Raw genomic sequence first — 53,757 nt, forward strand, 5'->3', positions numbered from 1 at the left:
TCATATTTCCTATTTTATCTCTTTGAATCCAATTTTGCAAAATTGATTTCCGTGGGCTCCAGGGCCCGGCTCTTGACGACGGGCGGCTCCGGGTATAAAATAAATGCGGAAAAATGCAGTAAAATTTCCGGCGGGCCTCCGCCGGACCGGAAGAAAGGAGATTTTTCATGAAACGCTTTCTGACCATCCTGCTGGCAACCCTGGCCCTGACGGCGGCGCTGTGCGTCTCCGCCTCCGCCTCCAGCTTCGACGGCGCGGCGGCGGAGCTGGCCGCCATCGGCATGCTCCGGGGCGACGGTAACGGCGGCTACGCCCTGGACAGCGCCCCCACCCGGACCCAGGCCGCCATCATGCTGGTGCGGCTCTACGGCGCGGAGGAGGAGGCCAAGGCCGCCTATGCCTCCGGGGAGTTGAAATGCCCCTTCACCGACATGAACGAGACCGGGGCCCCCTACGCCGCGTGGCTGGCGGACAAGGGCCTTGCCAGCGGCACCAGCGCCGGCGCCTTCGGCGGCTCCAATCCCTGCACCGCCAAGGCCTATACCATCTTCCTGCTCCGGGCCCTGGGCTATAAGGACGGCGAGGACTTCACCGCCGCCAGCGCCCAGGAATTTGCCATGGGCCTGGGCCTGCTGGATACCTCCCTGTTCACCGGAAAATTCCTCCGGGACGACCTGGCGGCCATGACCTATCAGGCCCTGGGCATGGACATGAAGGGCGGCGGGACCTACCTGCTGGCCAGCTTGATTGAGAGCGGAGCCGTGGACGCGGAGGCCGCCAGGCCCACCACTGAGAAGATCGAGGCCTACCGGGCTCTCCAGGCCTCCGGCGCGGCGGCGGCCCAGGGGCTGGACGCCGACATCGACGCCAATATGAGCATTGGCCTTGTCCTCAAAGCCTCCGATGCCTCTGTGAACATGGACGAGCAGGCGGCGGTCTCCGTCAAGGGCAGCATCCAGGCGATTCTGGACCAGGATTTCCAGATGGCTATGGATATGACGGTCTCCATGAAGGCCGACGGCGTGACCGAGGAGGAAAAAGGGCAGTACTGGCTGAAGGACGGCGTGATGTATGTCCGTTCCGGCGAGGAGGCCTATCAGATGCCCATGAATATGGGTATGGACTGGGAGGACTTCAAGACTCTGCTGGAGCAGTCCGCCGGGAAGGTCAGCCCCGCCATGCTTCCCTTCGTGGATTCCATCGCCGTCCAGACCTCCGGTGAGAACACCGTCTGCACGCTGAAGCTGAACGACGCTTTCACGTCGATTGTGGACGGCCTGACGGCCTCGGTTCTGGATGTGTTGTCTGTGGAATCGGATATTCAGGCGGACCTGGATATCTCCATGGAGGGCAGTACCGTCACCTATACCATGGACAAGGACGGGGCGCTGAAGAGCGCCAGGGCTGACCTGACGCTGAAGGTGGAGATGACGGCCTCCGACAGTGAGGAGAGCCTGACGGCGGTCTTTACTGCGGATATGGATATGGACATGACCATCAAGGCAACGGGCAAGGACGTGAAAATCACCTTCCCGGATTTCTCCGGCTTTGAATCCCTGTACGGCGGGGCCGGCGGCGTGGAAGCCGCCTGACCCACGCCCGTTGGAACAAACACAGACCTGAAAAAAACCAGGACCTCCCCCGGGAGGTCCTGGTTTTTCATTCCTGATTCCTGAGTTCCTCCGCCAGCTCGTCCCTGGCCTCCTGGAGGACCTTTTTCTCCGCTTTGGTGGTCAGCTGGCTTTCGTCGAATTTCTCGAAGAGGTCCGGGCGGCGGAGCATGGTCCGCTTGTAGCTCTCCTTCTTCCGCCAGGCGGCCACCTTCCCGTGGTCCCCGGAGAGGAGAATGTCCGGCACCGCCCTGTCATGCCAGACGGCGGGGCGGGAGTACTGGGGGTACTCCAGCAGGCCGTTCCAGTGGGATTCCTCCTGAAAGCACTCTTCGTCTGGCAGCACCCCGGGCACCATGCGGCACACCGCGTCCGCCACCGCCATGGCGGGAATTTCCCCGCCGGTGAGGACGAAGTCCCCCATGGAGATCTCCTCGTCCACGCACTCGTCCAGAAAGCGCTGGTCCACCCCCTCATAGTGGCCGCAGACCAGAATCAGGTGGTCGTACGTCTCTTTCAGCTCCCGGGCCACGGCCTGGGTGAAGGTCCGGCCGCAGGGGGAGAGGAAGATGGTCCGGCCCGGGCCGTGGGTCTCCGTCACATGGGCCCAGCAGCGGTAGAGGGGGTCCGCCTGCATCACCGCCCCCCGGCCCCCGCCGTAGGGGTAGTCGTCCACCTGCATCTGCTTGTTGGTGGTGTAGTCCCGAATCTGGTGGGTGCGGATGGCGATGTGGCCCCGCTCCTGGGCCCGGCCCAGGATGCTGACGTTCAGCATGGCGTCCACGGAGCCGGGAAAGAGGGTCAGAATGTCGATGTTCATGCGTCCAGGCCCTCCCAGACCCGTATGTCCATGCGGTTGTTTTCCATGTCGATGCTCAGGATAAAGGCGTCCTTCACCGCCGGGACCATAAACTCCTTCACGCCCCGGACGGTGTAGACCTTGCTGGCGGGGTAGGTCTCCACCGCCGTCAGCTCGCCCACGCATTCCCCCGTCTCGCCGTTGTAGACCTCCAGACCCAGCAGCTCGTCGTCGAACCACTCTCCGTCGGGCAGGTCCGCGTCCTCCCGGCGGATATACAGGTCTTTCCCCCGGAGGGCCTCGGCGGCGGTGCGGTCCTCCACGCCGGGGAGCTTCATCAGCACCGTCCCCTTGTGGACCCGGCAGGCCCCGGGCGTGACAGGCTGGCCGTCCATGTAAAAGGTGCGGAAGCGGGTCAGAAAATCCGGGTCCCCGTCCCGGGGCAGAACCCGCAGCTCCCCCCGGATGCCGTGGACGCCGACAATCCGGCCCGCCTGAATGGTTTCCAGCTTCATGGAATGGTCTCCTTTTTCTCATTCGTATTTTCCCTGAAAGTATATCCCATTTTTCCCCTCCGGGCAACCCCGTTTTTCAGAATGTGAAAAAAGCAAAAAAAGCAAAAAAGGCAAAAAGGCAAAAAGGACGCGGGCCTGCCGGAGGAAGCCCCCGGCAGGTCCGCGTTTCCCCGGCTTACGTCCGGTCGATGTGGTTCTGGATGCGCTGAATCATCATGTCCAGGGCCACCAGGTTGTGGCCCCCCTCCAGCACCACGATGTCCGCGTACTTCCGGGAGGGCTCTACATACTGCTCGTGCATGGGCTTCACCGTGGTCAGGTACTGGGTCACCACGGAGCGGAGGGTCCGGCCCCGCTCCTCCACATCCCGGAGGCAGCGGCGCAGGATGCGCTCGTCGGCGTCGGTCTCCACGAAGATTTTGATGTCGAACATCTCCCGCAGGTCCGGGTCCTGGAAAATCAGAATGCCCTCCACAATCAGCACCTTGGTGGGGAAGATTTCCACTGTCTCATCGGTGCGGTTGTGGTCCACGTAGGAGTACACCGGGCAGCGGATGGACCGTCCCGCCTTCAGCTCCCTCAGATGCTCCACCAGCAGGTCCGTGTCGAAGGCGTCCGGGTGGTCGTAGTTCTGGCGGGCCCGCTCCTCGTAGGTTTTGCCCTCCTGACGCTTGTAATAGCTGTCGTGTCCGATGACGGTGACCTCGGCCCCGAAGTGGTCCTTCAGGTGCCGGGTCAGCGTGGTCTTTCCGGAGCCTGTGCCTCCGGCGATGCCGATTAAAATTGCGCTCATAGCTTCCAGCCCTCCCGCCGTTTTCTGATATCCTCTATCTTAAATGTCCGGCGGCGAAAAAGCAAGGAGCAGAGGGGATTTTTAAAAATTTTGCCGGCTCCCGGGGATTTTTGCCGGAAACGCCCTTGACTGCGGCGGTGAAACTGGGTATGATATAAGAACCCGTATTCGCAACCGCTGCACGCCGTCTGGCCGGTCTTTTTCCCATCATACTGCGTCGATTTCCCTTGCCATACGTCAGTATGGCTGCGGAAAATCTTCTTGTCTGACGGGAAAAGTCCTCGCCCGTCCGGCATCCCCCGGCTGTGAATACAGGTTCTAAGAACCCGTATTCACGTCCGCTGAACGCTGCCTGGGCGTTTTTTCCGCCATACCGCGCCAATCACAGGACTGCCGCGGAAACGCCCTCTGTCCGGCGGCCTCCGGCTGTGCATACAGATTCTGACATACCGACGAAATACGCTCCGCCGGACCCCCGGCGGCAGGCCGATCCATCATCAATGATTCGGGAGGACAAGCCATGGCTATGAAGCGCTGCCCCGTCTGCGGGGAGAGATATTCCGATACTTATAAGGACTGCCCCTTCTGCGAGGAAGAGGAGCTTTGGGAAGAGGAGGAGCCCCGCCGCCCCAGCCGGGGCAGCCGCCGTTCCTCTCAGTTCAGCCTGGTCACACCCATACTGATCGTGCTGATTGTGCTGATGTCCGCCCTGCTGGTCTACCTGCTCTACGGCGACCAGATTGCCGGAAAGCTGGGCGGGGACAAGGACCCCGGCGATTCAAAGCCCGGCGTCTCCCAGCCTGTGGAGCCCAAGCCCGGCGGCAATGAGCCCGCCGGAAGCACGGAGCCCTCCGGCGACGGCAGCGAGCCCGCCGGCAGCAACGAGCCCGCCGGGAACACGGAGCCCTCCGGCGGCGGCAATGAGCCTGCCGGAAGCACAGACGGCGATTCAGGCCAGACCGGCGTCATGCCCGAGGGACCGGATTCGGGCGCTTCCGGCAACGCCGGAGACGCGGGCGGGAGCACCGGGACCTCGGGAAGCGGCGGGTCCAGCTACGCGTCCCTCTCCCAGCTCCCCGGAGGACTGACCCTCAGCAACCCGGATTTCACCCGCTCCGTCAGCGAGGGCGTCTACAGGCTCCGGGTCTCCGGCGGCTCCGGGTCCTATACCTGGGTCAGCGAGAACCCGGCCATCGCCACGGTGGACAAGGACGGAAATGTGACCCCCGTGTCCGCGGGCATGGTCCACATCCTGGCCACCGACGGCAGCAAGAAAGTCATCGGCATCGTCCGGGTTACCGGCGGCAGCGCCCCGGCCTCCACAGGCAGTTCCGGCGGCTCCAGCGGCTCTGGCGGGGCCAACAAGCTGAACCGGGAGGACATGACCCTCGCGGTGGGCGAGAGCTGGAAACTGACCCTCAGCGGCGTCACCTCCACGCTGACCTGGCATGTGAGCGACAGCGGCATCGCCACCGTCGGCGGAGACGGCACCGTCACCGGCGTCAGCAAGGGCATGACCACCGTCACGGTGTCCTGGGATGGGCAGTCCCGGTCCTGTATCGTGCGGGTCAAATAAATAAACAGACCCCGGACGCGTCTCAAACGTCCGGGGTCTTCTTGCGGAATGCGGTCACTTCTTTTTCTTCTCTGACTTCACCTGCTCCGCCAGGGCCAGGGCGTCCTGGACCTCCTGGCAGCAGTCCTCGTAAAACTTCGCCTGCCGAAGATTCTCAAAAGACGCCTCCACTTGGCTTTGAGAGGTCACAAAATTCTTGTTCATACTGCACAGCTCCTTGCAGCAGCGGTCGATCTCCTGCCACAGCGCCAGAACGGCACGGGTCCGCTCCTCGCCGCCGCTGGGGTCGGTGCGGCTCAGGAACCAGAATTCACCGCTCAGAAGGGACTCGTCGCCTTTGCGCCAGCGTTCCGGATTTGCGATGGACTGCTTTTGCCGGGCCAAAAAAGAGTTCCGCTTTTTCCCCCATCCCTCAGGAGGCACAAAGAGGAGCCAGGCGGCGTCGATACAGTCCATGATATGCGCTCCCGACGGAATGGAGGCAAAGACCTCCACCTTTTTCTGCGCCGCCTGCTGCTGGCTTCTCGTGCCGGCTGCGCCGCTCAGATCCTTGGCAAGCTCCAGCATCTGCGTCACGAAACAGACCGCCACCAGGCCCACTGCCGCCACCACGGCCAGCGGCCCAAGGAAGGGGAGCAGCACCAACGCCAGCAGAACGCCTCCCGCGATTGTCAGGACTGTTTTCATACAGGTTCCTCCCTTGAAGCTGTCCGGAATTGGATCACTTCGCCAAATTTTCTTCCAAACTATTATATATATATGTATATATTGTCAAGTCCTTGGCGCCGGGCTTTCCCGGTCTCTCAAAATGACCGCCTCTCTCCGCCGGAAAGGAAATTTTACGATTCCTTCATTGTCTCCCGGCGGAAATCGTGATATGATACACTGGATATGATTGAATATGGAAAAGGAGCCGTTTTATGACCACTCAGGATTTTCAGAGAAGCTCTCCCCTGCGGATCTTCCTCTCATACTTCAGGCCTCACAGGCGTCTGTTCCTCATGGACCTGGGCTGCGCCCTGCTGATTTCTCTCATCGACCTGACCTTTCCTGCGGTGTCCCGCTGGTGCATGTACGAGCTGCTGCCCCAGAGCGCCTACAGCGCCTTTTTCGCCGTCATGGCGGTGGTGTTTCTGGCCTTTGCCCTCCGGGCGCTGCTGACCTATGTGATCTGCTATTGGGGCCACACCTTCGGCATCCTGGTGGAGGCGGACATCCGACACGACCTCTTCCGCCACATGCAGGAGCTCAGCTTTGACTACTATGACCGCAACCGCACCGGCCAGCTTATGAGCCGCCTGACGGCGGACCTCTTCGACATCACGGAGCTGGCCCACCACGGCCCGGAGGACATTTTTATTTCCGGCGTCACCATTCTGGGTTCTTTAATCATCATGTTCACCATTCAGTGGCGGCTGGCCCTGGTGGTGGCCGTCATCCTGCCCATCTTTTTCCTTGTGGTCTGGAGCTGCCGGAAGTCCATGAGCGCCGCTTCCGCCGCCGTGAAGCAGCGGACCGCCGTCATCAACTCCGATATCGAGTCCGGCCTCTCCGGCATCCGCACCGCCAAGGCCTTCGCCAACGAGGAAGCGGAGCTTCGGAAATTCGACAGCTCCAACGACAGCTTCAAGACCTCCAAACGGGCCTTCCACAAGGCCATGGGCCGGTTCAACGCCACCATGGAGTTCTTCCTCTGCATCCTCTCCGCGGCGGTGATTGCCGCCGGCGGCTTCCTCATCATGGAAGGGCAGCTGGACACCGTGGACCTCATCACCTTCAGCCTGTATATCACCACCTTCGTGAATCCGGTGCGCAAGCTCTCCAATTTTGCCGAGCTCTTCGCCAACGGCACGGCGGGCCTGGGCCGCTTCATCGAGCTCATGCGGGAGGAGCCCGCCCTGAAGGACGCACCCGGCGCCCGGCATCTGCCCCGGGTGGAGGGCCGCATCGATGTGGACCACGTCAGCTTTGCCTACAAGGATGATCTGGCGGTGCTCCGGGACGTGGACCTCCACATCCGGCCCGGCGAGACCGTGGCGGTGGTGGGCCCCTCCGGCGGCGGCAAGTCCACCCTCTGCCAGCTGATTCCCCGGTTCTACGACGTGACGGAGGGAGCCGTCCGCCTGGACGGCAGCGACGTCCGCTCCGTCACCCAGGAGTCCCTGCGGCAGAACGTGGGCGTGGTGCAGCAGGACGTGTTCCTCTTCGCCGCCAGCATTCTGGAGAACATCCGCTACGGCCGCCCCGGCGCTTCCGAGGAGGAGGTGGCCCGGGCCGCCCGGATGGCGGAGATTTACGACGATATCGTGGCCATGCCCGAGGGCTTCAACACCTACGTGGGCGAACGGGGGGCCCTCCTCTCCGGCGGGCAGAAGCAGCGCATCTCCATCGCCCGCATCTTCCTGAAGGACCCGCCGGTTCTGATTCTGGACGAGGCCACCTCCGCCCTGGACAGCGTGACGGAGGCCAAACTCCAGGAGGCCTTTGAAAAGCTCTCCCAGGGCCGCACCACCATCATCATTGCCCACCGGCTGTCCACCGTCCGCAATGCCGACCGCATCGCCGTGGTGGAGGAGGGCAGAATCGTGGAGCTGGGGTCTCACGATGAGCTGATGGCGAAGGACGGGGCCTATGCCGCCCTGGTCCGGACCCAGGAGCTGCGCCATGGATAAGGGGGCGATGCTGGACCGTCTGGGTCTCACCGGCGAGGACCGTCTGACCCTGGCCAAGGTGCTGGACAGGGCGGAGCAGGCGTCAGGGCGGAACATCCCCGCCGCCACGGATTTTCTGAGCCCCCAGCAGCGGGCCCAGGCCCTGGACCTGCTGCGGCTGGCGGGAATCTCCGAGACGGCCTATGTCTGTCAGGGGGGCTATGAGGGGGCGGAGCGGCAGATTTTCCAGTTCCTTCCCGACTGGCTGGAGCCGGAAAACGCCGAATCCCCCATCCGCTGCCTCCGGGCCGCGTACCGGGAGGAGGACAAACTGACCCACCGGGATCTTCTGGGCAGTCTCATGGGAATGGGCATCGTCCGGGAAAAGGTGGGGGATCTTCTGGTAGGGCCCGGCAGCGCCGATCTGCTGGTATTGGAGGGCGTCGGGGATTACCTGCTGCAAAACTGGTCCTCCGCAGGGCGGGCGAAGCTCCATGTGTCGGCCATCCAGCCGGAAAACCTCCACATTCCCGCGGTCCGGCGGAAGGAGGTCCGGGACACGGTGTCCTCACTCCGGCTGGACACGGTGGCGGCCTCCGGCTTCCGCATGGCCCGGGGAAAGGCCGCCGGCCTCATTGAGAGCGGAAGGGTGCAGCTGAACTGGCGGGAGTGCGTGAAGCCGGACAAGCTCCTCAGTCCGGGGGATGTGGTGTCTGCCCGGGGCTTCGGGAAGTTCCAGCTCAGCGAGGTGGGAGGCCTGACCCGGAAGGGGAGAGTTTCCATTGTGCTCCAGGTCTACGTCTGAGAGTGGAGAGTGGAGAGTTGAGAGTTGAGAGTGAAGATGATGAGGGGTTTTCCGTTCCTGATAAAATTTCTGCCCCTCATTTCTGATTGAATGAAGAATGCCAAGCTTTTGCATCGTATTGAGATAAGGAGAGAGTGGGAATGCTGGAATATGAGTTTGAGAGAATCGTGGTGGACAAGGGCGTTTTTGTTGGCAAGTCTCTGGACCACCAGGAGACCATTCTCCGCCGGGCGGCAGAGGGGTGGCGTTATGCCGGATGGATTCCGGCTTCACAGGTGAACGGCATGTTGAAGGCCATTGACTTGATTTTCGAGCGGGAACAGGGGGGACAGGCATGACACAGGAACAGATCGGCCGCATCAATGAGCTGGCCCGGAAGGCGAAGAGCCCAGGGGGTCTCACGGAGGCGGAAAAAGCGGAGCAGGCGGTCCTCCGCCGGGCCTATATCGACTCCGTGCTGGGGAATCTCAAGGGCCAGCTGGACCACACCTACATCGTGGACGAGCAGGGGAACAAGCGGAAGCTGAAACCCCGGGACGAGGAGGCATAAACCATGGCGAACCAACAGAAACAGCCCAACAGGTCCGGCGACTGGAGCTGGCCCCTGATTATCCTCTGCCTCTGCTCCATCTTTCCCCTGGGACTGCTGCTGCTGTTTTTCAAGCTCTTCGGCAGCGACGTTCAGAAGAGCGCGCAGCAGGCTCCGCCCCTCCGGTCTTCCCTGGGACAGGCGGCGGACCGGCAGTCCGCCAAGGCCCGGCGGCCCTCCAGGGCCGCCAAAACGGCCAAGAAGGTCACCAGGACCCCGGCGCTTAAAAAATCCAACGCATGGCTGCTGAAAATTGCCGGCGCTGCGCTGGCGGTCTTCGGCTGTATGATTGTGGATGCCTCCGGCGGATACTGGTGGGAGCTGTCCCAGGGATTGGCCATGCTGATGGGGGGCTGCGCCATGCTGTACAGCGGCTTTTCCATGAACCGGGCGCTGAAGCGCTACACCCGGTATCTGCTGGTGATGGGGGACCGGGAGGCCGTCCCTGTGGAGGAGATTGCCCGGACCCTGGGCTACAGCGAACGGCGGGTGGCCAGGGACCTGGAGAAGATGATTGACAAGGGCTATTTCGGGGGAAAGGCCTATGTCAACATGGAACTGGGCTATCTCTTCCGGGGCAGCGGAGTCGAGGCCGGCTGGCAGCGGCGGCAGGCGGAGGTCCGCCAGGCTGAGGAGGAGACGGCCCGGCCGCCCAGAGAGACAGAGGAGGGCTATTCCGGCATTCTCCGAAGCATCCGCCGGGCCAACGACCAGATTGCGGACCCTGTTCTCTCCGCCAAGGTGAACCGGCTGGAGGAGATTACGGCAAAAATCTTCCGGGCGGTGGAGGAGGACCCCAGAAAGGCGGACCGCATCGGCACCTTCCTGAACTACTACCTGCCCACCACCCAGAAGCTGCTGAATTCCTATGCTTCTTTCGAGTCCGCCGGCATCGAGGGAGAGAACCTCCGCCAGGCCAAACAGCGGATTGAGACCGCCATGGACACCATTGTTCAGGGCTTTGAACACCAGCTGGACCAGCTCTATCAAGCCGACGTCATGGACATCGACTCGGATATCCGGGTGATGGAACACATGCTGCGCCGGGATACCGGCAGCGCCGCTCAGGACTTCGGCCTGGACGGGAGCGCCGTTCAGACGGCCCCGGAGGACGAGTGAGGGGGCAGAGGGGAGGCAGTTCTCGACCAGAGGGGCGGACCCGTGTGTCCGCCCCTCTGTGTTTCTTCCCGGAGAAGCACTTTTTGAGGCGGAAAAAGCGGATGTAAACTGCCGGTTAGCAGAAAGAAAGCCGGAAGTTGGTGGAAAATTCTCCGCCAGTCCTGCTACACTGGACCCACAAAGGAGGGATGACCCATGACAACCGGCCGGCGTGTGGCCCAGAAGCGTAAGGAGCTCGGCCTTTCCCAGGAGGCCCTGGGGGAGAAGCTGAGCGTGTCCCGGCAGTCCATTTATAAGTGGGAGTCCGACAGCGCCCTGCCGGAGGTGGAAAAGCTGGTGGCCCTCAGCCGCCTCTTCGGCGTGTCCGTGGGCTGGCTGCTGGGCGTGGAGGAGTCCGCCCCCGCCGGCGGGGAGCTGAGCGAAGCGCAGCTGAGGCTGGTGGAGGAGATTGCCGCCCGGTATGTCCCCCGGCTGTCTCCCGGGCGGCCGGCGGCGGTGAAGATAGCCATAGCCGCGGCGGCGTTGTGTCTCTGCGGGGTGCTGGCCGGATTTTACATGCGGCTGAAGGACCTGACCCAAAGCTATGCCCATCTGCAAGGCTCCATTGTCCAGGTTCAGACCGACGTCAACGTGCAGATCGACGGCATTTCCCAGCGGGTGGAGGAGCTTCTGCGGTCCCAGAACGCCGTCACCGCCGACTATGCCGCGGAGCTGGTGAACGCGGACCCCTCTGCCAGCCAGGCCTTTTTCCAGCTTTACGCCGTGCCCAAGCACTATGTGGAAGGCATGACGGCGGAGTTTTACGCCGGAAACGGCGGCGGTTATCAGGCCCCCGCCGTCCCGGCGGAGCAGAGAGAGGGCCAGCGGTTTACGGCGTACCTGACCTGCGGCCTGGCGGAGGACATCACCCTCAGCGTGGCCTTTCTTTACCCCGACGGCACCCGGCAGACCCAGGTGCTGGAGCGCTATACGGGGCTCTACGGCCAGACCTTCCCGAAGATCCGGGCGGACTATGCCCTGGGCATGAAGCCGGTGGAAAACGGGACCTTCGCCCTGACGGAGCAGGTCCGGGGCCAGCTGGACTGGGACCCGTCGGGAACTCTGCCGGAGCTTTCCGGGGACGCTCTGCCTGCGGCGGAGCTGGAGAGTGTCCGGGTGGGCCTGTTCCGGAACAAAAAGCTGGTGGACTGGGCGGTTTTCTCCGTGACGCCGGGAGTGGTGGAGGAGGAGACCGAGGCCCTTACCGGGGAACAGTGGAAGGCCCTGGACAGTCTCCGGCAGAACGACGGAGGCGGCGTCAGGGGCTACCAGCTCCTCACCTTTCAATTCGCGCCTCAGGACGTCCCGGCGGAGGCCGGAGACGTGTTCCAGATCGCGGCGGTGCTGCGGGACGTCTATGGCCGCACGGCGGTGCGGTCCGGCGGGGCCTTCGGTCTGGATGAGGGCTGGGGGGAGCTGGCTGGTCTGGAGCTGGACACTTTGGACACCTATCCCGGCGGCTGGATGCTGGAGGACGATTCATCCATGTACGGGTGAAGGGGGATTGAGAAAGACCCTGCCTCGAAGGAGGCAGGGCCTTTTTTGTGAATTCCGGTTTCCGGCTGTGCTCTCCGGGTCTCTGTATCCGCCGGCGCCTTATCTCGTTCGGGAGAACACCCGCCGCCCCTCGCTCCAGACGGCCTGAACGGCGTCCCTCTGCCGGTGATACAGGCAGCGCTCCAGCCGCTCCGCCGGCGTCATCGGCGTGGCCGGTCGGGGCAGGCCGCTGTCCGACAGCACCAGAGCGTGAAGGGGCTCCCCCGGGGCGAAGCCCGGCCTGGCCCCGAAGAAGGAGGCCCCGGCGGAGACGGCCAGATACCAGGCTTCGGCCACGGTGAGGAATTCCGTCTCCCAGTTGTCCAGAATGCGGCGGGCCTTGGAGGCCCGGATGGCGGAGGCGGCCACATCCAGCATGTTCAGCCGGTCCCCGCCGGCGATGTCGCTGCCCAGGGCCACCCGGACCCCCTCCCGGAGCATGGTCTTCACCGGGGCCGTTCCGGAGCAGAGATTTTGGTTGGAGTCGGGGCAGTGAACCGCCAGGACCCCGGCCTCCGCCATGGCCCGCCGCTCTCTCTCATCGGACCAGACGCAGTGAGCCATGGCGGTGCGCCGGTTCCAAAGGCCGTATTTGGCGTAGCATTCCCAATACTGGCTGCAATCGGGATGCAGCTCCTTTACCCACTGTATTTCCCCGGTGTTCTCCGACAGGTGGGACTGGACCGGCAGGTTCCGCTCCGCCGCCAGCTTCCCCAGAAAATCCATCAGCCCGTCGGTGCAGGAGGGGATGAACCGGGGGGTCAGGATGGGCCGGATGTGCCGGAAATCCTGACAGGCCTCCAGCCAGAGCAGCGTTTCCCGCCGGGATTCCTCCGTGGTCTCCTGGAGGTTCTTCCCGCCGTTGCGGTCCATGTTCACCTTGCCCACATAGCCCGTCACCCCGGCCCTCTCCAGCTCCTCCATCAGAATCAGGGTGGCCTCCCGGTGGAGGGAGGAGAACATGCACACCCGTGTGGTGCCGCTCTCAATGAGCTCCCGGGCCAGGGCCCTGTAGAGCTCCCGGGCATAGTCCGGGTCGGAAAACCGGGCTTCGGTGGGGAAGGCATAGGCATTCAGCCAGTCCAGCAGAGGCAGGTCCATGCCGCAGCCCCGCATAGGGTACTGGGGGGCGTGAAGGTGCAGGTCCATGGGGGCCTGGAGAATCAGGGCGTCCCCCCAGTCCTCCACCGCCGCCCCGGCGTACCGCTCCGGCAGGACGGGGAAGACGCCGCTGACCCGGCCCTCCTCCGCCGCCAGAAAACCGCCCTCCGTGACCTCCAGCCGCCCCGGGGCCGGGGCGGAGACGATGGTTCCCTTTAAAATAGTAAGCGCCATACAAAACACCTCTCTCCGGGACAGGGGTCCCGTTTTTTCCCCAATGACATAAAAAAGGAGCGCCTGCGCGGGCATACCCGCACAGACACCCATAGCAGAGCCTTTTCAAACGGCGGCTCGTAGAGACGTTCGCGCCTGTCAGCGAACTTATATGAGGTCCTTTTTCCGTATTTGGTTGCGTCCAGTATACCATGTCCGCCGGGAAAAAGCAAGGCGGCCCTCCGGCCTGGACCTGTAAAAAATATTCCTTGGACCTTTGGTGAAAATGTGGTATGATGAGCTTGCCAAAATCCATCAACAGCCGCCGGAGGGCGGGGGAAAGGACGGTTCCGCAATGACAAACGAGACATTGAAGGTCCTGAAGGGAAGACGGAGTATCCGCAGATACAAGCCGGAGCAGATTTCCGAAGAGGAGCTGAGCGCCATTCTGGAGGCCGGCGCCTGGGCCCCCTCCGGCCGGAATCTGCAATCCGCCGTGATGGTGGTGGTTCAGGACCGGGAGACCCTGGACTACATGACCCGGCTCAACGCCGAGATTCGGGGCTGTCCCGGCACGGACACCTTCTTCGCCGCGCCCACCGCCGTGGTGGTGCTGGCCGACGGGGAAAACTACAACTGGATGCGGGACGGCTCCCTGGTCATGGGGAACCTGATGAACGCCGCCGCCTCCCTGGGCATCGGCTCCTGCTGGGTGAACCGGGCGATGGAGCTCTTCGACATGCCCGAGGGCAAGGCGCTGCTGCGGAAATGGGGCCTGCCGGAGACCCTCCGGGGGGTGGGGAACTGCGTCCTGGGCTATATCGACGGCCCCGTCCCCGCGCCCAAGCCCCGCAAAGAGGGGTACATCGTCCGGGTATAAGAAGCTAGCTGTATTCACAACCGCTGAACGCTGTCTGAACGGCCTTTTTTCCGCCATACCGCGTGGGTTTCCCCCGCCATCCGTCAGAATTGCATGGGCTGCGAACGGTCTCCCTGGCTGACAGGAAAAAATCCCCGCCCATCCGGCATCCCCCGGCTATGAATACAGGTTCTGAGAAGGAGGAATTCTGATGAACGAAGCCGTCAAAGCTGTGACCCATGTTCAGAACATCCGCTATGACAAAGCCGCCGAAGCCCTGTACATCATCGACCAGAGCCTCCTGCCCAATGAGGAAAAGTAGATTCGCCTCCGGACCCTGGAGGAGATGGTGGAGGCCATTCAAAAGCTCCGGATCCGGGGAGCCCCGGCCATCGGCATCTGCGCGGCCTACTGCATGTATGTGCTGGCCCGGTCCGTTGAGGAAGCGGCCCCCGCCGCCTTTCAGACCCGGCTCCGGGCCCATGCCGCCCTGCTGAAAGACGCCCGTCCCACGGCGGTGAATCTGAGCTGGGCCGTGGGCGAGATGCTGAAAACGGCGGAGGCTCACGCCGCCGCGCCCCGCTCCGTCCTGCTGGACGCCCTCTATCAAAAGGCGGTGGACATCCATCAGGACGACATTTCCAAGTGCAGAGCCATTTCCGAATATGGACTGAGCCTGCTGAAGGACGGGGACGGGGTGCTGACCCACTGCAACGCCGGACCCCTGGCCACCTCCCGGTACGGCACCGCTCAGGGCCCCTTCCTGCTGGCGGCGGAACGGGGGATGCACATCCGTGTCTATGCCGACGAGACCCGGCCCCTGCTTCAGGGGGCCCGGCTCACCAGCTATGAGCTCCACCGGGCCGGGGTGGACGTGACGCTGATCTGCGACAATATGGCCTCCATGGTGATGAAAAACGGCTGGGTGCAGGCCTGCTTTGTGGGCTGCGACCGCATCGCCGCCAACGGAGACACCGCCAACAAAATCGGCACCAGCGGCGTGGCCATTCTGGCGAAGCACTACGGCATCCCCGTCTATACCCTGGGCCCCACCAGCACCGTCGACCTCAGCTGCCCCGACGGGGACCGCATCCCCATCGAGCTCCGGGACCCGGAGGAAATCCGCTCCCTCTGGTACGAGAAGCCCATGGCCCTCCCCGGCGTGAAGTGCTATAACCCGGCCTTCGACGTGACGGACCACAGTCTCCTGGCGGGCATTGTCACGGAGAAGGGCATCTGCCGGCCGCCCTTTACCGAGAGCCTGGCCGCACTGTTTAGATAAGAGAGTGGAGAGTTCAGATAAGAGAGTGGAGAGTGGAGAGTTCAGATAAGAGAGTGGAGAGTGGAGAGTGAAGAGTGGAGAGTGGAGATATACCATAGCCGGACATCTCAACTCTTAACTCTCAACTCTCAACTCTCAACTCTCTACTCTCAACTCTCCACTCTGATTTGAATGTCCTGGAGGTAATTCTATGCTTGATATCTACGGCACACTGGGTCCCGCCTGCTCCGACACCGATACGCTGGAGGCCATGTTCCGCGCCGGCATGACCGGCGTCCGGCTGAACCTGTCCCACGTCGGCCTGGAGGCCGCAGCGGAGCAGGTGGACCATCTCCACGCCGCCGCCCGGCGCTGCGGCGTGGCGCCCCGGCTGCTGATTGACATGCAGGGCCCGGAGCTGCGGGTGGGCGTTCTGCCCGGGCCCCTGACCCTGCCGGAGGGGACGGCGGTCCGCCTGGGCACGGACGTTCCCCTGCCCCGGGAGACCCTGCCCTATCTGCGCCCCGGACAGGAGCTGCTTCTGGACGACGGGAAAATCCTCCTCCGGGTTTTGGAGCAGCGGGAGGACGGGGCCCTGGCGGAGGTTCTCCGGGGCGGCGTCCTCCAGAGCCGGAAAAGCGCCGCCCTGACGGGGGTCCGGACGCCCATGCCTGCCATGACGGAGATGGACCGGGCCAACATCCGGGCGGCGAAGTCCTTTGGCGTCACCGGCGTCATGCAGCCCTTCGTCCGGGACCGGGGGGATCTGGAGGAGGTGCGGCAGGCTCTGGACCGCGCCGGCGGGCCGGATATCCGCCTCTTTGCCAAGATTGAAAATCTGGAGGGGGTGGAGCACCTGCCGTCCCTGCTGCCGGCGGCGGACGAGATTGTCATTGCCCGGGGGGACCTGGGGAACAGCGGGCCCCTGTGGACGCTGCCAGCCCTGCAAAAGCGCATCGCGGCGGCCTGCCGGAGCGCCCGGAAGCCCTTCATGGTGGTGACCCAGATGCTGGCCTCCATGGAGCGGAGCCCCGTGCCCACCCGGGCGGAGGTCAGCGACATCTTCAACGCCGTGCTGGACGGCGCATCCTCGGTGATGGTCACCGGGGAGACCGCCGTGGGGGCCTATCCCGTGGAGGCCATCCGGTATCTGGCCCGTACCGCCTGGGAGGCGGAGGCCTTCCGGAGGGAGGGGCGGGACCCCCAGGGGAACCCGGCGCGTTGAACAGGCGGCGCGTCATGGCGGCAGGGAAACCGAATACAGGAGGAAGCTATGGAACTGCGAACGGATCCCGCGGCTTTGCGGGAAAAATATCAGAAGGTCATGGACAAATTCGTCTATGAGGGCGGGGAGCCGGAGGAAAAGGCGCGGCTGCGGCATCTGCTCCGCAACCAGTGGACCTTCGTCACCTCCATGGCTCCGGAGCCGGAGGACTGGAACGCCTGGACGGAGGAGCGGGTCCGGGAAAAGGACTGGCCGGGGCTGTGCCGGGTCATGAACCAGCGGGGCAAAATCGACATGATGCCCAGCATCTACGGCAGCTACTGCTATGAGCGGAATTTTCACTGTATGCTGGAGTGCTTCGCCTGCGGAAACACCCAGGTCATGGACCGGCTGCTGCCCCGGGAGCTCACGAAGGTGCAGAACAGCAACGAGCCCTTTTTCCCTGCCGCCGCCCATGTGATGATCGGCCTGTGGTACAGGGACCCGGCGGTATTGGAGTGGGCCGTTCCCGCCGCAGAGAAATTTATGAGGCGGAAGAGCTCCACCCTGCTGGAAAAGGCCATGCTCTCCTTCCTGCTGGACCTGGCAGGGGGCGACATGGACAAAGCAGGCGAAGACCTGCTGGGGGTGTGCAGGGGTTATCCCAGGGACCAGAAATATATGATTGGCCGGCGGCCCTTCTGCACCCTGGCCCACGGGCTTTACTGCCTGGCGCAGGTCCTGCTGCCGGAAGAGGCGTTTCAGGCCCTTGAAATGCCGGTGTACAAGAATTTCCTGCCGGATTTCGCCCTGTGGCGGCGGGAGCACCCGGACCCGGACCGGTCCCTCTGGTTCCGGTATCCGGAGGACCTGGCGCTGCTGAACGGAATCTATGAAGCGCCCCCGGCCAGACTGGTTCTCTCCCAGCCTTTTCTGGACTCCCCCCGCGCCAAGCCCAGGGAACGGCAGTACTGGATGGCTGACGGCGTCAGGTGGGTAAACGAGTATGTGGACGAGCTCTGGGAGCTGGGCGTAGGCAGGAACTGACTCTTCCGGGCCGCGGGCGGCGGCTGTGAATAACAGGCCCTGAAAGGAGCGGGACGGACCGGTGCGGTCTGTCCCGCTTTTGCCTTCTTCACGGAGAGGGGCCGGTCCTTTTTGCGCCCGGCACGGACAGGGATGAAAAAGGGCGGAAAATTTTAACAATGCTATCAGATTTTCGTCAAATACGCCAGAGATTTTGCGTTTGCATTGTGCTAAACTACACGCAGTCTGCATGAACTCAAAAAATTTGAAAAAACTACTTGCAAGACGGAACGAAATCGTGTAATATAGTTTCATAAACCAGATTACATGATATGACGGCGCGAGCCGGGGAGGAACGCGATGGAGGCAGCTTTGACAGGAGAGCAGATTCGGCGGGTACAGAAAAACCGCCTGCGGGCGGTGCGCAGGGCCAGGGTGCAGGCCCGGAATGAGCCGCCCCATTTGACGGTGGGAGAGGAGTGCTTCAACGCGGTCAGCCACGGGGCCGGGGCGCTGCTGGCGGCGGCGGCTCTGGGGCTGCTGCTGGTCCGGTCCCGCACGCCTCTGGAGATGACGGCGTCCTGCTTCTACGGGATCAGCATGGTGGTGATGATGCTGATGAGCGGCACATATCACGCCCTGCCCACCGGCTCCAGGGCCAAACGGGTGTGCCGCCGCTTTGACTATACCTCGATTTACCTGCTGATTGGCGGCACCTTCGCCCCCATTCTGCTGGTGTATCTGGGGGGACGGCCGGGCGTCGTGCTGTTCTGCATTCAGTGGGCGGTGATTCTCACCGGCGTGACCCTGGTGATTGTGTTCGGGCCGGGGCGCTGGCCGGCGCTGCACTTCACCCTGTATTTCCTGATTGGCTGGAGCGGGCTGCTGTTTCTGCCCAGCCTGTACCGGGACGCCCGGACGCTGCTGTGGTATATCTTCGCCGGGGGCCTGCTGTACACGCTGGGGATGATCCCCTTCGCCCTGAAACGGAAATACAGCCACTGCGTGTGGCACGTGTTCGTGCTGGCGGCGGCGGCGCTGCACTGGGTGGGGATTTATACGCAGCTCTACTGAGAGAGTTAAGAGTTGAGAGTGGAGAGTTAAGATCAATTAGGAATGAGGAGTTAGGAGTTAGGAATTTTTTTGAAAACGAGGCAGTTCCTCATTCATGATTCCTTATAGATGGAGAGCATAAAAAGCCGGAGGCGTGGCCTCCGGCTTCTTTTGCGTCTGCGTGCTTATTTGGTGCCGAAGATGCGGTCTCCGGCGTCTCCCAGGCCCGGCACGATGTAGCCGTGCTCGTTCAGCCGCTGGTCCACCGCCCCGCAGTAGATATCCACGTCGGGGTGGCTCTTCTGGATGCGCGCGATGCCCTCCGGCGCGGCCAGCAGCACCATCAGCTTGATGCTGGTGCAGCCGTATTCCTTCATGAAGCCGATGGCCGCGTCGGCGCTGCCGCCGGTGGCAAGCATGGGGTCCACAATCAGAATCTCCCGCTCCGCCACATCCTTGGGCATTTTGCAGAAGTATTTGACGGGCTCCAGGGTTTCCTCGTCCCGGTACAGGCCGATGTGGCCCACCCGGGCGCTGGGGACCATCCGCAGCACGCCGTCCACCAGACCCAGGCCCGCCCGGAGAATGGGCACCACAGCGAACTTCTTGCCCTTCAGCGTGGGGGCGGTGGTTTTGGCAATGGGGGTTTCCACCTCCCGGGTGGTCAGGGGCAGGTCCCGGGTGGCCTCGTAGGTAATCAGCATGCCGATCTCGCTGACCAGCTCCCGGAAGTCCTTGACGCTGGTGTCCTTGTCCCGGAGGATGGTCAGCTTGTGCGCCACAAGGGGATGGTCCATTACATGTACTTTTCCGCTCATAAAAAACACTCCTTGCTTTTCAATTAGGAATCAGAAATCAGAAATGAGGAATTGAGGGCTGCGGCAGCTTCCGCGCCCGCTCCCCCAGGGTCAGGGCCTGGGGCGGCCGGAGGTACACCGGGGCCAGCTCCTGAGGGTTGACCAGGCCGCCGCTTCGGGCCAGCTCCTCCGCCTCCAGAGCCACGGACACGGCATTCTGCATCACCAAATGAGGCGGGGCCAGACGGCACCCGGCAATTCCCGCTGCCGTCAGGGCCTCCAGGCACAGCCGGGCGCCGTCTCCCAGAATGGTCTTGCTTCCGGGGACGTTCTCCAGCTCCTTCGCCAGGTCCTCCAGAGAAACGGCCCGGTCAGGCGTCCGGCGCTCCAGGGTCCCGCCGTCCAGGACGGAGAACAGGGCGTTGTAAATCTGCTTCTGCCGGGCGTCCATGGCGCAGATCAGCAGCTCTTCCGAGGGCAGGGCGGCGTTCCGGGCCATGGCCGCCAGGGTGGACACAGGGACGCAGGGCTTGTCCGCGGCCCAGGCCAGCCCCTTGGCGGCGGAGACGCCGATGCGGATGCCGGTGAAGGACCCCGGACCCACCGCCGCGGCCACGGCGTCCAGATCCTGCACGGTCATGCCCGTGTTTTTCAGAAGACCCTCTACAATGGGCATCAGGGTCCGGCTGTGGGTCAGGCCGGTGTCCTGATATCCGGAGGCCAGGACCCTCCCGTTCTCGGTGATGGCGGCGGACACCGCCCTGGCCGAGGTCTCCAGCGCTAAGATTCTCATGACGCCTCCTTATCTTCCTTCGAGGGTGACGCTCCGCCAGTCCTCCGACTCCGGGCGGCGGGCGATGGTGATGAAGACCGTCCCCTCCGGCAGGGCCTCCGTGACCCGCTCGCTCCACTCCACGGCGCAGAGGCCCCCCCGGTCCAGATAGTCCTCCCAGCCGATGTCAAAGAGGTCTTCGGGGCCGCTCAGGCGGTACATGTCGAAGTGGAAGAGGGGGAGACGCTGGCCGGGGCTGTCGTACTCGTTGACAATGGTAAAGGTGGGGCTGGTCACCCGGCCCGGGTAGCCCAGGCCCCGGGCCAGGCCCCGGGTGAAGGCGGTTTTGCCCATGCCCAGGCCGCCCTGAAAGGCCAGCACCGTGCCGGGGGCGAAGGTTCCGGCCAGGCGCTGGCCCAGGGCCTCGGTCTCCGCCTCGCCGCGGCAGATGTATTCCATGCGGGGTCCCCCCTTGTGCGTGTTTTCGTCAATCAATTCAGTATAGCACAATTTGAACGATCTGTAAAAACAAATTTCCGGCGTTTACAGATTTTTTCCGCTGTGGTAAAATAACACGGAAGGGCCCGGGACGGCGGGGGCGTTGGATTCCCCTCCGGAGAGAATGGGCCCTGATGGAGTGTGTTATGCTGAATCGACTGAAAGCCATTCTGGCGGACTTTATCCAGCAGGCGGACCTGATGCTGCTGGGGCTGTGCGTCGTCTCCACGCTGTACGGCATCGTGCTGATTTTCAGCGCCACCCGCTATCTGCCTTCGGAGACGGGGACCCGGCGCATCATCATCCAGACCGCCTCTCTGGCGCTGGGAATCTGCGTGTATATCTTTTTCTCCATGCTGGATTTGGAGCTGGTGATGAAAAAATGGAAGTGGGTCCTGGCCTTTAACATCGGCTTCATCTGCCTGCTGCTGACCCCCTTCGGCATCGGCGCGGAGGAGACCGGAAACAACGCCTGGCTGAAGTTTCCCGGCGTGCCGTTTCAGATTGGCCCCGCCGAGGTGGTGAAAATCAGCTTTGTGCTGCTGCTGGCCAAGCAGATGGAATGGCTGTGGGAGGAGAAACGGGATATGAAGTCCTTCCGCTCCGCCTTTTTCGTGGCGGGGCATACGCTGGGCCTCTGCGGGCTGTACTTCATCGTCTCCGGCGACATGGGCAACGCCCTGGTTTTCCTGTTTATTTTTATCTGCATGGCCTTTGTGGCGGGGTTCGCCCTGCGGTGGTTTGCACTTTTTTTCGCGGCCTTCGGCGGGGTGTTCGCCCTGGCCTGGGAGCTGGATTTCATTCCGAACTACATGCGGAACCGGTTTATCGTGCTCTTCGACCATGATTTTGACCCCCTCGGCGCGTCCTGGCAGCAGACCCGGAGCCTGCTGGCCATCGGCTCCGGCGGGGCCTTCGGCCAGGGCTATCTCAACGGCACCCAGACCCAGAGCACCGGGGCGGACCGGTCTCTGCCGGCGCGGCAGACGGACCTGATTTTTGCCGCCGCCGGCGAGGAGCTGGGCCTGATCGGCTGTGCCCTCATCATGCTGCTGCTGGCTCTGATTATCTTCCGCATTCTGCTGGTGGCCCGGAAATCCAAGACCCCCTTCTACCGCTACGTCTGTGTGGGCATGGCCTCCATCCTGATTTTCCAGACCGTCATCAACATCGGCATGTGCCTCTTCGTCATGCCCACCATCGGCATCACCCTGCCCTTTTTCAGCTATGGGGGCTCCTCCATCGTCACGCTGTACATGGCCATGGGGGTGGTGTCGGGCATCAAGAAGCGGTCCCCGGAGATGCGGCGGGTGGCCCGGTCGCCCCTGCGGTGAGAGCGGTTCACCGTCCGGTCCGAAGGAACCCTTCCGCCCGGAACCCGGACCGGCCCCCTCGTCGGCGCAAAGTCCGCTTTACTCGCTCCGCCCTTTGGGCAGAGCTCGCGCCGCTTCCTTGCGCCTCCTCTCCCCACCGCAGCCGCTTCGCTGGGCTGCGGCGGGGGGTTCCATAAAATGAAAGAAAGGAGGTAATGACCATGAAACGCACCCTTTCCTTCCTTCTGGCCCTCTGCCTGGGCCTCTCCATCCCCGCTCTGGCGGCGGAGCTCTCGGATGTCCCGGCGGACCACTGGGCGTATCAGCAAGTCAGCCGCTGTGTGCAGGACGGCATCGTCTCCGGCTACCCCGACGGCGCCTTCAAGCCCACCAATCCCGTTTCCTATGGGGCCTTCTCCATCATGCTGGCCCGGGCCTTCTATGCCAGCGAGCTGGCGGGTTACTCCGACCAGGGGACGGCTGCCGGAGAGGCCATCATGAACAAGCATGGCATCCTGAGTGGCACCAGCCGCTCGTCTGCCTCTATTGGGGCCTCCCTTCCCCGCGAGGATATGGCGCAGGTTATGTATAACATCCTGGTGGATAAGGGGGCGAAGATTCCCACCGACACCGAGTACCTCCAGTCTATGGGGTCCATCAGCGATTTTCAGAGCATCAACAACAACTGCCACCGGGCCGTCATGGTATGCTACACCACCGGTCTTCTGGGTGGACAGAGCGATGGTAGCTTTGGCCCCAAGAACCCCATGAACCGGGCGCAGGGATGTGTCGTCATCAATCGACTGCGGGATTACATGGGGAACACAACCGAGCCGCCTGTTGACCCGGTTGACCCCTCCGAGCCGCCAGAGGTAACGGATGGCCCCTTGTTTAAGATGCTGGACGGCGAGAATGCCCAGCAGATGATGGACCGCATCAATGCCTCTACGACTTATCGGGAGGGTTATCTGACCAATGGCAAGCCCATTACGGAGGAAAACATCAAGGAGCTTCTGGCAAAGTTTGAGGAGACGATGCCGCACGGAACCACATGGGATGAAAGTTCCACTTTTAACTATCAGTCTCAAGGTCTTGGCTGGAAGATTGCATGTGGGGCTTTTGCTGCGGGAATTAGCGATGCATTGTTTGATGAAAAGGCTCCTGTGGTAAGACACCAAAATTTTGACCAGCTCAAAGTAGGCGACGTGGTGGAGATGAGGAACAGCAAGACCGGATATAAGCATGGGTTTGTCATCACATCCCTTACCCCGCCTCCTGGTTATTATAGCGATGACTATTCATCTTGCAGCGGGAACGTCAATGGGAAAGTTTCTTGGACTGGGCATGGCGCATTTAGTACATTTGACAAGCCAGAGGTAGCCTCCGACACCTGGATTTATTCCAGATATTGACTCAAAAGAGCCCAGCCCTGGCCATCCGGTCAGGGCTGGGGTTCCTTTATTCACACGTCAACTGCCCGGTTTCCGGCAAAGCGGCCCGTGTGCCGGGGCCCCCAAGGGCCCAGGGACCGAAGCGCTCAGCGCCTGCCTCCCGCCCCGCATAATTTCACAAAATAGGAAAACACTACGCCTGTACCAATTCATACAGGAGGACTGCGTTTTGAAAACACATGCTTCAAGGTTCCTGAAAAGCGCCGCCGTGCTGGCTCTGGCGGCGGCGCTGCTGACGGGCAGCGCCTCGGCGCTGTTCTTCGGCAAAAAAACAGAGGACCCGGCCCCCGGCGCGCCCCAGGCGGAGGACCTGTCCCTCTCGACCTACAGGGACGTCCCCGGTCAGGGGCAGTTTCAGGCGGCGGACCCGGAGGGGGACGAGGTGACCTATGCCCTGGACCAGGAGCCCCGGAAGGGCGTGGTGGTCATTGAGGGCGGCGGCTTCACCTACACCCCGGACGAGGGCATCACCGGAAGCGACAGCTTCACGTATACCGCCACGGACAGCGAGGGCCATGTCTCCGCTCCCGCCAAGGTCACCGTGAAGATCGAAAAAACCCGTTCCGGCGTCTCCTATGCCGATACCAAGGACGACCCCGCTTCCGCCTGGGCCGCCCAGCGGCTGGCGGAAACCGGGGTGTTCACCGGCAGCCAGATCGGCGGCAGGTACTACTTCCAGCCGGACCAGGCCGTGAGCCGGGAGGAGTTCCTGGCCATGGCTCTGGAGACGGCGGGCCGGGAGGTGACGGAGGTCACCATGACCGGGTTCTGTGACGACAGCGCCATTCCCACCTGGGCCAAGGCCTACGCCGCCGCCGGCGTGGCGGACGGCGTGATTCAGGGCCGCTCTACCGCCGAGGGCGCGGCCTTCCGGGGCGGGGAGACCATCACCTTCAACGAGGCCGCCACCATCCTCAACCGGGTGCTGGACCTGGGGGATGTGGATCTGGACGTGTGGTATGCGGACCGGGAGACGGCGCCCTCCTGGGCGGCCCAGGCGGTGGGGAACATGGAGGCGGTCAGCGTCCTGGCCGCCGGCAGCTTCGGCAGCCAGACCATGACCCAGCCCGTCACTCGGGCGGACGCCGCCCGGATGCTGACCGCCGCCGGAACGCTGCTGGAGGGAACGGAGAAGACGCGCTGAACTTTTTCCCTTTGAGGCGCAAGAAAAGCAGCGCGCAAAAAAAGCGGTGCGCAAAAAAAGCGGGGCCCGCCGGAGAACCGGCGGGCTCCGCTTGCCGGAGGCCTCAGGTCTGCCGGGAGGTTTCTGGCAGCGGCGGCGGGACCAGCTCGGCGAACAGGTCCTGTCAGAAAATCGCAAAGGACGGGTCCTCAAAATCCGTGATGCGCCACCGGGCCGTCCGTTCATAGCCCCGGCGGCAGGCGGCGTCCTCTATGTCCAGGCCGGAGAGCCTGGGGTCCGGAGGCAGATTTCCCGTAATGTATGATTTCCGAATTTTTAATTCGGGAATCATACGTCCTTTGCCGGTCATGGAATCCCTCCCTTTTCAGCAGAATACCACAGGTTTTCCCCGGGCGCAAGGTCGAGCTTCGTCAAAACAGGCGGTTTTTGCGGTTGTATTCCGGATGCAGTTGTGCTAAACTATAGCAGATTATAATAAAATATGGTATGATACCGGCGAAGGGAAGATGATGAATTTGAAGATTGTTGTGCTGGCGGGAGGGCTCTCCACGGAACGGGCTGTGTCCCTGGTGACGGGGACCGGGATTTGCCGGGCTCTGCGGGAGCGGGGACACCGGGCCGTTTTTCTGGACCTGTTTTTAGGAATCGAGAACCCGCCGGGGGACCTGTCCGCCCTCTTTGATGCGGAGGACGGCCTGTGCCCCGACGCGAAAATCGAGACCACGGCCCCGGATCTGGAGGCCGTCCGGCGGAGCCGGCAGGACCAGAGCCCCCGGGTCTTCGGCCCCCATGTGCTGGAGCTGTGCCAGCTGGCGGACATCGTTTTCCTGGGCCTTCACGGCCAGGACGGCGAGGACGGCCGCATCCAGGCGGCGCTGGAGCTGCTGGGAGTGCCCTACACCGGGTCGGGCTATCTGGCCTCGGGCATCGCCATGGATAAGGCGGTTTCCAAACGGATGATGGATGCCTGCGGCATTCCCACGCCGCCCTGGCAGCTGCTGCACTACGCCCCGGAGGATGCGGAGCGTCTGGCCTGGGAGCTGCCCTGCGGCGTCATCAAATGCACCACCGGCGGGTCCTCCCTGGGGGTCTTCCTGCCGGAGACCCGGGAGGAGATGCGGACCGCCCTTCTGGAGGTGCGCCGCTTCGGCGGAGAAGTGCTGTGGGAACGGCGGATTACGGGCCGGGAGCTGACGGTGGCGGTGCTGGGAGACCGGGCCCTGCCGGCGGTGGAGACCGTGCCCGCCGGGAAGGATTTCGACTATGCCGCCAAGTACCAGAAGGGCGGCGCGGCGGAGACCTGCCCGGCGGACCTGACGGAGGCGGAGGCCGCCGCCGCCGGAGCGCTGGCCCTGAAGACCCACAGGGCCCTGGGCCTTTCGGTGTACTCCCGGACGGACATGATTCTGGACGGGGACGGGAAACTCTGGTGCCTGGAGGTCAACTCCCTGCCGGGCATGACGCCCACCAGCTTCGTGCCCCAGGAGGCCGCGGCGGCGGGCATGAGCTACGGGGAGCTGTGCGACGAAATCGTCCGGCTGTCCCTGGACATCAGGAGAAGAGACTGACCTACATATACAGGAAAGCGCCCCCGCCGGAGGGCGCGGGAGAAGGAACACGAGGAGGTTCATTGAGATGCGGTCGATGACTGTTGGCGAAATTGTCTCCGCTGTGGGCGGCACATGGCTGAATCCCCGGGAGGGAGCGCCTGCCGTGACAGAGGTCTGCACCGACAGCCGGAAGCTGACCCCGGGCTGTCTGTTTGTCCCCTGGGTGGGGGAGCGGTTCGACGGGCATGATTTCATTGAGGAGGCCCTTCAAAAGGGCGCGGCGGGCTGCTTCTGCGCCCGGGAAAAAACGCCGCAGACCCTGCGGGGGGACCGGTTTTACATTCAGGTGCCGGATACCCGGCTGGCCCTGCGGGACCTGGCCGCCGCCTATCGGGACCGGTTCCATATTCCGGTGGTCCAGATTACCGGCAGCGTGGGGAAAACCACCACCAAGGAGATGATCGCCGCCGTTCTGGAGGCGAAGCTCCGGGTCTGGAAAACCCCGGAGAACTATAACAACGACATCGGCACGCCGCTGACGCTGCTGGGCCTCGCCCCGGAGCATCAGGCGGCGGTGATTGAGACCGGCATGAACCACTTTGGCGAGATTGCCTATCTGGGGGCCATGGTCCGCCCGGACATCGCGGTGATTACCAACATCGGAGACGCCCACATCGAATTCCTGGGCAGCCGGGAGGGCATTCTGAAGGCCAAATGTGAAATTTTCCAGAGCCTGAAACCGGACGGCCTGGTGATTCTCAACGGGGACGACGGCCTGCTGGACACGGTGGATGTGCCCTTTCCCACCGTTCGCTGCGGCCGGTCCGAGCACTGCCAGGCCCGGGTCACCGAAACCGCCGACCACGGCATCGAGGGCATTTCCTGCACCGTGACCACGGAGCGGGACCGCTACTGCCTGACCATTCCCGCCCCCGGCGAGCACATGGCCTATTCCGCTTCCATCGCCGTGGCGGTGGGGGAGGCCCTGGGCCTCAGCCGGGAGGAGATCGTCCGGGGCGTGGGGAATTACCGCTCCCCCGGGGCCCGGATGCGGGTGGTGCGCCTGCCGGACCGAAGGGTGATTCTGGACGACTGCTACAACGCCAATCCCCAGTCCGTGGCGGCGGCTCTGGAGGTTCTGGCCAAGACCGAATGTGACCAGCGGATTGCCGTCCTGGGGGACGTGGGAGAGCTGGGGGGCCTGTCGGAGCGGGCCCACTACAACATGGGGGCCCTGGCGGCCATGCTGGGCATCGACCTGGTGGCGGCCATCGGGCCCAAGGCGGCGAAGATTGCCGACGGAGCTGCCCAGAGCGGCGGCGCGGCCCTCCACTTTGCCACTAAAGAGGAGGCCCTTCCGGAGCTCCGGCGGCAGCTGAAGCCCAACACCGCCATGCTGGTGAAGGCCTCTCACGCCATGCGCTTCGATCAGCTGTCGGAGCAGCTGCGGGGGGACTTTGAATGAGGCGCTTCCGGGAGAGGCCTAACAACATAATGAAAACACAAAAACAGGATAATAAGATGTATGAGCTATGATTGAGATACAAATTCAGTCCCTTGTCAAGTCCTTTGAGGTGGGCCGCAACGTTCTGGACGGCCTGACCTTTCAGATTGACCAGGGGGAGCGGGTGGGTCTGCTGGGCCGCAACGGCGCCGGCAAGACAACCCTGTTTAAAATCCTCACCGGAGAGCTGGACTGCGACGAGGGCACCGCGGTCATAGGCCAGGGCCGGCGGCTGGGTCTGATTTCCCAGATTCCCGTCTATCCGGCGGAGTACACGGTGGAGGACGTTCTCCGCTCCGCCTTCCGGCGTCTGGAGCGCCTGGCGGAGGAGATGAAGGTCCTGGAGAACCGCATGTCGGCAGGGGAGACGGATTCCGCCCTGCTGCGGCGGTACGGGACCCTGGCGGAGCGCTTCGAGGTGTTCGGCGGCTACGACACCGAGGTGGCTGTGAACAAAATCGCAGGGGGCCTGTCCATCACGCCGGAGATGCGCGCCCAGCTGTTCGACAGCCTCTCCGGCGGCGAGAAGACCCGGGTGAACCTGGGCCGCCTGATTCTGGAGGACACGGACATCCTGCTGCTGGACGAGCCCACCAACCACCTGGATCTCCACGCCACCGAGTGGCTGGAGGAGTATATCCGGGGCTTCCGGGGCACTGTTGTCGCCATCTCCCACGACCGCTATTTCCTGGACCGGGTGGTAACCCGTATCATCGAGATTGAGAACGGAAAGGCGGAGTTTTACAGCGGAAACTACAGCTTTTACGCCGTGGAAAAGGAACGCCGCTACCAGGAGCGCATGAAGCAGTATGAGAAGGAGCAGGCCAAAATCCAGCAGCTGGAGAAGGCGGCGGAGCAGCTGCGGGTCTGGGCCTTCATGGGCATGGATAAAACCTACCGCCGGGCCGTCAACATCGAGCGGCGCATTGAGCGGATGCGGACCACCGCCAAGCCCACCAGGGCGAGGAAAATGGACGCCCGCTTCTCCACCGCCGAGTTTCACGGGGACGAGCTGCTGGGCATCCGGAACGTCGCCAAGGCCTATGGGGAGAAGCGCCTCTTCGACGGCATCACCTTGAAGGTGGAGGGGGGCGAACGCATCGCCCTCATCGGGGACAACGGCACCGGGAAATCCACGCTGATTAAAATGATTGTGGGGGAGCTGTACCCCGATGAGGGCCGCATCAAAACCGGTCCCCAGACCCGGACGGCCTATCTGCCCCAGATCATCCACTTTGACCACCCGGATTGGAACCTGGTGGAGAACATGATGGCGGCCAGGCGGGGCCTGTCGGCCCAGAGCGCCCGGAACCGGCTGGCGGCTTACGACTTCCGGGGAGAGGACGTTTTCAAGCCCGTGTCCGTTCTCTCCGGGGGCGAGCAGAGCCGGCTGCGGCTGTGTATGCTGATGGACGACGAAATCAACTTCCTGATTCTGGACGAGCCCACCAACCACCTGGACATCGCTTCCCGGGAATGGATTGAGGAGGCGGTGGAGAGCTATGACGGCACACTGCTGTTCGTCAGTCACGACCGTTACTTCATCAACCGCTTCGCCACGCGGATCTGGGAGCTGGCGGAGGGCACCATCACCGACTATCCCTGCGGCTTTGCCCAGTACCGGCAGCTGAAGGCCCAGGAGGAGGCGGAAAAGCCCGCCCCGCTTAAGCCCGTCAGGGAGAAGGCGGAGCGCCCCGTCCGGGGCAGCCGGGCCCAGCAGAACGCCAGGCGGCAGCTGACCATCTGTGAGCGGGACATTGCCAAGGCGGAGGAAACAATCGCCGCCCTGGAGGCGGACATGGAGGCCGCCGCCTGCGACTACCAGCGGCTGACGGCCCTGACGGAGGAGCGGGAGGCCGCTCAGGCGGAGCTGGACGCCCTCTATGGGAAGTGGGAGCGGCTCAGCGAGGAAGCCGGAGAGGGTTAAGGCTTCGCCTATTAGGAATGAGGAGTTAGGAATTAGGAATTTGTTTAGAAAAATTCGAAAGAGCTGTTTACTGATGGGGCTGCTGGTTCTGCTGGGGCTGGGGCTGATTGTGATACCCAACGGGATGCGGTTCACCGGCTGGTTTCTGCTGGGGACGGCGGCGGTGTGGGCTCTGGGACTGCTGCTGGGCCGCTGGGCCAGAAGGTCCGGGGCCGGAAAAATCTGCCTGCGGCTGTTTTCCTTTGGGCTGGCGGTGGGGCTTTCCTGCCTGATCTCCATTGAAATCCTTCTGCTGCGCCACGGCGAGGCAGACCACTCCGCCGTTCCGGTGGACGCGGTGATCGTCCTGGGGGCCGGGGTCAACGGCGAGACGCCCTCGGCGGCGCTGTGGACCCGCATTCAGGCGGCAAGGGCCTATCTGGAGAAGCACCCGGATATTCCGGTGGTGCTCTCCGGGGGCCAGGGCAGGGGGGAGGACATCTCCGAGGCCGAGGCCATGCGCCGGGCTCTTTGGAGCGACAGCCAGGAGGCCAATGCCCGGTATCTGATGGAAGAGCGCTCCACCAACACGGCGGAGAATTTCCGGTACTCCAGGGAGCTGCTGGAGCAGCGGGGCCTGGACACGGAGACGGCGGTGATTGCCGTGGTAACCAATGATTTCCACTGCTTCCGGGCCCATATGATTGCCCAGAAGCAGGGCTTCGGCACGGTGATCGACGTGCCGGCGGAGCTGCCCTGGTGGTGGCTCACCGCCAATTACTATCTGCGGGAGGCCTTCGCCGTGGTGAAAACGGCGCTGTTCGACTGAGGAAAGCGAGGCATTTGCATGTCAGCGGAAGCCGGCATCAGGATACAATATGCGGAGGGAATGGGCGAGATCACGGAGGCGGCGGTGAAACGGCTGCTGAAAAAAATCCGCCGGGGCGCCTGCGGACACCTGTATCTGGCGCTGGACCCCGATGGGGAATCCTCCTTTTTGCAGATGGACAGCGGAAACGGGCGTATCTTTCTGGCGATTGGTGAAGAGCGGCTGGAGGGAAACCGGGTCCGGTGGATTCGTTATATGAGCCATGATCCGCGGTATGACGGCTCGGAGGAGGAGGCTCCTGTCCGCGCCGGACAGGAGCGGATTCTGATGCGGGAAACCATACGGGACGCCGGACTGGCGGCCGCCTGTGTGGAGCACTATATCCGGACCGGAGAGCCCTGGCCCGGCATGGAGTGGATGAAATTGGATGATGGGTGATTAGAGCCTGTTTAAAATCTCCCCGCACACGTCTTGACAGTGTATTTTCCGCCCTGACTGCGTTAAAAATCCTTGCCATCCGTCAGGATGCCTGCGGATTTTTGCCTTGCAGGACAAAAAATCCCCTCGCCAATACGCACACGTTGAGATATTAAACAGGCTCTTAGACTTTATATCGGTAAGGAGATGAGCGCCAAGTGGCATGGAATAATGTGCTCTGCATGTACTATTCCCGGACGGGCCGCACGAAAAAGGCCATGGAGGACATCGCCCAGGCCCTGGGGGCCGAGCTGGTGGAGCTGCGGGACGGCGTGGACCGCAGCGGCTGGGGCGGCTGGGTCCGCTGCGGCCTGGATGCCATGCGCAAAAGCACCCGCCCGGTGAAATATCAGACCAAGTTCCCCCTGACGGATTACCGGCTGGTCATCATCGGCACCCCCGTTTGGGCGGGCCGGTGCAGCAGCGTGGTCCGGGGCTTTTTGAAGCAGCACGGGAGGGAGCTGCGGAACGCCTCCTATGTGCTGACCCGGGGCAGCGAGGATAAAAACGAGGAGATTTTCGAGCAGATGGACCTCTATACCCCCTGCGGACACCGGACCGCCGTCTCCCTGCGGCCTGACTCCGTGGGCTTCGCCTTCTGGCAGGAGGAGTTTTTGCGCCAAACCAAGGAGTTTTTGCAGAGCTGAGAGACTTCGGTCGAGGTAGGTCTCTGCACCCTGGTCGGGTTTTTGCGCCAGACCAAGGAGTTTTTGCAGAGCTGAGAGACTTCGGTCGAGGGAGCCCTCTGCGTCCTGGTCGGGTTTTAGCGCCAGACCAAGGAGTTTTTGCAGAGCTGAGAGTCTTCGGTCAAAAGAGGTCTCCGGGCCGCTGAAGGCCTTTATGCGCCAGGCTTTTATGCGCCAGGCTTTTATGCGCCAGGCTTTTATGCGCCAGACCAGGGAGTTTCCGCAAAGCCGGGGGCTGGCGGTGTTTCCGGATATACCGGATATATGTGTTGGATGGAGGGAAGGATGCCGATGCTGGACAAACTGAAAGAACTGGCTCTGCGCCGGGAGGACCTGGAAGCCCAGCTGGCGGACCCCGCCGTCTACGGCGACAGCGCCCGCCTGCGGGAGATACAGAGGGAGCTGAAGGAGCTGACGCCCATTGCCGACGGGTGGCGGGAGCTGAAGGAGGCCGAGGCCCGCCGGGCGGAGGCGGAAGCCCTGCTTCACGACCCGGAGATGAGGGAGCTGGCCCAGGAGGAATTCCAGGCCGCCCGGGCGGAGGCGGAGCGGCTGCGGGAGCGGCTGAAAATACTGCTGCTGCCCAGGGACCCCAACGACGGGCGGAACGTCATTCTGGAGCTCCGGGGAGGCGTAGGCGGCGAGGAGGGGGCCCTCTTCGCCGGGACGCTGCTGAGGATGTATACTATGTATGCCCAGCGCCGGGGCTGGCGGACCGAGGTGGTGAGCCTGAATGAAACGGAGCTGGGGGGCGTGAAGGAGTGCAGCGTGCTGATTGAGGGGGAAGACGTGTTTTCCCGTTTGAAATTCGAGAGCGGCGTCCACCGGGTCCAGCGGGTGCCGGAGACCGAGTCCGGGGGCCGCATCCACACCAGCGCCGCCACCGCCGCCGTCCTGCCGGAGGCGGAGGAGGTGGACGTGGAGATTGAACCCAGGGACCTTCAGATTGACACATATCGTTCCTCTGGCGCGGGAGGCCAGCATGTCAACAAAACCGAGTCCGCCATCCGCATCACCCATCTGCCCACGGGGCTGGTGGTGGAGTGTCAGGATGAACGGAGCCAGTATAAGAACAAGGACAAGGCCATGAAGGTTCTCCGCTCCCGGCTCTACGACATGGAGAGGGCCAGACGGGACGCCGCCGCCGCGTCGGAGCGGCGGAGCCAGGTGGGCAGCGGCGACCGCAGCGAGCGCATCCGGACCTATAATTTTCCGCAGGGCCGGGTGACGGACCACCGCATCGGCCTGACGCTCTATAAGCTGGACGCCGTGCTGAACGGGGACCTGGACGAGATTGTGGACGCTCTGACTACGGCGGACCAGGCGGAGCGGCTGGCGGGCGAAAGCTGAGAGTTGAGAGTGAAGAGTTGAGATGGCCGGCAGAGTTGGGGCCTGTCGTCAATCGGGTGATTTTGCAGACAAAGGATTTCCTGCGCCGCGGGTGACTGAGCGACAACGCGGCAGAAAAAAGTTTCGTGAGGAACTGGCCGCCGCGGGCGCCAGGGCGGCAACGCGGCAGAAAAAAGTTTCGTGAGGAACTGGCCGCCGCGGGTGCCAGGGCGGCAACGCGGCAGAAAAAAGTTTCGTGAGGAACTGGCCGCCGTGAGTGCCAGAGCGGCAACGCGTCAGAAAAAAGTTTCGCGAGGAACTGGCCGCCGTGAGTGCCAGAGCGGCAACGCGGCAGAAAAAAGAGAGGCGAAGATATGCAGACGATTTATTACGACCTGCGGGATACCAAGGGCCAGCAGAAGGAGATTGAGGACAAGATTTCCGCTGCCGCCAAGATTCTCCGGGAGGGGGGACTGGTGGCTATTCCCACCGAAACAGTGTATGGCCTGGGGGCCAACGCCCTGGAACCGGCGGCGGTGGCGCGCATCTTTGAGGTGAAGGGCCGGCCCCAGGACAACCCCCTGATTATCCACGTGACCGGGGCCCAGTGGCTGCCCCGGTACTGCGCGGAGATTCCTCCCATCGCCTATGTGCTGGCCCGGAAGTTCTGGCCCGGCCCTCTGACGATGATCCTGAAGCGTCAGCCTCTGGTGCCGGACGCCACCACGGCGGGACTGGACACCGTGGGCGTCCGCTGCCCCAACCATCCCGTCACCCTGTCCATCATCCGGGAGGCGGGAGTGCCCATTGCCGCCCCCAGCGCCAACACCTCCGGCCGGCCCAGCTGCACGTCTGCCGCTGATGTGCTGGAGGACGTGGGAGGCCGGATTGAGGGCATTGTGGACGGCGGCCCCTGCGCGGTGGGTGTGGAGTCCACGGTGCTGGACCTGACCTGTGAGCCTCCCAAGCTGCTGCGGCCCGGCGGACTGCCGGTGGAGGACATCGAGCGCCTCATCGGCCACGTGGACGTGGACCGGGCGGTTCACAGGATGCTGGAGAAGGGGGAGCGGCCCGCCGCGCCGGGCATGAAGTACCGCCATTATGCCCCCAAGGCCCCCGTCACCGTGGTCGCCGGCGCTCCGGCGGCCTCCGCCCGGGAAATCGAGCGCCGGATGGGACCTGCCTCCGGCATCATCTGCTTTGACGAGTACGTCCCCCTCTTCGCCGGACACGAGGTTCATCCCCTGGGGCCCTGCGCCGACAAGCAGATTCAGGCCCAGCGCCTGTTTGAGGCCCTGCGGACCTTCGACGGGACCAACGTCACGGAGATTCTGGCCCAGTGCCCGGACAACCGGGGCCTCGGCTTGGCCATCGGCAACCGCCTGAAGAAGGCGGCGGGCTTCCACGTGGTGGAGGCGGACAGCCAGCGGATTATCCTGGGGCTCACCGGCGGCACCGGCGCGGGGAAAACCAGCGCCCTGGACGCCCTGCGGGACCTGGGCGGAGGCGTCATCGACTGCGACGCGGTGTATCACGAGATTCTAACGGGCAGTCAGGAGTTCCAGAACGCCATCAATGAGAAATTCCCCGGTGTTTTCTCTCCCGACGGACGGCTGAACCGGAAGAAGCTGGGACAGGAGGTTTTTGCCAAGAAGGACCGGCTGGACCAGCTGAACGCCATTGTGTTCCGCTTCCTGGTGCCGGAGCTGGAGCGGCGCATCCAGGCCATAGAAGGCCTGTGCGCCGTGGACGCCATCAATCTGCTGGAGAGCGGACTGGACCGTCTCTGCGACTGCACCGTGGCGGTGACGGCCCCCACGGAGCTGCGGGTGAAACGCATCATGGCGCGGGACGGCATCACGGAGCACTATGCCCGGCTGCGGATCAACGCCCAGAAGCAGGACGAGTATTACCGGGGGAAATGCGACTGTGAGCTGAACAACGCTTCGGATTCCCCGGAGCTCTTCCGGAAGGACGCCCGGCTGTTTTTTGAACGGCTGGTGGAGTCTATACGGGAGGAAAAGCGGGTAAACTGAATTTATAAGGAGGAAACGACAATGGAACCTATGGATAAGGATGCCTTTAAACAGCTGAAGGAGACCCTTCTCTCCGGCAGGAAAAACGGCTATGACAGGCTGAACGGCGCGGAGCTGGGGGCCATGGAGGACTACTGCGCCGGATACAGGGCGTTTCTGGACGCCGGCAAGACCGAGCGGCTCTGCGCAGCCGAGGTAATCCGCATGGCGGAGACTGCCGGATACCGGCCCTACAGCCGGGAGATGGCCCTGAGCGCCGGGGACAAGGTTTATGTCTGCAACCGGGGCAAGGCCGTGATGCTGGCCCGCATCGGAAAGAAGCCCCTGGCGGAGGGCGTCCAGATTGCCGCCGCCCATATCGACTCCCCCAGACTGGACCTGAAGCCCAACCCCCTCTATGAGGACAGTGAGCTGGCCTATTTCAAGACCCACTACTACGGCGGCATTCGGAAATACCAGTGGGTGACCATTCCCCTGGCCCTTCACGGCGTGGTTGCGCTGAAGGACGGGACCCGCGTGACGGTCCGCATCGGTGAGGACGAGGGAGAGCCCCGTCTGGTCATCACGGACCTGCTGCCCCACCTGGGGGCCGCCCAGAACAAGAAGCCCCTGGCGGAGGCCGTTCCCGGAGAGACGCTGAATCTGCTGCTGGGCAGCCGGCCCATCGGCGGCGAGGAGGAGAGCGGCCGGGTGAAGCTGGCGGTGATGAAGCTGCTTCACGACAAATACGGCATTGTGGAGGACGACCTGACCTCTGCGGAGCTGGAGGCGGTGCCGGCGGTGAAGGCCTGCGACATCGGGCTGGACCGCTCCATGATCGGCGCGTACGGCCACGACGACCGGGTCTGCGCCTATGCGGCCCTCCGGGCTCTGCTGGACCTGGAGGAGACGCCGGAGAAGACCGCCGTCTGCATTCTGGCGGACAAGGAGGAGATCGGCTCCGACGGCGTGACGGGAATGCAGTCCGCCGCCTTCGATACCTTTATGGAGGATCTCTGCGCCGCCCAGGGCACGGCCCTGCGGGTCTGCTATGAAAAATCCTTCTGCCTCAGCGCCGACGTGACGGCGGCCTATGACCCCAATTACCCCGACGTCTTTGAGAAGCGGAACGAATCCCAGCTGAACTACGGCATTGGCCTGTGCAAATACACCGGGGCCCGGGGCAAGTCCGGGGCCTCCGACGCCGACGCGGAGACCGTGGCCTATGTCCGGCGGCTGTTCGACGAGGCGGGGGTCATCTGGCAGATCAGCGAGCTGGGCAAGGTGGACGCCGGCGGCGGCGGCACCGTGGCCATGTATATGGCCAACCGGAACATCACCACCCTGGACGCCGGCGTGCCGGTGCTGAGCATGCACGCCCCCTTTGAGACGGTGTCCAAGCTGGACTGCTACGAGACCTATAAGGGTATGAAGGCGGTTTTCCAGGCCGGAAACTGACGCCCCGCCTTTGCGGGAATCAGACGCGAAAAACTCCCTGTGCCAAGGTGCACAGGGAGTTTTGTCCGCTAAAAGCAGGAGCCTCAGCCCGCTGTTCCGGCTGCGGGTTCCAGGGGAGCCGCCGGTTTTTCATCCTTCGCTTCTCCGCCCTCTGGTTTTTCGCCCGCCGGTTTTTCGCCCGCTGGTTCTGTATCCTCCGCTTCCTGATTTGGCGTTTGACCGGGCTCCGGCGCGGCGCCGCTCTGAGGCGGGGTTTTGTCGGTCAGCTCCGGCTGCGCCCAGGGCAGGGGGGCGGAATTGACCTCACAGGATATCTGGTAGGCGCCAAGACTGTCAAAACGGAAGGTGCTCTCTTCCGGCAGAACCACCCGCCAGGAGACCGTGCCGCCCATCCGGTCGTCCTCCGCGTCCAGGGCCTCCAGAACGATGTTCTGGGGCTGGCCGGTCATCTCCGAGAGCTGATAATAGTTGTGGTCCTCCGGCCAGTCCACCAGGTCGGCAAAGGCCTCGTCCCAGCGGTAATAGCTGAAGACATAGGAGACGCCGGAGTCCTCCTCATCCCAGCGGACGGAGTAATTCCAGGCCTGGAAGAGGGGGAAGGGGACCGTGATGGAGAAGGCGGCTTCGGTGGGGGAATAGATGTCCACCTGGGCCCGGGACTCATAGACGGAATGGCTTGTAAAGGAGCTGCCGTCCAGCCCCAGGGAGCCGGCGGGTCCGGAGGCGCTGAGGGTCTGGAGGGGCCGGGCCTCCGGCGGCGCTTCGGGAGCCGGTTCCCTCTCCAGACTCCGGCGGAGGAAGGTCACAATCTGCCCCCGGGTACAGGGGGCGTCGGGGGAAAAGGTGGTTTCCGAGGTGCCGGCGGTGACGCCGGTTTCCACCGCCCAGGAAACGGCCTGGGCATAGTCCGCCGCCGGGTCCACGTCGTCAAAGACAGCGGGGGCTTCCGGGGCGGGGCTTCCGGCATAGCGCCAGAAGTAGCCCATGACCTCCCCCCGGGAACAGGGGGTGTCGGGGTCCAGGGTTTCCCCGGCGGACAGGATGTGCTCCTCCAGGGCCCAGAGGACGGGGGCGTAATAGTGGGCGGTTTCCTTCACATCGGAATATGGATTTGCCGTGTCCGCCCGGGGCTCCGGGGAGCCGGCGGACCGCCACAGAAAGGTCAGAATCTGCCCCCGGGTGCAGGAGGCGTCGGGGGAAAAGGTGGTTTCCGTGGTGCCGGCGGTGATGCCCTGTTCCACGGCCCAGGCCACGGCGGCGGAATAGTATTGGTCCGCGGCCACATCCTCGAAGACGGTGGCCGACGCCGAAGGCGCTGCGGCCGCCGTCAGGGCCAGCGCCAGGACCAGGGACGCCAGTGTTCGTTTCATGAGTGTGTCCTCACTTTTTCAGAATGGACGCCGGCGGAACGCCGCCGGACAGAAGCGGCTGTCTTCCGCCTGCTTCTATTCTAAGGGATTTTTCCCCTGCTGGCAAGACCCAGAATGAAAAAGGCATATTTTTCTTTTTTCGGGGGACTTTCCGTTTCTTTCCTCACCGGCGGCAGCTCCGGGCACCGGCATTTTGCCCACTGGCAGGGCCGTTTTCCGGTGAAGTTTCCCCGATTCCGACAAAAGAACTTTGCCGCATTTTGTTGCGGAAAAGGCGAAAATATGTTACCATGCTGTGAAGACAAATGACCGCAAGAGGTGGACGAACATGGCGAAAGCGATCAAGTATTATATTGTGGCGGCGGAGGCTCTGCCGGAGATCTTTGTCAAGGTGGCGGAGGCCAAACGGATGATGCAGACCGGCGAGGCGGACACCGTAGGGGAGGCCACCAAGCTGGCGGGCATCAGCCGCAGCGCCTTTTACAAGTACAAGGATGCGGTTCAGCCCTTCAACGACATGAAATCCGAGCATATCATTACCTTTTACGCCATGCTGAAGGATGTGGCCGGGGTGCTGTCCGGCGTCCTGTCGGTGTTTGCGGCCTCCGGGGCCAACATTCTGACCATCAATCAGAGCATCCCCACCAACGGCTGCGCGGCAGTGACCATCTCCGCCGAGACCAGCGGCCTGTCGGAGACCCTGGAGCAGCTCATGGCCGACGCGGCGGCGCTGAACGGCGTGGTGCGGTTCGAGATTCTGGCGGGCTGACCGTCGGCGCGGAGAAGAAACATACAAAAAGGATGATGACATGATTAAAATAGCGATTTTGGGCCTGGGCACCGTGGGCACCGGCGTAGCCAAGGTGGTGACGGAGAACGCCCGGCAGATTGAACGGAAGCTGGGGGAGCCCCTCCAGGTCAAGACGGTTCTGGTCCGGACCTTCCGGGACGGACCCTACCGCCAGCTGATGACCGATGATTTCAAGAAGATTGAGGACGACGAGGAAATCCGGGTGGTGGTGGAGACCATCGGCGGCGTGGACGCGGCCTATGAATACACCCGCCGGGCCCTTTCCGCCGGGAAGCACGTGGTCACGGCCAACAAGCAGCTGGTGGCGGAGAAGGGCTGCGAGCTGCTGGCTCTGGCGAAAAAGAAGAATGTCAGCTATCTGTTTGAGGCCAGCGTAGGCGGCGGCATTCCGGTGATTCACCCCCTGACCCAGTGCATGGCGGCCAACCGCATCGACGAGGTCTATGGGATTCTGAACGGGACCACCAACTATATTCTCACCCGGATGGTCCGCACGGGGGCCTTTTTCTCCGACGCCCTCCGGGAGGCCCAGGCCAAGGGCTACGCCGAGGCGGACCCCACCGCCGACGTGGAGGGCATTGACGCGGGACGGAAAATCTGCATCCTGGGCGACCTGGCCTTCGGGCGGCAGATTGACCCGGAGGGGGTGCCCATGGAGGGCATTTCCAGGCTGAGCCTCCGGGATGTGAAGGTGGCCCAGCGGGCGGGCTTCCGGGTGAAGCTGCTGGGCCGGGCGGTCCGGCTGCCCGGCGGAGGCCGAACGGCCTATGTGGCCCCCCACCTGATTCCGGAGTCCAGCCCCATCGCCAATGTGGAAGATGTATTCAACGCCGTGGTGGTCCGGGGCAACGCCACCGGAGAAGTGATGTTCTATGGCCGGGGCGCCGGAGAGCTGCCCACGGCGTCGGCCTGTGTGGCGGACGTGATGGAGTGCCTTCAGGCCAGCCCCCGGCGGGAGGAGATTGGCTGGAGCCCTGAGACAGACGGGTTTGTGGACCCCCTGGAGCTGAAGACCCGCCATTATTTCCGCATCGAGGGCAGCCTTTCCGAGGCGGCCATGGCCTTTGGACAGGTGGAGGTCCTCAGCGAGGACGGCGAGACCGCCTTTTTGACCGAGGCGCTCAGCGGCCGGGACGCCGCCCGGCAGGCCCGGGGCCTGCATGTGCTGGCCTGTATGCGGGTTCTGGAGGACTGACGCTCCTTCTGCCCGCCGCATAGGATAGAGCGGGGGAGCGGATGCGTTCCCGGACTGTCCCGTCCTCCGCCGGAGGACCCTCGACTTGATTTCAAGCTAAGAAGGAAGACAGACACATGAGTTTAATCGTACAGAAATTCGGCGGCAGCTCCGTGAGGGATGCCCAGCGCATCCAAAATGTCGCCCGAATCATTGCGGAGACCTATATGAAGGGGAACGACGTCATCGTCGTTCTGTCCGCCCAGGGGGATACCACCGACGACCTCCTTGCCAAGGCGGCGGAGATCAACCCCCATGCCTCCAAACGGGAACTGGATATGCTGCTGGCCACCGGCGAGCAGATTTCCGTGGCGCTCTGCGCCATGGCCCTGGAGGCTATGGGCCTGCCCTGCGTGTCCCTGGCGGCGTGGCAGGTGGGCATCCAGTCCACCGCCGTCCACAGCGACGCCCGCATCAAGAAGATTGACCCCGAGCGGGTTCAGGCGGAGCTGGACCAGCACCGCATCGTCATTGTCACCGGCTTCCAGGGCGTGGACAGGGCCGGGGACGTCACCACCCTGGGCCGGGGCGGCTCCGACACCAGCGCCGTGGCGCTGGCGGCGGCCTTCCGGGCCGGCCTGTGCCAGATTTACACCGATGTGGACGGCGTCTATACCACGGACCCCCGCATCGTGCCCGGCGCGCGGAAGCTGGACGAGATTACCTATGACGAGATGCTGGAGCTGGCGTCCCAGGGCGCTCAGGTGCTCCACAACCGCAGCGTGGAGCTGGCGAAGAAGTACAGAGTGAATTTGGAAGTCGTGTCCAGTCTGGAGCGCAAGCCGGGCACGAAAGTCAAGGAGGTTACCAAAGTGGAAAAGACCAACATTGCCGGCGTGGCCAAGGACACCAGCATCTCCCGGGTGGCCCTGGTGGGTCTTCAGCACAACCCCGGCGTCGCCTTCCAGGTCTTTGACCTGCTGAGCAAGCACAACATCAATGTGGACGTGATTTTGCAGTCCATCGGCCGGGAGGACACCAAGGATATTACCTTTACCATCCATAAAAAGGACCAGGAGGAAGTGGAGGCCATTCTCAACGAGCACAGGGAGGCTCTGCGCTTCGACCACATCGAGTCCGACGACAAAATCGGAAAGGTGTCCATCGTGGGCGCGGGTCTCATGAGCAACTGCGGCGTGGCGGCCAAGATGTTCGAGGCCCTCTACGAGGCCGGCGTCAACATCCAGATGATCAACACCTCGGAAATCCGGGTCTCCGTCCTGCTGGACGAGGAGGACGTGAACCGGGCCGTGAAGGCCATCCACGACAAGTTCTTTGACGAAATCTGAAAACAGAGTGGAGAGTGAAGAGTGGAGAGTGAAGATGTTCGTCATCTGAATCTCCACTCTCAACACTTCACTCTTAAAAAATGGGAGGATTTTTTATGAACGCCATCGTCACCGTCGTAGGTCAGGACCGGGTGGGCATCATTGCCGCCGTGTGCAACCGGCTGGCCGGACATAACGTTAACATTCTGGATATTTCCCAGACCATTCTGCAGGGCGCGTTCACCATGGTCATGGCGGTGGACGTCAGCGCCTCCGCCGCCTCCTTCGGGGAGCTGGGGCAGTCCCTCAATGAGCTGGGGGCGGAGATGGGTCTTTCCATCCGCATCCAGCGGGAGGAAATTTTTGACGCCATGCACCACATTTAAGGAGGGACTTTGATGCTGAATCAGAAGGAAATCCTCTCCACCGTCGAGATGATCGACCAGCAGCACCTGGACATCCGCACCATCACCATGGGTATCTCCCTTCTCAGCTGCTGCGACCCGGACCCCGGGCGGGCCTGTGAGAAGGTCTATGAAAAAATCTGCCGCTGCGCCGAAAAGCTGGTGAAAACAGGCCAGGACATTGAGGATGAATTCGGCATCCCCATTGTCAACAAGCGTATTTCCGTCACCCCCATGGCCATGGTGGCCGGGGCCAGCGAGACGGAGGACTACGTGCCCTTCGCCCTGGCGCTGGACCGGGCGGCCCGGAGCTGCGGCGTGAACTTCATCGGCGGATATTCCGCCCTGGTCCAGAAGGGCATGACCAAGGCCGATGAAAGACTCATCCGCTCCATTCCCGAGGCCCTGGCCCGGACGGAGCTGGTATGCTCCTCCGTCAATGTGGGTTCCACCCGGGCCGGCATTAACATGGACGCGGTGGCGCTGATGGGCCGGGTAATCAAGGAGACTGCCGCCGCCACGGCGGACCGGGACGGCCTGGGCTGCGCCAAGCTGGTGGTGTTCTGCAACGCCGTGGAGGACAACCCCTTTATGGCCGGGGCCTTCCACGGCGCGGGGGAGGCGGAGAAGGTCATCAACGTGGGGGTCTCCGGCCCCGGCGTTGTCTATCACGCCCTTAAGTCCGTCAGGGGCCAGCCTCTGGACGTGGCGGCGGAGACCATTAAGAAGACCGCCTTCCGGGTGACCCGGATGGGCCAGCTGGTGGCCCAGGAGGCCAGCCGGAGGCTGGACACGCCCTTCGGCATTGTGGACCTGAGCCTGGCCCCCACCCCCGCTATCGGGGACAGCGTGGCCCGGATTCTGGAGGAGCTGGGCCTTGAGGTCTGCGGCACCCACGGCACCACTGCCGCCCTGGCCATGCTCAACGACGCGGTGAAGAAGGGCGGCGTCATGGCCTCCTCCAGCGTCGGCGGCCTCTCCGGGGCCTTCATCCCCGTCAGCGAGGACGAGGGCATGATTGCCGCCGCCCGCCGGGGAACGCTGTGCCTGGACAAGCTGGAGGCCATGACCTGCGTCTGCTCCGTTGGCCTGGACATGATCGCCGTCCCCGGGGATACCCCGGCGGAGACCATTTCCGCCATCATTGCCGACGAGGCGGCCATCGGCATGGTGAACAACAAGACCACCGCCGTCCGCATCCTCCCCACCCCCGGCAAGACCGTGGGGGACACCATCGAGATGGGGGGCCTGCTGGGCAGCGCCCCGGTGATGCCGGTGCACCCGGAGTCCTCCGCCGGATTCATCAGCCGGGGCGGCCGGATTCCCGCGCCGCTTCACAGCCTGCGGAACTGAGGGGGAAGTCCTATGCTGTTTTTCTCTCAGCCCTCGGTGTTCCTGGGGGCTGATTTGCGGCTCAGGGCGGCGGGGAAACACGAATATATCTGGCTGGGGACCCTGCCGGACGGCAGCCCCCTCCTGCGCCGCCGGTATCCGGTATGTTCCAGCCTCTGAAAAAAGGACCGCCTGTGGGCGGTCCTTTTCATTCCTCTTCTTTTAAGCAGCTTTCAATCATGGAAACAACCACGTTGTTGAAGCTGGTTTTGTTTTCAGCGGCGATTTGCTCCAGACGTTCCGCAAGAGAACATTTCAGGTAGAGCGTTTTGTAAACAGCAGGCTCCTTGCGCTGTGTGTTTTTGATTTCAAACTTCATACACACGCCCCGTCTCGTTTTTTTCTAATATATCATCTCCCTTATGAAAAAAATAAATGAGAAAATTCTGGTGTATTTCAGAAAAGCGTGTTATGATGGAAGCAGGGAGGGAAGTCTATGGATTTGAACGGAGAGCTGAGGCGGGATTATCTGGCCCATGAAGAACGGCTGCGGGTCTGGATGGACCTGGCGGAGGATGCACTGCAATCGGAGAGCGTTCCCTGCTGTGCGCACGACCTGTTGTTCTGGGCCAAAACGGAGTTTACCCGCCGCCGGCGGTATCTGGGGGCAACGGAGGAAACAGTTCTGGAGCGCCGTGCCGGGACGCTGCTCCGTGCTCTGGCGGAGCGGCTGGCGCGGAGCTGAATCCGCAGGCTCTGGCAAAGGTTCCGCCTCTTCGGGGACCCCGGGAATGGAAACTGACCCTGCTGGACCCGGCCCTGTCCGGCCTCGTTCTGGGCCCCGCCCGGCGGGAGGGGAAGAGATTGACCGTCCCCTATAAAAACGCCCCCTGGGGACAGGGGCTGTACCTCTCCGCCATGGCGCTGGACGCAAAGGGAAGCGTGAAATACTACGGCGCAGTGACCCGGCTGGAGGCTCCGGCGGGGGAGGCGGTTTTAGATTGCCCGCTCTGCAAGGGGGAAGTGCTGCTGTTTGTCGAGCGGCGGAACGGGGCGAAGCGGACGGACTTTGCCGGCGCGCCGGTCCCCCTGAGGGAGGCATAGCCGGTTTTCGAAATCCGCCGGGCCCGGTGTCACAAGGCCGATCATAGCAAAATATACCAAAAAACCCGCTGGAGCTCCAGCGGGTTTTTTTGGTATCGGTTCGTGTATTACAGGTCCGCCACCGTGACCTCGTGGCCGGTGCGGGGGAGCAGCTTTTGCAGCACGTCCGCCGGAAAGCGTCTTTGGTGCAGTCAATTTTTGAGAAAACAAAGCCTTTATACAGTTCCCGCTCACCAGACAGCTTGAACAGGTCTGAACCTTGACAGATGTTTACCGCTTTGCGGGAAACTGAGCTGCTTTTGCCCTTGACGTCAGGCTCTACCCGCGCCCGGAATCCGTTTTCGTGAGAGATGGGCAGCAGTCGGATATAGGGCCGGCTAAAGCCGCCCGCTATCTGGTTGGAGGACACGCAGATTTGTTTGACCAGTCCCCTCTGGAAGGAGCCCACATTTGTTTGCCTCTAAAGGACTATGCCCGTTGGAGGACAGATTCTCTTGCGGTGCAGTTATTTCAGGTTCTATAATAGCAAGCGTCAAAATTCCCGACAAACGGGCAGGCCAGGGGCAGACCCCTACGGAGGTGCGTAGGGGCCGCCGTCCTCGGCGGCCTGCTGGCAGCAATTATGAGGGGTGCTATAGATTTATTTCTTTCAAATATCCAATACAGGACCGGCTGGCGGCAGGTGGGCCGCTGGTCTTGGGGCGGCAGGCAGATCGAAATCCAAAGAGCGGCCAGTGCCTGGACATTGTAAGTTTTTTTCGATTATTGTGGCAATCTAAGGCTGTTTGCAGGCATTTCCGATGGTCTGCAGCAGGCTTTCCTCCCGGCCGGCGGTATCCTGGGTCAGCTCCCAGATCATAATCCCGCCCAGGTGTTCCCTGGCGTACCGGGTTTTCTCCGCGATGGTATCCACGCCGTTGTAGTAGACTTCCATGCCGTTATACAGAACATGGTCCCGGGCGGAGGCCTCCGGAACAGCGGCCACAATAGTCCCATAGTCCGCCCAGCCGGGCCGGGTATAGAAGGGCACGCCCAGCACCACCTTGTGGGCGGGCAGACCCCGGGTTTCCCTCCAGTAGGTTCCGCAGTCTACGGCAAACTGATATTGGGAGTGCCGCTCCCCGTCTCCGCCGTCGTAGGCCATGACATTGATGAAGTCCACAGCATTCAAAACCGCGTTGGTGTGGGCGGCGGCGTCATAGTAGATATTCCCATCCGCGGTGGCTCCGCTGAGTACCGCCGCCGTCAGGAGCTTGCCCTGAGCGTGGAGCCGCTCAGACAGGGTCAGCATCAGGGCCTCATACCGTCTGGCGCTGTCGCCGTCCACCCGGGGATGCTCCCAGTCCATGTCCACCCCGTCAAAGCCGTATTCCTCGCACATGGCAAGGATGCTTTCTGCCAGCCGCAGGCGTTTGGCGTCGTCCGCGGCGGCCTCCATGAACACATTTTCCAGGGGAACGTCGTTGTAGCTCCAGCCTCCCACCGACAGCAGCACCCTGGCCCCGTTCTCATGGGCGGAACGGATCAGCGTCTCAGCAGCTTCCGGGTTTTCCAGAGCCCGCAGTCCGCCTTCCGCTGTGGGAATGGCAAAGGCATAGCAGACGTGGGTCAGCACGCCGAAGTCCACGGACCGGAGCTTGTCCGGCTTCCAGCTGGGGTAGTAGCCCACCACCTTGAAATCGGTCAGCGCTGTGTCCCTGGGCTCGGAGGCGTCTATGGGAACGCTGCCCACGCCCTCCGGCTGGACCACTTGGCCGTCCAGAATGCCCAGGTCTTCCCATACGTCACTGCCGCCGGGCTGTTCTCCCTGGGTCCACCATTTGGCCCGGTACCGGCGTCCTTGATAACAGACGGTGTCCCCTCCGGTGTAGACGGCGGCGCTGTTCCAGATATCGGCCGGTGATTCGGGCGCAGTGCTGCCGGCAGGTTCCCCTCTGGATGTACCCAGCTCCGAAGGGGGACTTACATCCGGGGCTTCGTCCGAAGCCTCCGCTGAGACGTCAGACCGGCTTTCCCCCTCTTGGCCTGCGGGTATCCGGGCAATATACGACCATATCAAGGAGGACGTCAGCACCCCAAGGAGAAATCCCCCCAGAGCGCAATAGATTCTCTTTTTTCTCTCCATGTCTTTCTTACCTCACCCCCATTGGACTCTATTATAGTCCGGGAAATAGTCTGGCGCAACTGTGAGATGGGGCCGGCGGTCTGGAACCATGGCGCGGCAGACCTTTTCCGCCAGCCGTCTTGCGCACCCGGATTGACGCCGTCTCAGTATCCAGCTATCGTACTGGAGAGCCTGTTGCCAAAATCTGCGCCAATACAGGTATTGGGAGAAGCACATTCTACTCTTGAATGAAACCCTACTCAGCAAACATAACAAATTCAGAACATACGGTGAGCCGGCGGGAGCTCCACAAGAAGAAGATGATTTAGAAGCTGGAGTAAACGATCGAAATTTTGCAGAAGGTAAACTGTACTGCAGCTGCACCACTGCAAGAGAAGTTACAGGAGCCTGCTAAGCTGTATAACCCATCCCCTAAGAACCGTACATATTTGATTGTATCAGCATTCCGGCAAGCGTATCAAAATAGAAATTCCCCTCAGTCTCTGATGCTTCACAGTGACCAAAGGGCACAATATACTTCCAGGACTTTCTGCAAGCTGTTGCGGATATTTTGGTTCATTTGACTCTGGATTTCAGCTTTTGGGCATCGGACGTCCATTTTTATGGGTGATGAATCAATGCCGGGAAGCCAGACAGCACAAGGGTTTCCGGGATAAAATAAGGGCAGGAGTATTGCCCGGTCCAATAAGGCGGTTCAATACTCTAACCCTGGTTAAAAAATTTTTTTATAAAATCCGAAAAAAGGGCTTGCATTATCAAGAAAAGTATGGTAATATACACAGGCTGACATGAGTGAGCACAAGATATCCGGGTGTAGCGCAGTTGGTAGCGCACTTGACTGGGGGTCAAGGGGTCGTGAGTTCAAGTCTCGCCACTCGGACCATTGTAGACAAAGCCTGCGTTTAACGATAGTTATACGCAGGTTTTGCCTTCTCTTGGAGTAATTACACTAAAACCGAGGTTCAAAATTGGCTATAATCACATATTGCAAGTGTTGGTAGGCAGATTTAAGGAGATTGGTTCTCTCTTAAACCTGCTTTTGTTTATGTTTTTAGAAAGTAAGGCTACTATGAAAATTCCATATGGCTATGTTTTAGATGGCGAAAAGATTGTTATCCATAAGGAAAGGGCAGATACTGTCCAAAGCATATTCGAGTATTATCTTGCCGGTGCCAGTTTGGGAAAGATTGTTGACATGCTTTTTGCAAAAGGCATTCCCTCCCCAACAGGGAACTCCAAATGGACTAGGGCAGCCGTGGACAAACTCCTCGCTAACAAAAAATATATTCCAATCGTTGGCATGAAAGTATATTTGGATGCTCAATTTGAAAAGGATCATAGGTGTAATGTGGATTATGAGAAAGTCGGACATCCGAGAAAGACGGCCAGATATCGGTCCCCTCTCTTGAAATGAGCCTGTACAAATTCCGTTCTTTCTGCTATACTTGTAAAAAGAGATTGTGATCATAACTTAGAAAGAAATTAGAGACTACAGAAACCTTTACAAAACTATATTCCTGTACATGAAGTAGATTGTTTCCGATTGTATGATATCATTGATTAAATTGACATACCGATATTCCAGTGAATCTTCTGGATGCAAAACTATAACACATTATATTGGATGCCAAAGCTGAACTTCCAGAACTACCAGCTACTGTAGGTACCTCTTTATTTGTTTGAGTTCCTATGATAAAATAAATTTTATATTTATCAGTGCGGGAGGAAGTTCCATGTCATTAGTTGTTGTCAGTGGAGTATCTGGAGCCGGTAAGAGTACCTTAATTCAGTATGCAATAACACATTTGCAAAATATTTCAAATATTGTTCCTATTACGGATCGACCTCCCCGCATTGGTGAGTCGAATGGAGTGGACAGGTATTTTTTCAGCACACAAAAGATACAAAGCCTAAGAGAAGAAAATCAATTATGTCTTATAAACGAAGTATATTCCCATATATACGGATATTTTGTTCAAGATATTCTATCGCCCAATCTCAAATTTATTGAACTACACCACAGCGTAATTCACCAATTGGATTCGATATGTCCCCACTATTATACAATTTGTGTCCAACCTGTAGATATTTGCACTTTAAGCTATTTTTTGAAAAGAAGAAACACTGAAGATAGTGAAACATTTACACGTCTTCAGTATTTAATGCGGGAGCTGTCGGAAATTAACGAACTAATTGCAACCGGTCAATTTAATTGTATTTTTACCAATGACTATACTGAAAAGTCTAAAACGCGGTTTTTAGAGCAAATTCAGTTGATTATGGAGGGTAGTATTGTATGAACTGGGATAATATAGAGTGGCTAAGATACTATGTCTGGGTCGTCAGGAAAGAAAGCTCCTGGGGGCGCAGTCAATCTCTCCATAATTACAGAAACTATATCCGACTGGAATCCGATGAGCTACGACTTGCTGTGCGCTTAGAAGATTACGTAAATATCCGTGAAGAGTTGGCGGATGTATATATGATGCTTGAATTTTATTGTCAAGAGTTAGTTGATCATCTGCGCTTAGTTCCCAATCATAAAAAGACCGTTGATTTGAAGAAATACGTTATTTCAAGTGACTCTCCTAAATGGGAGGGCACCGGGAAACAAAAGACGAATTCCTTGGCACACCTTAAAAGAGAACTTATAACGCTTGCAAGCTCATATTCGTTTTCGGAAACTGAGTTGTCTGAGGCTTCTTGTATAAAGTTGGTGCGGCGATACCCTTATCTCCTCCCCTATCAACAGATGACCATTGATAGCGAGTATTGGAGTGAAGAGTTCCAGTGGGAAACACAAAAGAATTATTATAAAATGTTGGAGTTTTGCACTTGTTTGACTGAAGGTTGCGAAAATTACCATAAGGCATATGATGGTAGAAATTTTTCTGTTGAAAAAAGTAAATCTGGAAGAAAGTCTTACATCGTCTGTCAGTCTTGCCAAAGTCGAGTTCCACTATCAAAAGCTGTGCTTTTCTATGGGAGCAAACAGGATTACAAGGTTGCACTACGTGCGGTAGTCGAATATATGAACACACAAGAAAAAGAGAGGATATGCGAACAGTATGGCCTTAAACCTAGAATATTGACAAATCTAATCCAACACTGTCAGGATAACCCTGAATTATTTAATTGCATTGCCAAGAGTCGTTATCATTCAGATCAAATTAATGAGACATATGGAGCAACTTCATTTATGCTCAAACCATTTTTCGGGGATGACTGAAAGATGATGGTACATTATGATTTTTTATTATGGGTTTGATAGAGAATTTTTAAATACAATGAACCTCGGAGATAAATCTCCAGAAATATCTAAAAAAATAGAGCAAAAAATTGAAGAGGAACTGAGAAACCTTATTTTCTTGATGCCGTTAGGTGAAAGAATCGTTATTTCTCCCACTTTCCGTTTTGAATCCCCCATTTGCAGACGAATTATCGCACATAATCGCGAGTTTATTGAGAATGGTTATCTTGCCCAGTATATGCGTGAGAACACTGAGATCGAATTCCGAGAAAAGAAAGCGGAGCGCTATGCACAGGCAATGCAATATTGCGATGAGTACCGAATTGCTTATTGTGACAATACTATTTACCAGCAAGTAAATGGCATTTGGATGTATAGGATTCCTAAAAAAGAATCGGTTGGTTTAAGCAGCAGGAAAATGTTTACAATAGAGCTCCAGCGGGTTGGTGCCAACCTAGAAATTCCTCAAACAACTATTGACGAGATTATATCTGTTATTCAGGATATTTCTGATGAGGTCTTCCTTTGGGAAGTCGTAGAGCACGAATTGCTAGAACGGGGTATACCTTGGAAAGTTATTCGAGATCTACGCATCCGCGAAAGAATGAATCAGAGTTACTTGGATGTGTTTAACTCACAAGATATGCAGATTCCGTTTCACTCCATCGTGAATGGCAATTCAACCTCAGGTCACAGTATATATGATATGTGGAAAATTGACTGCATTTTTCGGACGCTGGGAATCAACACTTTCTTATCGTTGCAATCAAATTCGTCTTTATTGAAACTGCATGAGAGCATCGAAATACAAGAGTTTCTCCAGATCATCCGAAACGGACTTTCAAGAGAGAAAAACATCCAAACTATTTGTGAAGACGTACAAAAAGCGGGAAACATTTTAGAAATGGCTTTAAAAATAACCAGTTATGGGGGGATATCTAATATGGAGATTAAGCGCGATATACTGCGTGAGGACACTTTAAAACTGTTACATATCTCTGATTTGCATTTAACTAATTTAGTTGATATGAAGAGACACTTTCAGAGACTAAAAATCGATTTGCATCATCAGCTGAGTCTGAGACGCTTAGATTATTTAATCGTTTCCGGCGATATATGTCATCTTCCGTGTGAAGAACAATACACTATAGCGCTTCAGTTTTTTCGGGATATAATAGCAGAGTTTGGACTGAGCCTTGATAAAGTAATTTTTGTTGTAGGTAACCATGATTGCGATTGGGAACTGTCAAAAAAAGCTTACGATGAAACGACAAAAACTTTTCGCGAGGGGGATTGGATTAGGCGTTTTGAAACTTATAATAAATACTTCTATTTTCCCCTATTTGGGCGGAACTTTTCAATGGAACTTTCTCAACAGATTGAACGATGCCAAGACGATATAAATAAGCTTTATATTGTAGGATTCAATTCTTCTAATAAAATCGACCACATAAATCGAAAAGCATCTTCAATTAACGAAGATGCTCTTTTGGGGGACAATGTGGGTGAGAAGCTAGGAGATGATTATATCAAACTCGCTGTATGGCATCATCCGATTTCAGGTAACGGAGCCATTGAAGACAAGACCTTTATGGATACCTTGGCAATTTTGGGATACGGAGCATGTTTTCATGGCCATATTCATGAGGCAACAAAAGAACATTATGATTTTGACGATTCCCATACTATCAAAATGATTGGAGCGGGCACGTTAGGTGCGCCACAAAAAGGTAGAGGTGACGGTATTCCTCTTCAATACAATTTGATAGAAATCGACCTGCCTCAGCGCGAATTAACTATCCACACCAGAAAGCGTGAAAAAGCAGATGGTGCATGGGTCGCTGATGCTCGCTGGGGCGATAAGAATAAGCCCAAGGCATATTATTCTGTTAAAGTGTAGATTATTACTATAGCTATGGGTAGTGTCAAGAGTTATGCGTAAATTTGTTTGCAGGCTTCGGATAATGAGGTCGACCAACAATAGAGGCATTCTCCGGGGTAGCCTTTAAGTGCTTTATGATAATGTGCTTCCTGTTGCCCACTGTGTACCAGCTACGTGCCGTTGCCTAGCTCAAACCAGCACGAGGACAGAGTTATCATCCGGGAAATAATGCATCATAATGCCGATTCTAATGGGATAGTAAAAAGTAATGGAACATGTGACATCTCGAAACGATTGTGAAAGATACCTCCGGGTACTTGACTTCCTTGATACTGGAGTCTGCAGCCCTGTTTTCTAAAAAATCTTGATGTGACCTCCGCTTTCTGTTTGCTTAAGGTGAGTTGCACGCATTTGACCACAAGCAATACCAATTTCACTGCCCATTGGGACAGAATACCGGAATTTAATCCGTTTGGGATCAACTAATTCTTTAAACTGTGCAACAAACTTGTTTCCATCTACGTCCACATGGCTTGAGGAAATGCTTGTAGGAAACACTGGAGTGAAACGAACAGACGCAGAGGAAAAAGATGACAGGAAATCAGCAAGGCGTTGTGCAGACTGTAACGATGTATTATCGGGTGTTAACATGTAGTTGAACGTTACCTGGGATCCCCGCATCAGCAATGACAGGGAAAACTGCCTAAGATCATTCATTGTCGCTATGGAAGGATGGTCTGGAATAATTTGATGACGCTCTGCATCAGATGAGCCGTGCAGCGAAATAAAATAATGCACGTTGTTAGAAAGTCTTAGCGCATCTTCAAAATTATTGCGAATACCTACTGTTGTAATATAGAAGCGGTCAATTATGTCGGAGAAGTGCTGAACACACCGAGAAACAGAGGTCAAATTCAATAAAGGTTCTCCATGTCCTGAAAAGCTCAAAATATCAATATGCACACCTTTAATTGAACAAATGTTAAGAACATATGAAACAATCTCTATCAACTCTTCCCCTGTCATATTCCGTATGTAGGGGAGGACGGCATGTGTTGTTGCACAAAAATGGCAACCTACAGGACAGCCAACCTGAGATGGCATACAAATATGTGTTCCATTCATTCCGGACCCACAATAGTAGAAAAAAGCTACTTCAATCACCACATCGTCATGTAGCGCCATAAGTAATTTGATACCATTCTCGCATTCTATCCGATTAATTTCGCGAACCATACAAATCTCCTTTCTTAAAGTATCACAGACTTTTTGCTACATCAAGGATGTATGGTATAATGTAGCTGCTAAAAAACGCCACATACAAGGTGGCTATACTATGAACAGTATAACATTTGATGTTGAAAATGAAAAGCGTTTTCCCTCAAGGATTCAAAATTTTTTCAAGGAGTATCAGATCAGCAACATCTTGAAGAACGTACACCCCATACAAAGAAAGAGCAGGGCTTCTCTATTGTTACGCTGATCCATTACCTGTTCTGCCTCATTTCCCGAAACCGCAATATGTTTCTGGACATGCCAGTCGGAAAAGGCACTGGAATTTAGGAAGGGTAACGTATGTTGCATGAAAAAATCCATGCATATTGCCTGTAACCGTTTTACGACCTTGCTTTCCTTCAAAATTATAACCGGCACCATCGAGCCATTAGCTTCAGAGAGTCGAAGGAATGCGTTCATCGTGGATGCTTCCATTTACGAACGCAAGGATTCCGCAAAGGTAGAACTGTTGTGCACAGTTTATGACCATGCTAACAATGCAAGACTCTCCTCCTAATTGAATGTAAATAATACAATAAACAGCTTTGCCATAAGCCTATGTCGACACATCTTTTTTGTCAACGAAAGACATTGTAGACAAAGCCTGTGTTTAACGATAGTTATACGCAGGTTTTGTCCATTCTTGGTAAAATTGCGCTAAAATCGGACCTTAAAATTAGCTACAATTACATATCATAGGTGTCAGCAAGCAGATTTGAGGAGATTGGTTATCTCTCAAACCTGCTTTTATTTATGTTTAAGAAAGGGAATCGATTATGAAACTTCCATATGGTTATGTTTTGGTTGGCGAGGAAATTACCATCCATGAGGCAAGAGCAGATGTTGTCCGCAGTATATTTGAATACTATCTTGTCGGAGCCAGCTTGGGAAAAATTGTTGATATGCTCTTTGCAAAGAGCATTCCCTCCCCAACGGGGAACCCCAAGTGGACCAGGGCAGCCGTGGACAAGCTCCTTGCCAATAAGAAATATATTCCGATTGTTGGTATGAAAGTGTACTTGGATACTCAATTTGAAAAAGATCATCGGTGCAATGTGGATTATGACAAGGCCAGACATCCGAGAAAATCGACCAGATATCAGTCCTCCTCCATAGAATTGGAATAAAGCTGTACAAATCCTGTTCTTTCTGATATACTTTCAGAAAAAGGGAGAATGGGATCATGACAGAGAAAGAAGTCGGTGAACTCTACACACGCTTGGC

Annotated in this window: 52 protein-coding genes and 1 tRNA gene; 39 read left to right on the plus strand and 14 right to left on the minus strand. The window is 59.8% G+C overall.

Translation table 11 applies throughout. The features are described 5' to 3' along the window. Positions 1 to 167 precede the first annotated feature (167 nt). Complete coding sequence (locus Q0063_RS06780; RefSeq protein ID WP_297871217.1) at positions 168 to 1,592, plus strand: S-layer homology domain-containing protein; 1,425 nt, start codon at positions 168 to 170, stop codon at positions 1,590 to 1,592. A 67-nt stretch (positions 1,593 to 1,659) separates the two neighbouring features. Here the strand turns inward: Q0063_RS06780 and trmD are convergent, their stop codons facing one another. The 3 genes from trmD to udk all read right to left on the minus strand — a co-directional run bounded on the left by trmD (position 1,660) and on the right by udk (position 3,717). Further along, positions 1,660 to 2,430, minus strand: coding sequence for a tRNA (guanosine(37)-N1)-methyltransferase TrmD (gene trmD / locus Q0063_RS06785; RefSeq protein ID WP_297871218.1), 771 nt, complete (start codon positions 2,428 to 2,430; stop codon positions 1,660 to 1,662). Next, positions 2,427 to 2,924, minus strand: a complete 498-nt coding sequence (gene rimM, locus Q0063_RS06790; protein ID WP_297871219.1) for a ribosome maturation factor RimM — start codon at positions 2,922 to 2,924, stop codon at positions 2,427 to 2,429. The genes trmD and rimM overlap by 4 nt, the downstream gene beginning before the upstream one ends. A 175-nt stretch (positions 2,925 to 3,099) precedes the next feature. Then, on the minus strand, positions 3,100 to 3,717 hold the full coding sequence (gene udk / locus Q0063_RS06795) for a uridine kinase (RefSeq protein WP_297871220.1): 618 nt from the start codon (positions 3,715 to 3,717) through the stop codon (positions 3,100 to 3,102). Between the two features lie 520 nt (positions 3,718 to 4,237). Here udk and Q0063_RS06800 point away from each other — a divergent pair. Continuing rightward, positions 4,238 to 5,293: an Ig-like domain-containing protein gene (locus Q0063_RS06800; RefSeq protein ID WP_297871221.1), complete on the plus strand. Its 1,056-nt coding sequence runs from the start codon at positions 4,238 to 4,240 to the stop codon at positions 5,291 to 5,293. A 54-nt stretch (positions 5,294 to 5,347) separates the two neighbouring features. Here the strand turns inward: Q0063_RS06800 and Q0063_RS06805 are convergent, their stop codons facing one another. Beyond that, positions 5,348 to 5,980 (minus strand): hypothetical protein, encoded by a 633-nt coding sequence (locus Q0063_RS06805; protein WP_297871222.1) that lies wholly within the window; start codon positions 5,978 to 5,980, stop codon positions 5,348 to 5,350. A gap of 233 nt (positions 5,981 to 6,213) precedes the next feature. Here Q0063_RS06805 and Q0063_RS06810 point away from each other — a divergent pair, with 233 nt between their 5' ends. The 6 genes from Q0063_RS06810 (at position 6,214) to Q0063_RS06835 (ending at position 11,993) form a co-directional block, all read left to right on the plus strand. After that, the gene (locus Q0063_RS06810; protein WP_297871223.1) at positions 6,214 to 7,965 is read left to right on the plus strand and encodes an ABC transporter ATP-binding protein; all 1,752 of its coding nucleotides are present in this window, start codon (positions 6,214 to 6,216) and stop codon (positions 7,963 to 7,965) included. Continuing rightward, positions 7,958 to 8,749, plus strand: a complete 792-nt coding sequence (locus Q0063_RS06815; protein ID WP_297871224.1) for an RNA-binding protein — start codon at positions 7,958 to 7,960, stop codon at positions 8,747 to 8,749. The genes Q0063_RS06810 and Q0063_RS06815 overlap by 8 nt, the downstream gene beginning before the upstream one ends. Positions 8,750 to 8,889: 140 nt before the next feature. Continuing rightward, positions 8,890 to 9,087 carry a DUF4177 domain-containing protein gene (locus tag Q0063_RS06820; protein ID WP_297871225.1) on the plus strand — a complete coding sequence of 66 codons (198 nt, stop codon included), beginning with the start codon at positions 8,890 to 8,892 and terminating at the stop codon, positions 9,085 to 9,087. Then, positions 9,084 to 9,299 (plus strand): DUF896 domain-containing protein, encoded by a 216-nt coding sequence (locus tag Q0063_RS06825; RefSeq protein WP_297871226.1) that lies wholly within the window; start codon positions 9,084 to 9,086, stop codon positions 9,297 to 9,299. The genes Q0063_RS06820 and Q0063_RS06825 overlap by 4 nt, the downstream gene beginning before the upstream one ends. A 3-nt stretch (positions 9,300 to 9,302) precedes the next feature. After that, positions 9,303 to 10,457 (plus strand): 5-bromo-4-chloroindolyl phosphate hydrolysis family protein, encoded by a 1,155-nt coding sequence (locus tag Q0063_RS06830; RefSeq protein WP_297871227.1) that lies wholly within the window; start codon positions 9,303 to 9,305, stop codon positions 10,455 to 10,457. Positions 10,458 to 10,652: 195 nt separating this feature from the next. Next, positions 10,653 to 11,993 carry a helix-turn-helix domain-containing protein gene (locus Q0063_RS06835; RefSeq protein WP_297871228.1) on the plus strand — a complete coding sequence of 447 codons (1,341 nt, stop codon included), beginning with the start codon at positions 10,653 to 10,655 and terminating at the stop codon, positions 11,991 to 11,993. A gap of 99 nt (positions 11,994 to 12,092) precedes the next feature. On the opposite strand, the gene Q0063_RS06840 is transcribed toward Q0063_RS06835, so the two are convergent. After that, the gene (locus Q0063_RS06840; RefSeq protein WP_297871229.1) at positions 12,093 to 13,367 is read right to left on the minus strand and encodes an amidohydrolase family protein; all 1,275 of its coding nucleotides are present in this window, start codon (positions 13,365 to 13,367) and stop codon (positions 12,093 to 12,095) included. Positions 13,368 to 13,701: 334 nt separating this feature from the next. On the opposite strand from Q0063_RS06840, the gene Q0063_RS06845 reads away from it, so the two are divergent. From Q0063_RS06845 to Q0063_RS06865, 5 genes are all read left to right on the plus strand, one after another. Continuing rightward, positions 13,702 to 14,226 carry a nitroreductase gene (locus Q0063_RS06845; protein WP_297871230.1) on the plus strand — a complete coding sequence of 175 codons (525 nt, stop codon included), beginning with the start codon at positions 13,702 to 13,704 and terminating at the stop codon, positions 14,224 to 14,226. Positions 14,227 to 14,542: 316 nt separating this feature from the next. Continuing rightward, positions 14,543 to 15,487 carry an S-methyl-5-thioribose-1-phosphate isomerase gene (gene mtnA, locus Q0063_RS06850; protein WP_367180346.1) on the plus strand — a complete coding sequence of 315 codons (945 nt, stop codon included), beginning with the start codon at positions 14,543 to 14,545 and terminating at the stop codon, positions 15,485 to 15,487. Positions 15,488 to 15,677: 190 nt separating this feature from the next. After that, positions 15,678 to 16,691: a pyruvate kinase gene (locus tag Q0063_RS06855; RefSeq protein WP_297871231.1), complete on the plus strand. Its 1,014-nt coding sequence runs from the start codon at positions 15,678 to 15,680 to the stop codon at positions 16,689 to 16,691. A 48-nt stretch (positions 16,692 to 16,739) separates the two neighbouring features. After that, positions 16,740 to 17,717: a hypothetical protein gene (locus Q0063_RS06860; RefSeq protein WP_297871232.1), complete on the plus strand. Its 978-nt coding sequence runs from the start codon at positions 16,740 to 16,742 to the stop codon at positions 17,715 to 17,717. 339 nt (positions 17,718 to 18,056) lie between these two features. Next, positions 18,057 to 18,770 (plus strand): hemolysin III family protein, encoded by a 714-nt coding sequence (locus tag Q0063_RS06865; protein WP_297871233.1) that lies wholly within the window; start codon positions 18,057 to 18,059, stop codon positions 18,768 to 18,770. A 164-nt stretch (positions 18,771 to 18,934) separates the two neighbouring features. On the opposite strand, the gene upp is transcribed toward Q0063_RS06865, so the two are convergent. The 3 genes from upp to tsaE are packed head-to-tail and all read right to left on the minus strand — an operon-like array spanning position 18,935 to position 20,777. Next, positions 18,935 to 19,567 (minus strand): uracil phosphoribosyltransferase, encoded by a 633-nt coding sequence (gene upp / locus Q0063_RS06870; protein ID WP_297871234.1) that lies wholly within the window; start codon positions 19,565 to 19,567, stop codon positions 18,935 to 18,937. Positions 19,568 to 19,604: 37 nt separating this feature from the next. After that, entirely contained in the window at positions 19,605 to 20,339 is a 735-nt protein-coding gene (tsaB, locus tag Q0063_RS06875) for a tRNA (adenosine(37)-N6)-threonylcarbamoyltransferase complex dimerization subunit type 1 TsaB (RefSeq protein ID WP_297871235.1), read from the minus strand. A 9-nt stretch (positions 20,340 to 20,348) separates the two neighbouring features. Continuing rightward, positions 20,349 to 20,777 (minus strand): tRNA (adenosine(37)-N6)-threonylcarbamoyltransferase complex ATPase subunit type 1 TsaE, encoded by a 429-nt coding sequence (gene tsaE / locus Q0063_RS06880; protein WP_297871236.1) that lies wholly within the window; start codon positions 20,775 to 20,777, stop codon positions 20,349 to 20,351. Positions 20,778 to 20,962: 185 nt separating this feature from the next. Here tsaE and Q0063_RS06885 point away from each other — a divergent pair, with 185 nt between their 5' ends. From Q0063_RS06885 to Q0063_RS06895, 3 genes are all read left to right on the plus strand, one after another. Continuing rightward, entirely contained in the window at positions 20,963 to 22,150 is a 1,188-nt protein-coding gene (locus Q0063_RS06885) for an FtsW/RodA/SpoVE family cell cycle protein (RefSeq protein ID WP_297871237.1), read from the plus strand. A 200-nt stretch (positions 22,151 to 22,350) separates the two neighbouring features. Beyond that, a complete protein-coding gene (locus Q0063_RS06890; protein ID WP_297871238.1) occupies positions 22,351 to 23,541 on the plus strand; it encodes an S-layer homology domain-containing protein in 1,191 nt (396 codons plus the stop codon). 208 nt (positions 23,542 to 23,749) lie between these two features. After that, complete coding sequence (locus Q0063_RS06895) at positions 23,750 to 24,724, plus strand: Ig-like domain-containing protein (protein WP_297871239.1); 975 nt, start codon at positions 23,750 to 23,752, stop codon at positions 24,722 to 24,724. A gap of 163 nt (positions 24,725 to 24,887) precedes the next feature. Here Q0063_RS06895 and Q0063_RS06900 read toward each other — a convergent pair whose 3' ends face one another. Continuing rightward, the gene (locus Q0063_RS06900) at positions 24,888 to 25,073 is read right to left on the minus strand and encodes a hypothetical protein (protein ID WP_297871240.1); all 186 of its coding nucleotides are present in this window, start codon (positions 25,071 to 25,073) and stop codon (positions 24,888 to 24,890) included. 160 nt (positions 25,074 to 25,233) lie between these two features. Between Q0063_RS06900 and Q0063_RS06905 the strand changes: the two genes are divergently transcribed. From Q0063_RS06905 to Q0063_RS06945, 9 genes are all read left to right on the plus strand, one after another. Further along, positions 25,234 to 26,292 (plus strand): D-alanine--D-alanine ligase, encoded by a 1,059-nt coding sequence (locus Q0063_RS06905; RefSeq protein ID WP_297871266.1) that lies wholly within the window; start codon positions 25,234 to 25,236, stop codon positions 26,290 to 26,292. A gap of 67 nt (positions 26,293 to 26,359) precedes the next feature. Beyond that, on the plus strand, positions 26,360 to 27,739 hold the full coding sequence (murF, locus tag Q0063_RS06910) for a UDP-N-acetylmuramoyl-tripeptide--D-alanyl-D-alanine ligase (protein WP_297871241.1): 1,380 nt from the start codon (positions 26,360 to 26,362) through the stop codon (positions 27,737 to 27,739). 67 nt (positions 27,740 to 27,806) lie between these two features. Further along, a complete protein-coding gene (gene abc-f, locus Q0063_RS06915; RefSeq protein ID WP_297871242.1) occupies positions 27,807 to 29,705 on the plus strand; it encodes a ribosomal protection-like ABC-F family protein in 1,899 nt (632 codons plus the stop codon). Positions 29,706 to 29,778: 73 nt separating this feature from the next. After that, complete coding sequence (locus tag Q0063_RS06920) at positions 29,779 to 30,513, plus strand: YdcF family protein (protein WP_297871243.1); 735 nt, start codon at positions 29,779 to 29,781, stop codon at positions 30,511 to 30,513. 60 nt (positions 30,514 to 30,573) lie between these two features. Beyond that, positions 30,574 to 30,951 (plus strand): hypothetical protein, encoded by a 378-nt coding sequence (locus tag Q0063_RS06925; protein ID WP_297871244.1) that lies wholly within the window; start codon positions 30,574 to 30,576, stop codon positions 30,949 to 30,951. Positions 30,952 to 31,148: 197 nt separating this feature from the next. Continuing rightward, positions 31,149 to 31,637, plus strand: coding sequence for a flavodoxin (locus Q0063_RS06930; protein WP_297871245.1), 489 nt, complete (start codon positions 31,149 to 31,151; stop codon positions 31,635 to 31,637). A 330-nt stretch (positions 31,638 to 31,967) separates the two neighbouring features. After that, positions 31,968 to 33,026 carry a peptide chain release factor 1 gene (gene prfA / locus Q0063_RS06935; protein ID WP_297871267.1) on the plus strand — a complete coding sequence of 353 codons (1,059 nt, stop codon included), beginning with the start codon at positions 31,968 to 31,970 and terminating at the stop codon, positions 33,024 to 33,026. Between the two features lie 353 nt (positions 33,027 to 33,379). Next, positions 33,380 to 35,041, plus strand: a complete 1,662-nt coding sequence (locus Q0063_RS06940) for an L-threonylcarbamoyladenylate synthase (RefSeq protein WP_297871246.1) — start codon at positions 33,380 to 33,382, stop codon at positions 35,039 to 35,041. Positions 35,042 to 35,062: 21 nt separating this feature from the next. Next, a complete protein-coding gene (locus Q0063_RS06945; protein WP_297871247.1) occupies positions 35,063 to 36,478 on the plus strand; it encodes an aminopeptidase in 1,416 nt (471 codons plus the stop codon). A gap of 83 nt (positions 36,479 to 36,561) precedes the next feature. Here Q0063_RS06945 and Q0063_RS06950 read toward each other — a convergent pair whose 3' ends face one another. Further along, positions 36,562 to 37,848, minus strand: a complete 1,287-nt coding sequence (locus tag Q0063_RS06950) for an S-layer homology domain-containing protein (protein ID WP_297871248.1) — start codon at positions 37,846 to 37,848, stop codon at positions 36,562 to 36,564. Positions 37,849 to 38,176: 328 nt separating this feature from the next. Here Q0063_RS06950 and Q0063_RS06955 point away from each other — a divergent pair, with 328 nt between their 5' ends. The 6 genes from Q0063_RS06955 to Q0063_RS06980 all read left to right on the plus strand — a co-directional run bounded on the left by Q0063_RS06955 (position 38,177) and on the right by Q0063_RS06980 (position 43,077). Further along, entirely contained in the window at positions 38,177 to 38,617 is a 441-nt protein-coding gene (locus tag Q0063_RS06955) for an ACT domain-containing protein (RefSeq protein ID WP_297871249.1), read from the plus strand. A gap of 40 nt (positions 38,618 to 38,657) precedes the next feature. Beyond that, a complete protein-coding gene (locus Q0063_RS06960; protein WP_297871250.1) occupies positions 38,658 to 39,854 on the plus strand; it encodes a homoserine dehydrogenase in 1,197 nt (398 codons plus the stop codon). Between the two features lie 116 nt (positions 39,855 to 39,970). Beyond that, the gene (locus Q0063_RS06965) at positions 39,971 to 41,182 is read left to right on the plus strand and encodes an aspartate kinase (protein WP_297871251.1); all 1,212 of its coding nucleotides are present in this window, start codon (positions 39,971 to 39,973) and stop codon (positions 41,180 to 41,182) included. Positions 41,183 to 41,277: 95 nt separating this feature from the next. Next, the gene (locus Q0063_RS06970) at positions 41,278 to 41,547 is read left to right on the plus strand and encodes an ACT domain-containing protein (protein WP_297871252.1); all 270 of its coding nucleotides are present in this window, start codon (positions 41,278 to 41,280) and stop codon (positions 41,545 to 41,547) included. A 12-nt stretch (positions 41,548 to 41,559) separates the two neighbouring features. Then, the gene (locus Q0063_RS06975; RefSeq protein ID WP_297871253.1) at positions 41,560 to 42,918 is read left to right on the plus strand and encodes a PFL family protein; all 1,359 of its coding nucleotides are present in this window, start codon (positions 41,560 to 41,562) and stop codon (positions 42,916 to 42,918) included. Between the two features lie 12 nt (positions 42,919 to 42,930). Further along, positions 42,931 to 43,077 carry a hypothetical protein gene (locus Q0063_RS06980; protein ID WP_297871254.1) on the plus strand — a complete coding sequence of 49 codons (147 nt, stop codon included), beginning with the start codon at positions 42,931 to 42,933 and terminating at the stop codon, positions 43,075 to 43,077. A 28-nt stretch (positions 43,078 to 43,105) separates the two neighbouring features. On the opposite strand, the gene Q0063_RS06985 is transcribed toward Q0063_RS06980, so the two are convergent. Then, positions 43,106 to 43,276, minus strand: a complete 171-nt coding sequence (locus Q0063_RS06985) for a hypothetical protein (RefSeq protein WP_297871255.1) — start codon at positions 43,274 to 43,276, stop codon at positions 43,106 to 43,108. Positions 43,277 to 43,393: 117 nt separating this feature from the next. Between Q0063_RS06985 and Q0063_RS06990 the strand changes: the two genes are divergently transcribed. Both Q0063_RS06990 and Q0063_RS06995 read left to right on the plus strand, forming a co-directional pair. After that, a complete protein-coding gene (locus tag Q0063_RS06990; protein WP_297871256.1) occupies positions 43,394 to 43,642 on the plus strand; it encodes a hypothetical protein in 249 nt (82 codons plus the stop codon). A 119-nt stretch (positions 43,643 to 43,761) separates the two neighbouring features. Continuing rightward, positions 43,762 to 44,001, plus strand: a complete 240-nt coding sequence (locus tag Q0063_RS06995; protein WP_297871257.1) for a hypothetical protein — start codon at positions 43,762 to 43,764, stop codon at positions 43,999 to 44,001. Between the two features lie 775 nt (positions 44,002 to 44,776). On the opposite strand, the gene Q0063_RS07000 is transcribed toward Q0063_RS06995, so the two are convergent. Then, positions 44,777 to 46,126, minus strand: coding sequence for a glycosyl hydrolase family 18 protein (locus Q0063_RS07000; RefSeq protein WP_297871258.1), 1,350 nt, complete (start codon positions 46,124 to 46,126; stop codon positions 44,777 to 44,779). Between the two features lie 807 nt (positions 46,127 to 46,933). Between Q0063_RS07000 and Q0063_RS07005 the strand changes: the two genes are divergently transcribed. The 5 genes from Q0063_RS07005 (at position 46,934) to Q0063_RS07025 (ending at position 51,276) form a co-directional block, all read left to right on the plus strand. Next, positions 46,934 to 47,009: transfer RNA gene (locus Q0063_RS07005), tRNA-Pro, on the plus strand. 186 nt (positions 47,010 to 47,195) lie between these two features. Continuing rightward, positions 47,196 to 47,540, plus strand: a complete 345-nt coding sequence (locus tag Q0063_RS07010; RefSeq protein WP_297871259.1) for a recombinase family protein — start codon at positions 47,196 to 47,198, stop codon at positions 47,538 to 47,540. 319 nt (positions 47,541 to 47,859) lie between these two features. Beyond that, the gene (locus Q0063_RS07015) at positions 47,860 to 48,426 is read left to right on the plus strand and encodes a hypothetical protein (protein ID WP_297871260.1); all 567 of its coding nucleotides are present in this window, start codon (positions 47,860 to 47,862) and stop codon (positions 48,424 to 48,426) included. Beyond that, positions 48,423 to 49,355, plus strand: coding sequence for a hypothetical protein (locus Q0063_RS07020; protein WP_297871261.1), 933 nt, complete (start codon positions 48,423 to 48,425; stop codon positions 49,353 to 49,355). The genes Q0063_RS07015 and Q0063_RS07020 overlap by 4 nt, the downstream gene beginning before the upstream one ends. A gap of 16 nt (positions 49,356 to 49,371) precedes the next feature. Then, a complete protein-coding gene (locus Q0063_RS07025; protein WP_297871262.1) occupies positions 49,372 to 51,276 on the plus strand; it encodes a metallophosphoesterase in 1,905 nt (634 codons plus the stop codon). Positions 51,277 to 51,612: 336 nt separating this feature from the next. On the opposite strand, the gene Q0063_RS07030 is transcribed toward Q0063_RS07025, so the two are convergent. Both Q0063_RS07030 and Q0063_RS07035 read right to left on the minus strand, forming a co-directional pair. Next, the gene (locus Q0063_RS07030) at positions 51,613 to 52,494 is read right to left on the minus strand and encodes a radical SAM protein (protein ID WP_297871263.1); all 882 of its coding nucleotides are present in this window, start codon (positions 52,492 to 52,494) and stop codon (positions 51,613 to 51,615) included. A gap of 174 nt (positions 52,495 to 52,668) precedes the next feature. Further along, positions 52,669 to 52,953 carry a hypothetical protein gene (locus Q0063_RS07035; RefSeq protein ID WP_297871264.1) on the minus strand — a complete coding sequence of 95 codons (285 nt, stop codon included), beginning with the start codon at positions 52,951 to 52,953 and terminating at the stop codon, positions 52,669 to 52,671. A 356-nt stretch (positions 52,954 to 53,309) separates the two neighbouring features. Between Q0063_RS07035 and Q0063_RS07040 the strand changes: the two genes are divergently transcribed. Continuing rightward, complete coding sequence (locus tag Q0063_RS07040; protein WP_297871265.1) at positions 53,310 to 53,660, plus strand: recombinase family protein; 351 nt, start codon at positions 53,310 to 53,312, stop codon at positions 53,658 to 53,660. The last annotated feature ends 97 nt before the right edge of the window (positions 53,661 to 53,757 follow it).

Origin of the sequence: uncultured Oscillibacter sp., assembly GCF_947654275.1 — a bacterium.
Taxonomy (GTDB): Bacteria; Bacillota; Clostridia; order Oscillospirales; family Oscillospiraceae; genus Oscillibacter.

What these genes read in the sequence shown, in the direction of transcription:
- Q0063_RS06780 (WP_297871217.1), top strand. Translation starts at nt 168, where the DNA reads ATGAAACGCTTTCTGACCATCCTGCTGGCAACCCTGGCCCTGACGGCG.
- trmD (WP_297871218.1), bottom strand. Translation starts at nt 2,430, where the DNA reads ATGAACATCGACATTCTGACCCTCTTTCCCGGCTCCGTGGACGCCATG.
- rimM (WP_297871219.1), bottom strand. Translation starts at nt 2,924, where the DNA reads ATGAAGCTGGAAACCATTCAGGCGGGCCGGATTGTCGGCGTCCACGGC.
- udk (WP_297871220.1), bottom strand. Translation starts at nt 3,717, where the DNA reads ATGAGCGCAATTTTAATCGGCATCGCCGGAGGCACAGGCTCCGGAAAG.
- Q0063_RS06800 (WP_297871221.1), top strand. Translation starts at nt 4,238, where the DNA reads ATGGCTATGAAGCGCTGCCCCGTCTGCGGGGAGAGATATTCCGATACT.
- Q0063_RS06805 (WP_297871222.1), bottom strand. Translation starts at nt 5,980, where the DNA reads ATGAAAACAGTCCTGACAATCGCGGGAGGCGTTCTGCTGGCGTTGGTG.
- Q0063_RS06810 (WP_297871223.1), top strand. Translation starts at nt 6,214, where the DNA reads ATGACCACTCAGGATTTTCAGAGAAGCTCTCCCCTGCGGATCTTCCTC.
- Q0063_RS06815 (WP_297871224.1), top strand. Translation starts at nt 7,958, where the DNA reads ATGGATAAGGGGGCGATGCTGGACCGTCTGGGTCTCACCGGCGAGGAC.
- Q0063_RS06820 (WP_297871225.1), top strand. Translation starts at nt 8,890, where the DNA reads ATGCTGGAATATGAGTTTGAGAGAATCGTGGTGGACAAGGGCGTTTTT.
- Q0063_RS06825 (WP_297871226.1), top strand. Translation starts at nt 9,084, where the DNA reads ATGACACAGGAACAGATCGGCCGCATCAATGAGCTGGCCCGGAAGGCG.
- Q0063_RS06830 (WP_297871227.1), top strand. Translation starts at nt 9,303, where the DNA reads ATGGCGAACCAACAGAAACAGCCCAACAGGTCCGGCGACTGGAGCTGG.
- Q0063_RS06835 (WP_297871228.1), top strand. Translation starts at nt 10,653, where the DNA reads ATGACAACCGGCCGGCGTGTGGCCCAGAAGCGTAAGGAGCTCGGCCTT.
- Q0063_RS06840 (WP_297871229.1), bottom strand. Translation starts at nt 13,367, where the DNA reads ATGGCGCTTACTATTTTAAAGGGAACCATCGTCTCCGCCCCGGCCCCG.
- Q0063_RS06845 (WP_297871230.1), top strand. Translation starts at nt 13,702, where the DNA reads ATGACAAACGAGACATTGAAGGTCCTGAAGGGAAGACGGAGTATCCGC.
- Q0063_RS06855 (WP_297871231.1), top strand. Translation starts at nt 15,678, where the DNA reads ATGCTTGATATCTACGGCACACTGGGTCCCGCCTGCTCCGACACCGAT.
- Q0063_RS06860 (WP_297871232.1), top strand. Translation starts at nt 16,740, where the DNA reads ATGGAACTGCGAACGGATCCCGCGGCTTTGCGGGAAAAATATCAGAAG.
- Q0063_RS06865 (WP_297871233.1), top strand. Translation starts at nt 18,057, where the DNA reads ATGGAGGCAGCTTTGACAGGAGAGCAGATTCGGCGGGTACAGAAAAAC.
- upp (WP_297871234.1), bottom strand. Translation starts at nt 19,567, where the DNA reads ATGAGCGGAAAAGTACATGTAATGGACCATCCCCTTGTGGCGCACAAG.
- tsaB (WP_297871235.1), bottom strand. Translation starts at nt 20,339, where the DNA reads ATGAGAATCTTAGCGCTGGAGACCTCGGCCAGGGCGGTGTCCGCCGCC.
- tsaE (WP_297871236.1), bottom strand. Translation starts at nt 20,777, where the DNA reads ATGGAATACATCTGCCGCGGCGAGGCGGAGACCGAGGCCCTGGGCCAG.
- Q0063_RS06885 (WP_297871237.1), top strand. Translation starts at nt 20,963, where the DNA reads ATGCTGAATCGACTGAAAGCCATTCTGGCGGACTTTATCCAGCAGGCG.
- Q0063_RS06890 (WP_297871238.1), top strand. Translation starts at nt 22,351, where the DNA reads ATGAAACGCACCCTTTCCTTCCTTCTGGCCCTCTGCCTGGGCCTCTCC.
- Q0063_RS06900 (WP_297871240.1), bottom strand. Translation starts at nt 25,073, where the DNA reads ATGACCGGCAAAGGACGTATGATTCCCGAATTAAAAATTCGGAAATCA.
- Q0063_RS06905 (WP_297871266.1), top strand. Translation starts at nt 25,234, where the DNA reads ATGAATTTGAAGATTGTTGTGCTGGCGGGAGGGCTCTCCACGGAACGG.
- murF (WP_297871241.1), top strand. Translation starts at nt 26,360, where the DNA reads ATGCGGTCGATGACTGTTGGCGAAATTGTCTCCGCTGTGGGCGGCACA.
- abc-f (WP_297871242.1), top strand. Translation starts at nt 27,807, where the DNA reads ATGATTGAGATACAAATTCAGTCCCTTGTCAAGTCCTTTGAGGTGGGC.
- Q0063_RS06920 (WP_297871243.1), top strand. Translation starts at nt 29,779, where the DNA reads ATGGGGCTGCTGGTTCTGCTGGGGCTGGGGCTGATTGTGATACCCAAC.
- Q0063_RS06925 (WP_297871244.1), top strand. Translation starts at nt 30,574, where the DNA reads ATGGGCGAGATCACGGAGGCGGCGGTGAAACGGCTGCTGAAAAAAATC.
- prfA (WP_297871267.1), top strand. Translation starts at nt 31,968, where the DNA reads ATGCTGGACAAACTGAAAGAACTGGCTCTGCGCCGGGAGGACCTGGAA.
- Q0063_RS06940 (WP_297871246.1), top strand. Translation starts at nt 33,380, where the DNA reads ATGCAGACGATTTATTACGACCTGCGGGATACCAAGGGCCAGCAGAAG.
- Q0063_RS06945 (WP_297871247.1), top strand. Translation starts at nt 35,063, where the DNA reads ATGGAACCTATGGATAAGGATGCCTTTAAACAGCTGAAGGAGACCCTT.
- Q0063_RS06950 (WP_297871248.1), bottom strand. Translation starts at nt 37,848, where the DNA reads ATGAAACGAACACTGGCGTCCCTGGTCCTGGCGCTGGCCCTGACGGCG.
- Q0063_RS06955 (WP_297871249.1), top strand. Translation starts at nt 38,177, where the DNA reads ATGGCGAAAGCGATCAAGTATTATATTGTGGCGGCGGAGGCTCTGCCG.
- Q0063_RS06960 (WP_297871250.1), top strand. Translation starts at nt 38,658, where the DNA reads ATGATTAAAATAGCGATTTTGGGCCTGGGCACCGTGGGCACCGGCGTA.
- Q0063_RS06965 (WP_297871251.1), top strand. Translation starts at nt 39,971, where the DNA reads ATGAGTTTAATCGTACAGAAATTCGGCGGCAGCTCCGTGAGGGATGCC.
- Q0063_RS06970 (WP_297871252.1), top strand. Translation starts at nt 41,278, where the DNA reads ATGAACGCCATCGTCACCGTCGTAGGTCAGGACCGGGTGGGCATCATT.
- Q0063_RS06975 (WP_297871253.1), top strand. Translation starts at nt 41,560, where the DNA reads ATGCTGAATCAGAAGGAAATCCTCTCCACCGTCGAGATGATCGACCAG.
- Q0063_RS06980 (WP_297871254.1), top strand. Translation starts at nt 42,931, where the DNA reads ATGCTGTTTTTCTCTCAGCCCTCGGTGTTCCTGGGGGCTGATTTGCGG.
- Q0063_RS06985 (WP_297871255.1), bottom strand. Translation starts at nt 43,276, where the DNA reads ATGAAGTTTGAAATCAAAAACACACAGCGCAAGGAGCCTGCTGTTTAC.
- Q0063_RS06990 (WP_297871256.1), top strand. Translation starts at nt 43,394, where the DNA reads ATGGATTTGAACGGAGAGCTGAGGCGGGATTATCTGGCCCATGAAGAA.
- Q0063_RS07000 (WP_297871258.1), bottom strand. Translation starts at nt 46,126, where the DNA reads ATGGAGAGAAAAAAGAGAATCTATTGCGCTCTGGGGGGATTTCTCCTT.
- Q0063_RS07010 (WP_297871259.1), top strand. Translation starts at nt 47,196, where the DNA reads ATGAAAATTCCATATGGCTATGTTTTAGATGGCGAAAAGATTGTTATC.
- Q0063_RS07015 (WP_297871260.1), top strand. Translation starts at nt 47,860, where the DNA reads ATGTCATTAGTTGTTGTCAGTGGAGTATCTGGAGCCGGTAAGAGTACC.
- Q0063_RS07020 (WP_297871261.1), top strand. Translation starts at nt 48,423, where the DNA reads ATGAACTGGGATAATATAGAGTGGCTAAGATACTATGTCTGGGTCGTC.
- Q0063_RS07025 (WP_297871262.1), top strand. Translation starts at nt 49,372, where the DNA reads ATGATTTTTTATTATGGGTTTGATAGAGAATTTTTAAATACAATGAAC.
- Q0063_RS07030 (WP_297871263.1), bottom strand. Translation starts at nt 52,494, where the DNA reads ATGGTTCGCGAAATTAATCGGATAGAATGCGAGAATGGTATCAAATTA.
- Q0063_RS07035 (WP_297871264.1), bottom strand. Translation starts at nt 52,953, where the DNA reads ATGAACGCATTCCTTCGACTCTCTGAAGCTAATGGCTCGATGGTGCCG.
- Q0063_RS07040 (WP_297871265.1), top strand. Translation starts at nt 53,310, where the DNA reads ATGAAACTTCCATATGGTTATGTTTTGGTTGGCGAGGAAATTACCATC.